This is a genomic window from Pseudolabrys sp., from assembly GCF_035943735.1.
Lineage (GTDB): Bacteria > Pseudomonadota > Alphaproteobacteria > Rhizobiales > Xanthobacteraceae > Pseudolabrys.
The window spans coordinates 228,908-282,312 of record NZ_DASZBV010000006.1 but is presented as its reverse complement, the minus strand read 5'-3'; the positions used below and the strand labels follow the sequence as shown (position 1 = coordinate 282,312).

The window sequence follows — 53,405 nt, the reverse complement described above, 5'->3', positions numbered from 1 at the left end:
ACCATGGCGCGGCTCAAGCCCGAGTTCGACAAGCGCAATACCAAGATCATCGGCCTGTCGGTCGATCCGGTCACCAACCACGCCAAGTGGGCGGTCGACATCAAGGAGGTCGTCGGCTTCGCGCCGAACTATCCGATGATCGGCGACACCGACCTGAAAGTCGCCAAGGCCTACGGCATGCTGCCGGCCGCGACCGGCGGCTCGTCGGAAGGCCGCACCGCCAACGACAACCAGACGGTGCGCAACGTCTTCATCATCGGCCCTGACAAGAAGATCAAGCTGATCCTCGTCTATCCGATGTCGACCGGGCGCAACTTCGACGAGGTGCTGCGCGTGCTCGACTCGCTGCAGCTCACGGCCAAGCACCGCGTCTCGACGCCGGCCAACTGGAACCCGGGCGAGGACGTGATCATCTCCGGCGCCGTCAGCGACGAGGAAGCCAAGAAAATCTATCCGGGCGGCTTCAAGGCGCCGCGGCCCTATATCCGCATCGTGCCGCAGCCGCGCGACTGAGCGCACGGATTGCTGTAGAAACCTGCGGGCGCGGACGACAACGTCCGCGCCTTTTGCTTTATGCTTTCGGCCCCGCCTGCCCTCCCGCGAGCTCCCGCCATGAACGAACGCGCCTTCAAGCAGCCGCCCTTCGCCGACTTCCTCGGCCTCAAGATCACGCACACCTCGGCCGAGCGGGTGTCGGCTGAACTGCCGATGCGGGAGGATCTCAACAACCGCCACAACATCATGCACGGCGGGGCGATCATGGCGCTGGCCGATAATTTGGGAGGGACTTGCGCAACGGCCAATCTGCCGCCCGGTCATGCCACCACGACGATCGAGAGCAAGACCAACTTCTTCGCGCCGGTGCCGCTCGGCGATGTCGCCTTCGCCGAGTGCACGCCGCTGCATGTCGGCAAATCGACCATCGTGCTGCAGACCAAGGTCACCCGCGGCGACGGCCGGCTGTGCGCGCTGGTGACGCAGACGCAGATGGTGCTCAAGCCGAAGGCTTAGGCCTCCGCCGCGGCCGTCACGCGCAGGCGCTTCGCCGCGCCGCGGTTCGCCAGCACCACACCGACGGCGCAGACGGCCATGCCGATCACCGACACGTGGTCGAGCGTCTCGCCGAACAGCCCATACGCCATCAGCGCCGTCACCGCCGGCACCAGATAGAACAGGCTGGCAAAGCTGGTCGCCGGCGAGCGGCGGATGAGCCAGTACATCAGCGCCACGGCGGCGACCGACAGCACCAGCACCAGCCAGGCGACGGCGAAGACGAGTTCGCCGGTCCAGTTGATGACGCGCGTCTCGAACACGAAGGCGCACAGCCAGAACAGCACGCCGGCGCCGGCATATTGCACGATGTTGCCGGTGCGCCAGTCGATGCTGCCGCCGAAACGCTTCTGATAGAGCGTGCCGAGCGTGATGGCGACGAGCGAGACGACGCTCGCCGTCCAGCCGAGCGGCGTGCCGGCCAGCACGATCGAGCGGTCGTGCAGCACCAGCAGGACGCCGAGCAGGCCGAGCCCGAGGCCGAGCCATTGCTGCCGCGTCACGGTCTCGCGCATGAATCGATTGGCGATGGTCGAGGTGAGGATCGGCTGCAGGCCGGGCAGCAGCGCCGAGATGCCGGCGGGGACGCCCTGGCTGATCGCGACGAAGACGCCGCCGAGATAGAGGAAGTGCACCAGCACGCCGGTGACGAGGCTGTGCCGGATTTCGCGCGCGTCCGGCCAGCGCGGGCGGCTCACCAGCGCGATGACCAGCATCACCGCCACCACGCCCAGCATGCGCACGCCGAGGAAGGTCAGCGGCTCGATATAGGGCATGCCGTAGCGCGCGCCGATGAAGCCCGTGCTCCAGAGCACGACGAAGACCGCCGGCGCGGCGGCGATGGCGAAGCGGCTGGGACTCATGCGCAGGGTCCGGCAACGGGGCGACGAGCTATAGCAGAAGCCGGGTTCCAGTGTCGGGTCTCGAAGGAACCGCCCGCCTGCCCCCGGGTTTTCATGGTCACGGGAGACGCCTGAGAGCGTCGGGAACCAAGGAGGCCGTTATGAGCGACCCGCGTTATACCGATCCCCGTCTGAACGACCCGGTCAATGACCCGCTGCACGCCCCAGCGCCGGTCCGCGACAGCGGCGGCGCCGTCTGGGGCTGGATTGCCGGCATCGCCGTCGTCGTGCTGATCGTGTTCGTGCTGATCGGCGGCTGGAACGGCAGCGGCAACCACCAGACCGCCAGCAATCCGGCGGCCTCGACCACCGGCTCGGCGCCGATGAGCACCACCGCGCCGCATCCGGGCGGTACGCCGGGCACCACGGCGCCGGCGCCGGCGCAGTCGCCCGCTCCGCCGCAGAGCAAGTAACGCAACGACCAATCAACCCCGGCGCCGGTCGCGCCGGGGTCGCTTTTTCAGGACTGCGGAGGCAACGCCATGAGCTTCGAAGATCCCGCCACCCGTGACCGCCCGGTGCTCGACAGCGGCGTGCACGTGCACGACAGCGAACGCGCGCCGGCGACCGCCTGGCAGATCGGCATGGTGGCGGTGCTGCTGATCGCGATCCTCTGCGTCTTCTTCTACGGACTGACCAGCCAGCGGCAGGAGGTGGCGGGATCGACGGCGCCCTCGGCGCAGGCGACCAATGTCCCCGCGCCGACGCAGCCGAAGGTCGGCACCACCGGCGCGGCGCCCAAGGCCGACAAGCAGCAGCCACAGAAGGCCGGCAGCGGCAACGCCGTCCAGCCGCCGACGGCGCCGCAGAAAAACCAGTAGGTCGGGCGATCAGCCGATCAAGGCGTAGAGGCCGAAGCCGGCGGTCGCGCTGAACACGGCCTCGAGCGCCTGGAACTGCGGGCCGTCGATGGCGTGGCTGACATAGGGGAACAAGACCCCGCCGACCGGCAGCATGATGCCGGCGACCAGTCCCACGCACAGAATCCGCATCAATAGCTTGCGATCCAACATCATGCCTGGCTCCCCCACGCGCTCGTCGCCCCCGGGATGTGCACCCCCAGGTTTGGCCGCACCATGGCATGACGCGCGGGCGGCCCGCAACGCTGTCAGGAGTTGTAGGCGGCGTCGATCGGCACGCGGTAGCCGTTGACGAGGCGGTTGGTCTCGTTGGCCATGCCGGTGACGGCCATCACTTCGGCGAACATGGCGTCCGACATGCCGGCCTTGCGCGCCGCCGCGGTGTGGCTGGCGATGCAATAGCCGCAGCCATTGGTGACGGAGACGGCGAGATAGATCATCTCCTTCGTCAGTGGATCGAGCGCGCCCGGCGCCATGATCTCCTTGATGCTCTCCCAGGTCCGCTTGAGCGTCGCCGGGTCGTGCGCGAGGTATTTCCAGAAATTGTTGACGTCGGGCACGTTGCGCGAGCGCTTGATGTCGTCATAGACGGCGCGCACGGCGGGCGAGGCGTCGGCGTATTCGATCGGCTGCATAGGGGCTCCTTATTGCGGCGTTGAATGATGGGACACTGCTGCACGCGCCCGCAAGCGGACCTTCTTTCCGTTCGTCCCCGCGAAAGCGGGGACCCAGTTGTGATCTAGAACTGGATTCCCGCTTTCGCGGGAATGAACGGAGTTGGTGGATGCGCCTTCCCGTCAAGGCGCGCGTCATCGCCCGTGTTCTTTGGTCGGCCCCGGGTGAGCCGTCATTCCCGTTTGTCGCCGCTCCCGCGAGGGGAGCGGAGCGCCGGGAAACGCGGGGGTGTGCGAGACCCCCGTGGATGGCCGGCGAGACCATCCGTGGGACGCTTTGCGAAGGCGTCCCCTTCCTCCTTCTCAGGAGAAAGGCGCCTCCCGGCGCTCCACTGCGGCGTTCTTGCGACCGGCGGGCCGCGCTTCCGAGAACGTGGACCAGCCACGCCTGTCAGCCAGCTCCTGGCGGCAGGTCGTAATGCCTGCGAGCGGAGCCCCGCCATCGCCCGAGCGCCAAAGGCTACGTTCGCCTCCGGCCCGCGGCGCCGCATCGACCGATGGCGGGGTTTCCCCGGTCATCGACCCGGCGAGATCGTGGGCACATCTCCGCCCCTCCCTCACCGCTGCTCCGTCTTCACGGCGTCCCATGACGACGCCCCTCAGCGAGCAGGACAAGCCACGATAGACATATAGTCCGCCGCAAGTCAATAGTCCTACCTAGACGACTTTATGCGTGCCGCCGCGGCGGCCTCGCCGCTTGCCCGCCACATTTTCTGTATATACAATAATTGGTCGATGCGGATCACCTTCGACCCGGCGAAGCGCGACTGGACGCTGCGCGAGCGTGGGCTCGACTTTTTGGACGCACCGCTGGTGTTGGACGGTCTCAAGCTCGAACACCCGGACGACCGGCGCGACTATGGCGAAGTGCGGATGATCACCGTCGGGTATCTGCGCCGACGCAATGGTCATTGTCGGCTGGACACCGCGCGGCGACGCCCGGCACGTCTTTACGATGAGGAAGGCCAATGACCGGGAAAAGAAAAAGTACACCGCGCAAATCGAAGCCCGTCGGTAGTGACATGAAGAAAGTCGACGCCTACGTCCTCGGCCCGAAGGATTACGACGAGATTCCGGAGCTGACGGATGAATGGTTCGAGCGCGCCGATCTCTACAAGGGCGGCAAACTGGTCAGCCGCGGTCGGCCGCCCTCGGACAGTCCGAAAGAGGCCCTGAGCCTACGGCTCGATCGCGACGTCATCGCGCATTTCCGCCGCAGCGGCCGCGGCTGGCAGAGCCGCATCAACGCGGCGCTGCGCAAGGCCGCGAAGCTGCCGGCGGAGAAGAAGCAGAAGAAGGCGTGAACTGCGGCGCTGCCTACCCTCTCCCGTCGTCCTGAGGTGCGCGCCGTAGGCGCGCCTCGAAGGACCTGTGAGTCAGAGACCCTTCGAGGCTCGCTTCGCGTAAGCGCATGAGCCACAGGTATAGCGCGCCGGTGACAGGCGACATCAAGCTTCGCTATCCGCCCTGCAGGCTTGCCGATAGTATCACGATATGATACCTTTAAGATCATTCGCCTGGTACCGGCATGATCCGCTCCTTCAAGGGCAAACGAGCCGAGACGATCCTGCGGGAAAGGCAAGCCCCCAAGGGCTTTTCTTTCGCCGTCGGAAAGATCGCCCGCCGCAAACTGGTGCAGTTGAACAACGCGCGCGCTCGGCGATCTGGCGGTGCCGCCGGGCAACCGGCTGGAGGCGCTCAAGGGCAACATGGCCGGCACGCATTCGATCCGCATCAACGACCAGTGGCGGATCGTGTTCCGCTGGACAGCGGCCGGCCCGGAAGACGTCGAGATCGTGGACTATCATTGAAAGGACGACCATGGCGAAGCGGCTCCCCCCTGTGCATCCCGGCGACGTTCTACGCGAGGAGTTTCTCCTGCCGATGAAACTGACGCCCTATGCGCTGGCGCAAGCCTGCGGCGTGCCGCGCACGCGCATCGAACGGCTGGCACGCGAGGAGACACCGGTCACCGCGGACACCGCTTTGCGGCTGGCGCGCTATTTCGGCACCACGCCGGAATTCTGGATGGGGATGCAGGCGCAATACGATCTGGAGCGCGCCGAGGATGCGGCGGCGGCGGCGCTGCGCAAGATCAAGCCGAGGCAGAAGGATGCGGCGTGACGTGCCCCTGGAGCGAACAACGTCACTCCGGAGCGGCCTTTAGGCCACGTCTCGAAGGATGGGGCGGGCCCCATGGTTCGAGACGCGCTGCTGCGCAGCGCTCCGCACCACGAGGCCGGGAGATGCTGCGTGCGACACAGTCCACCGCGGCCGACGGTGAATTCTGTGCACAAGTCCCTATAGGTCCAATCTTTTATTGGACGAACTGATGACTAACCACCTCGCGAGTCCTCAAGGGCTTAGCTCAATTTCGGTGTTAACAGCTCTACAATGGCAAACCGTTTGGCACGAACGCTTGGATTTCAAATCCGCTTGGCGCGCGCAAATAATCGTCTATATGCGAACGACGTCACTCTGGGATGGATGCCATGAAGCAGAATGATTTCTATTTAAAAGGTCTTGGAGTTGAAATCCGCGCGATAGGGCCACTGGCGGTTTTGCTAGCTGCGCTTGTTGTCACGCTCTTGATTCTTTCTGCGGGTCGGGTGTGGTTATGAGGCTGCCGCCGTGTGGAGCGAAGCGAAGTGCGGCGCTCCTTGTGCCGAGGCCGACCCGGACAACGCTCGCTTCGTAGCCATTGCCAACCCGCTATTTTTGGGCGCGAGCACTTTCCATCGCTTGGATCGCGTCGCTGATCGGACCCAGTAAATTCTTAAACATCCCGGCCAGCAGCGGTGCGTTCTTTATTGGGACCCTAACGTGATGATCGCCGGTATGGACGGGGACTCCTATAAGAAACAGCTTCGCGTGATACGTTCTTAATGTGAGATAAGCGATCATGACTTTCTTAATGTGAGATAAGCGATCATGACTTTGCCAACCTCCAACTCAGACAAAAGACCAACCCTACCGGTGAACGCCCGATAGACGTCGTCCATTGGAGCTGTTGGCACAAAGGCGTCCTGTGCCATATCCATGCTGGAAGAATTTTCTACCACGGCAGTACGGGATATCTTCAGTTCTTCAATCAATGCCACACGTAACGTCTCAGCCTCATGCAATCTTTCCAACGTGCGTTGTTGGCGTGCTTGCCTCGCGTTGAACCAAAGCGTCGTAATTACGCCAGCGAACCCAATGATACCTACAATTAGAGTCTGAAAAGGCTGAATACCCGTCCATGACGCCATAGCTCACCTCCGGCCATCAACTGACCCCTCACATCCTGAACACCCCGAACCGCGTCTCCTCCACCGGCGCATTCAACGCCGCGCTAAACGCCAGCGCCAGCACGCGGCGCGTTTCCGACGGCGCGATGATGCCGTCGTCCCACAGCCGCGCCGTCGCGTAATAGGGATTGCCCTCGGTCTCGTACTGGTCGCGGATCGGCGCCTTGAACTCCTCCTCCTCGACCTGCGACCATTTGGCGCCGCCGGCCTCGATGTTGTCGCGCTTGACGGTCGCCAGCACGGAGGCCGCCTGCTCGCCGCCCATCACCGAGATGCGCGCGTTCGGCCAGGTGAACAAAAAGCGCGGGCCGTAAGCGCGTCCGCACATGCCGTAATTGCCGGCGCCGTAGGAGCCGCCGACGATCAGCGTCACCTTCGGCACCTGGGCGCAGGCGACCGCGGTCACCATCTTGGCGCCGTCCTTGGCGATGCCGCCGGCTTCGTAGTCGCGGCCGACCATGAAGCCGACGATGTTTTGCAGGAACAAGAGCGGAATGCGGCGCTGGCAGCACAATTCGATGAAGTGCGCGGCCTTGAGCGCACTCTCGGAGAACAGGATGCCGTTGTTGCCGAGGATGCCGACGGGCATGCCGTGGATATGCGCGAAGCCGGTGACGAGCGTCGTGCCGTACAGCGCCTTGAACTCGTCGAACTCGCTGGCGTCGACGAGACGCGCGATCACCTCGCGCACGTCGTACTGCTTCTTGAGATCGCTCGGCACCAGGCCGTCGAGCTCGGCGATGTCGAAAGCAGGATCGCGCGGTGCGGCGAGCGGGATGTCGACAGTCTTCTTGGCGTTGAGATGCGAGACGATGCGGCGCGCAATGCTCAAGGCGTGATGATCGTCCTGCGCGTAATGATCGGCGACGCCGGACTTGCGCGCGTGCACCTCGGCGCCGCCCAAATCCTCCGCACTCACCACCTCGCCGGTCGCCGCCTTCACCAGAGGCGGGCCGCCGAGGAAGATGGTGCCCTGGTTCTTGACGATGACGGTCTCGTCCGACATGGCCGGCACATAGGCGCCGCCGGCGGTGCACGAGCCCATCACCACAGCGACCTGCGGAATGCGTAAGCTCGACATGGTCGCCTGGTTGAAGAAGATGCGGCCGAAATGTTCGCGGTCGGGAAAGACCTCGGTCTGGTGCGGCAGATTGGCGCCGCCGGAGTCGACGAGATAGATGCACGGCAGCCGGTTCTCGCGCGCGATCTCCTGCGCGCGCAGATGCTTCTTCACCGTCATTGGATAGTAAGTGCCGCCTTTGATCGTACTGTCGTTGCAGACGATCATGCATTCGCGGCCCTCGACGCGGCCGATGCCGGTGATGAGCCCGGCGCCGTGGATGGCGTCGTCATAGAGGCCGCTGGCGGCGAGCGGCGACAGTTCGAGAAACGGCGAGCCGGGATCGATCAGGTTCATGACGCGGTCGCGCGGCAGCAATTTGCCGCGGGCGACGTGGCGCTCGCGCGCGCGCGCCGGTCCGCCGGCCGCCGCTGCGGCGCGTTTGTCGCGCAATTCGGCGGTCAGCGCGCGCATGCGCTCGGCATTGGCGCGGAACTCGGCGCTGTTTGTGTCGACCGACGAGGACAGAATCGGCACGGGAGCCCTCCCCTGAACGCGCCGAAGGTGCCCGGACGGAACCGCGATGGCAATGGCGGCGCCGGGCGGAACCGGCGCGGCAGCCCGCACGTTTCCTCCTCTCAAGCACATTTCCGCATGTGAACTGACGAGGAGGCGCGTCATGCAACGATGGACGATCGTGCTCGGCCTGACGGCCGCAACGCTCTCGGGCGCCGCGCTGGCGCAGACCGTGGCTCCGGAAAAGGCGCCGGCGGCGCAGCAGGCGGCGCCGCCCGACAAATACGGCCCGCCGATCCACGCCAGGACTCCGGCGGCGAACATCAAGCAGCCGGAAACGACCGGCGCGGCGCCGAAGTCGCTGTCGCCCGATACCGGCGCCGATACGCCGTCAGGGAAGCAGCCCGGCCCGCTGCCGGCGCCGCAGGACCGCAAGGAATAGCCGTCGTCGCGCGCGTGTCTTTTGACATGCCAACGTGAGGCGTTCGCGCCGGAACGTAAGGCGCGACCCGCGCGTTGTTGTTGCGACTTCCACGACAATCAGAGAGGAACGACGATGGACAAAGATCGCATCGAAGGCAGCGTCGAGCAGGCCAAGGGCAAGGTCAAGGAAGCCGTCGGCAAGGTGACCGGCGACACCAAGACCGAAGCCGAAGGCAAGGCGCAGCAGGGCGCCGGCAAGATCCAGAATGCCGTCGGCGGCCTCAAGGACACGGCGCGCGAAGTGCTGAAGCAGGACTAAGTCCTGCGACCTGAAATTGAGAAAACCCGGCGCATGTGGCGTCGGGTTTTTTCGTCTGTGCGTGCGGCCCCCTACTCCGCCGGGTGCGGCGTGCCGGCGAACTTGACGCCGCGCGCCTCGACGCCGACCCAGGCCAGCACCGCCACCGCGATCGCCACCACCGCCGCGACGACGGCCAGCGCCAGCGCGTAGTCGCCGCCGTAGCTCTGCGCGATCCAGGCCTGCAGCGTGGCATTGCCGGAGGCGAGCAGATTGCCGAGCTGGTAGGTGAAGCCGGGGAACGTGCCGCGCACCTCTTCCGGCGACAATTCGTTCAAGTGCGCCGGCACGATGCCCCAGGCGCCCTGCACCGCCACCTGCATCAGGAAGGCGCCGACCGCGAGCCACACGGCGTTCGGCGCGTAAGCCCACAGCGGGATGACCGGCAGCGCGATCAGCGCGGCGATGACGATGGCGCGCCGCCGGCCGATCCGTTCCGACAGCGCGCCGAAGAAGAGACCGCCGAGGATGGCGCCGATATTGTAGATGACGGCGATGATGCCGACCTCGTGCGGCGACATGTGGCGCTGCACCTGCAGGAAGGTCGGGTAGAGATCCTGCGTGCCGTGGCTGAAGAAGTTGAACGCCGTCATCAGGACGATCGAGAAGACGAACAGGCCCATATTGTTGCGGATGGTCTGCCACAGGCCGGCGGTCGACAGCCGCGCGCGCCGCGCCGTAAACGACGGCGACTCCTCGACGTTGCTGCGGATGTAGAGCACCAGCAGCGCCGGCGCCGCGCCGACGAAAAACATGCCGCGCCAGCCGATGGTGGTGAACAACAGGCCGTAGACGATCGAGGCGATGAGATAGCCGGACGGATAGCCCGCCTGCAGGATGCCGGAGACGATGCCGCGCGTCTTCGGCGGGATCGTCTCCATGGTCAGCGAGGCGCCGACGCCCCACTCGCCGCCCATGGCGACGCCGTACAGCGTGCGCAGAATGATGAACACGGTCAGCCCCGGCGCGAAGCCGGAGGCGAGCTCGATCGCCGAATAGCAGACGATGTCGACCATCAAAGTCGGCCGCCGTCCCCAGCGGTCGGCGGCAAGGCCGAACAGCAGCGCCCCGACCGGCCGCGCCGCAAGCGTCAGCACGATGGCGAGGCTGACCGCCTTCACGTCGGTATGGAATTCGGCGGCGATGTCCTTGAGGACGAAGACCAGCAGGAAGAAGTCGAAGGCATCGAGCGTCCAGCCGAGATAGCTGGCGACAATGGCGTTGCGCTGGCGTGGGGTCAGCGCGCGCAGGTCGGACGCGGTGCGCGTCCAGATTTCGGACAGGCTCATTCGTCAGGTCCCCATCGCAGGATGCGGCATTACGGTTTTCGGCAGTCCGAAAAGCCTCGGCCGCCGCCGCGGGTTCCCTGGCGCCGCATGGCCGCCTTCACATTTTCGCGTCTGGCCCGCGCGCCCAGCCCGTGTTTTGCTTCGCCACAGACGGAAACGAGCCTTTCGCCCGAGCCTTGCGCCCTTGTCCCGCAGCACCGAAATCTCTGCCGGCATCCTCGCCTTCCGCCGCAACAAGCGGCTGGAGGTGCTGCTCGCCCATCCGGGCGGCCCGTACTGGCGCAAGCGCGACGAAGGCGCCTGGTCGATCCCCAAGGGCGTCGTCGAATCGAACGACGTGCTCGCCTGCGCGCGGCGCGAGTTCAACGAGGAGACCGGGCTCGTCGCCGCGGGCGACGTCCTGCCGCTGACGCCGCTGCGGCAGAAGAGCGGCAAACTGGTGCACGCCTTCGCGCTCGAGGCCGATTTCGACCTGACCAATTTCACCAGCAACCTGTTCGAGATGGAGTGGCCGCCGCGCTCGGGCCGCATGCAGAGCTTCCCCGAAGTCGACCGCATCGCCTGGTTCGGTATCGCCACCGCGCGCAAGAAGATCCTGCCCGGGCAACTGCCGTTCATCGACGAACTGGCGGGCCGGTTCGAGCGCAAGGCGGCCGAGTGAGCCCGGCCACCGGCGGGCGCGCGACCCTCGTGATCAGGCTCAACGCTTCGCTGAAGCGCTCGCTGACGGAGGCGTGACGGCGCCAGCGCCCCACAGAGAGGCGACCGCGACGGCGGCGGCAATCCACAACAGGGTCGCATAGAGATTCGTGGCGTCCGTCACGTTGGTCAGCTCCACCGTCATGTTCGACATGAAATGGAAGATGATCGCCGCCAGCGTACTGCGCCCGGTGTTGTTGAAGACGAAGCTGTAGACGACAGCGGCGGCGACGACCTGCGCCATGAACAGCCAGAACCACGCCGAGCCGACGCCGTGGCTGTAATGCGGGTTCATGTCGCGGATGAAGAACAGCGGCAGATGCCACGCCGCCCAGACCGCGCCGAGAATCAGACTGGCGGCGAGCGGCTTGTGTGCCGCCTGCAGGCGGTCGAGCGCATAGCCGCGCCAGCCGAGTTCTTCCGGCAATGGACCGTAGACGAGGACGCGCAGGAGGAATGGCGCCAGCGTCCATGGCGCCGCGACGAAGGGAGCCGCCCTCCCTGTTATGGCCGCCAACGTCGCTTCGTTCCCGGCAGCAACATCGACGAGGATCGCGAGGGCCATCAGGCATGGCGCGAACAGGAGGATCGCCGCAAGCCAGCACGTCGGAATGCGGCGTCCATCGACGACCCTTTTCCAGTAATCGCGCCGGCTCTCGCCGCCAAGCGATGCGAGGCCAATGCCCGCGAGCATCGGGCCGAGCAGTCCACCCACCACCAGCACGCGGCCAGACGGCGCCTGCGCGCTGATATTCAGGATCGCCGCCAGGATCCAGAACAACCAGGTCCAGCCGAACGCGAGACCGAAAAAGAGCCAGGCGCCGGACCGTGCCGGGACGATCGGACTCACGCCACGCTCAATCGCTCTGCGGGAAAACCTTGAATGACAGGCCGGTCGAGTAGTCGATCTCCGGCCGCTCGCCGAAATGGGGATTGCAGGTCGGCGAGTAATAGCCGCCGCTGCAGGCGGGCGCGGCGGCCGGCGCGGCCGCAGTTTCGGTCGCGGCCGGAGCCGCCTTTTCGCCTGCCTTGCCGCTCCCCTTGCCGCCTTTCGCCGCGGTCTTGCCCGGCACCTTGTGGCCGTTGGCGGCGAAGGCCTTGCCGAAGGCGGTGTTCGGTCCGCCGCCCGCCGGACTGACGTGACAGCGGCCGCAGGCGAGCCCGGTCTGCTTGGCGTAAGCCGGCAATGCGGTCGCCGGGCGCGGCGCGAGACAGGCAATCGCCAGCGTGAACGCCGCCACCGACGCGGCCGCGATGCTGCAGGCGAAAGTCGCTGAATATCTGACGTCGGTCATGGCCGCCCCCGCGCAAATCCGAATGCGGCAAATGATAGACGCAGCGCGCGCGCTCACAACGGACGGCAAGCGCGGAATTGCTGACATTAATCAATTCGGGAGCGGCGGCGTCTCTTACGCCCTCACCTCCTGCCGCTGGAACGCGACGTAGCCGCCGACGAACAGGATGATGGTCGCGGCGATGAGACCGACGATCTGCGGCCAGGCCACCATCAGGCTGTCCCACAGCGGCAGCGGCGAGCCCATTACCGCGCCTTGCAACTGGTCGAGATAGACCGGCCCCAGCGTCCGCGTCGTCGGATGCAGGATCGCCAGCACGCATTCGCCGAACAAAGTCGACGGCGACAGCCGCGCCAGCATCTGCGCCGTGATGATGAGGCCCGCCTGGTCGCCGCGCGGCACCACCGCCTCGGCAATCGCCGGCGCGAGCGCCGGCCAGATCACCGTCAGGAACAGCCAGAGGCCGAGCGTGACCAAAGCCGCCGTCGCCGCCGAACGGAACACGGTCGAGGCCAGCATCGCCAGAGCGAGCCAGACGCCGGCATAGGCGATGGTCACCAGCAGCAGGATGAAGGCACGCGCCATCTCCTCGCCGCCCGGCGGCACGCCGAGCATGATCAGGCCGAGGCCGATCACCAGCAGCCACAACGCGATCAACGACACGGACAGAGTCGTCAGCGCGGCGATGAATTTTCCGAACAGCAGCGCGTCGCGGTAGATCGGCTGCGACAGGATGCGCGAGAGCGTGCGGCGATTGTGCTCGCCGTTGACCGCGTCGAAGCCGAGCCCGATCGCCATCAGCGGCACCAGGAAGCCGAGGAACGAGATGAACGACGGCAATGGCTGCCGCGCGGTGGTGAACAGATGCAGGAACAGGAACGGATCCTGCGCGGTGACGTCGCGGATCTGCTGGATGGCGCCGTAGACCGCGGCGAGCGCCGTCAGCACCACCAGCCATTCCAGCACGCGCATGCGCACGCTGCCGAAGTGATCCGACAGTTCCTTCAAAATGACGACGCCGAGACCCTGCCAGGGCGAGCCTTCACGCTGCATGCGGCGTCTCCTGTTCCTGCGGGTTTTGCGTCTGGAAATAGCGCGTGTAGATCGTCTCCAGGCTCGGCCGATCGAGCGACAACTGATGCAGGCGGCCGCCGCCGGCGACCACTTCTGCCGCCGCCTCGCCGCGCAGGTCGCGGTCGCAGGTGACGCGCCAGCGGCCGGGCGTCGGCTCGGCGACATTGCGCACGCCGGGCAGCGCTCCGAGCCGCTTGCCGATGCCGTTGCCGCCGTCGGCCTCCACCTCGACGGTGTAACCGCCGCCGAGCACCTGACTGCCGAGCTCGCCGACCGTGCCCATCAGCGCGATCTGCCCGAGATTGAACAGCGCGACGCGGTCGCAGATGCTCTGCACGCGGTCGAGGAGATGCGACGACAGCAGGATGGTCACGCCCTGCGCTTTCAGCGAGCGGATGAGATCGAGGAGATCGATGCTCGCCTGCGGATCGAGGCCGTTGGTCGGCTCGTCGAGAATGGCGATGCGCGCACCCTTCATGACGATTTCGGCGAGGCCGAGCCGTTGCCGCATGCCGCGCGAGAAGGTGCCGACGCGTTTGTTGGCAACCTCGGCGAGGCCGACGCGATCGAGCGCCTCGGCGATGCGCTTCTTGCGCTCAGCCAGCGAAAAGCCCATCAGCCGCGCCGTGTAGTGCAGGTTATCGGCCGCGGTGATGTTGTCGTAGAAGCCGACCGTGTCCGGCAGGTAGCCGATCAGCCGCTTCACCGCCAAAGGCTCGCGCATCGGGTCGTGACCGAAGACGCGCGCTGTGCCGGCCGAGATGTCGGACAGGCCGAGCAACATCAGGATGGTGGTGGTCTTGCCGGCGCCGTTCGGTCCGAGCAGACCGAAGATCTCGCCTGCCCCGACCGAGAAGCTCACGTCCCGCACGGCGTACGCCGTGCCGTAACGCTTGGTGAGGCCCCTGGCCTCGAGGATGGCTTTGCTCATCGACGGCCGAACCGGGCGACGGCGCCGACCATGATCAGGAGCGCCGCGCCAATGATGCCGACGCCGGCGACACCCCACACGGTGGCGGTGGTGACGGTGATGCGGAAGTTGGCGGTGCCGGTCTCGCCCTTGGCCGAGGCGGTCATGCCGGTGACGTAATCGCCAGCGATCGCCTTGTCGGAGGGCGTGAGCAGCGCCTGCACCTCCTGCTTCTTGTTCGGTGCAATGCGGGCGATGGTCTTCGGATTGAACTCGATCTTCCAGCCGTCGGGCGCGTTGCCGGAGAGCGTAACGTTCTCGGCCGGCGCGGTGCCGGTGTTCATAACGGTGACGGGGATCGTCGCCTGGCGGCCGGCGGTGGCGTTCGCCGACAACAGCCCTTCACGGCCGGCGAGCGCGAGCTTCGGCTGGCCGGTGATGTCGAGCGCGACCTTCGCCGAGGCCTTGGCGCCGTCGGCGTCGACGTGCACGGTCACCGGATAATGGCCGGCGTCGACGGTGCTCGGCGGTGACACCTTCAGCTTCACGTCCTTGCTCTTGCCGGCGTCGACCGGAATGGCGGTGAGCTGCTGGCTGCCATAGGCCTCGGTGAACGAGGTGTCGAAGTTCTGCGGCGCGTCGGCGGCGAGGCTGACGAGCATCTTCTTGCCGCTGTCGTTCTTGATGTGCAGCGTGTACTCGAAGCTCGACGAGGAGGAGCCGCGCAACTCGGGGAGATCGGTGGTGAGCGCGAGCTTCGCCGGCAATTCCTTGGCCAACGTCACCTGCAGCGGCAGCGACACGCTTTGGCCGCCGCCCTGCGCGGTGACGGTGAGCGTATCGGTGCCGGTGCCGGCGTTCTTCGGCACGTCGAGACGCAGGTCGAGCGAGACGCTGTCGTCCGTCGCCGGCATCGCCGCGGCGACCGGCTGGCCGCCGCCGAGCAAGGTCGCGGTCCAGCCCTTCGGCACGCCGGAGACCGCGAGCGCGAGGCGCTCCGGCGGCAGGCCGTAATTACGCAGATGCAGATTGATGGTCGAGGTGGTGCCCGGCTGCACGCTGACCGCGGGATAGTCGGTCAGCAGGTAGAGGCCTTTGACGTCGGGCTTCGCGGTTTGGGCGAAGGCGGGAAGCGCCAGGGCCGAGACGACACCGAGCAGCGCGAGCAGGCGAAAGCGCATGGCAAGCAACTCCGTGCGGGGACAAATTCCCCGCGCAAAAAGAGTCGCCCCCGACCGCGATCGCGGACCAATGCCCGCGCCACACGCGCGCGATCCTGCCTGAGAATTCGACAAAATTGCGGAACCGCGGAATGCCAATCGGTCGATCGAAAGGACCGCATTGCGGCCGCGCGTGCAGCGAAAGCGAAGAGATCACTTGAGCTTGCGCGGCGCGCCTCCGCCGCGGACGGCTGCCTGCGACAAATTCGACCGTTCGCTTATCCGACCGGCTTGCCGCGCACCAGCGGCCAGTCCGGCTCGTTGTGCTGCATGATCCAGGTCTCCTGCATGGCGGCGTCATACCATTCGCGCCACGCCGGCAGCCCCATCACCGCGTCCATGTAGGCGCGTGTCTTGGCCGACACCGGCAGGCCGTAGGTGTTGAAGCGCGCCACCACCGGCGCGTACATCGCGTCGGCCGCGCCGAAGGCGCCGAACAAAAACGGCCCGCTTTGCCCGAAACGCGCGCGGCAGTCGGCCCACATCTGTTCGATGCGTGCGACATTGGCCAGCACCTCCGGCGGCTGCGGCCGCGCCTTCACCGGCAGCCACATATTCATCGTGCAGTTCTGGCGCAGCGGTTGGAAGCCGCCGTGCATTTCACTCGCTATGGCGCGGGCGTGGCTGCGCGCGCGCCGGTCGGACGGCCACAGCCTGGCCTCCGGAAAACGTTCGGCGAGATGCTCGAGGATGGCAAGCGATTCCCAGACGTGCTCGTCGCCGTCGATGAGGATCGGCACCTTGCCGGCCGGCGAGTATTCGAGCATGCGCTCGCGGCTGCCCGGCTCGTAGAGCGGGATCTGAATTTCCTCGAACGGGATGCTGGCCACCTTCATGGCGATCCACGGACGCAGCGACCAGGACGAGTAGTTCTTGTTGCCGATGACGAGGGTCAGGGACATGTGTTTTCTGCTCTGCTTCTTTGTTCGCTCATTCGTCGCAGGCCCCCCTCACCCCGACCCTCTCCCCAACGGGGAGAGGGAGCCCGCAGGCTCGCGGAATCTCACCAGCACCATATCGACGCACAAACGAATTGTTCTGATCGCGCGCAACAGCGCGGTGAATGGCTTAAGGCTTCCTCGCCTCCGGCGCTTCGACCGGACCGCCCGCCTTCTTCCAGGCGCCGAAGCCGCCCTTGATATGGGCGACGGGTTTGAGTCCCATGCGCTGCGCCGTCTGCGCGGCCAGCGCCGAGCGTAAGCCCCCGGCGCAGAAGAACAGGAAGCTCTTGTCCTGCGCAAAGACCGGCTTGTGATAGGAGCTGTCGGGATCGATCCAGAATTCCAGCATGCCGCGCGGGCAATGGAAGGCGCCCGGCACCCTGCCGTCGCGCTGCAATTCGCGGATGTCGCGGATGTCGACGAGCACGACGTCGCCGCCCTGGGCGCGCGCGATCGCCTGCTCGACCGGCACGGTCTCGATCTCGCGCTCGGCCGCCTCGCACAGGGCCTTGACGCTGGTGGTGATGGTCTGCGGCATGGGCTCTCCTTTGCCGGGGAAAGTGGCAGACCGGCGCGGCCGGCTCAAGCGCGGTTGAAGCCGCCGCCGCGGCGTGCAGGATGGACGGCACGGGGGATTCGCCCATGACGATGCTGAGCCCGATCGACCTCCTCGCCTTTGCCTGGTTCCTCGCCGCCTGGCTCGGCTACTCCTACGTCATCGAGCGCACGGCGAAGGGCCGCCACGGCCTCAACGCGCTGATGAACAGATACCGCGACGCCTGGATGCAGCACATGCTCGGCCGCGACGGCCGCATCGTCGACGCGCAGGTCTCGGCCGCGCTGCAGAACGGCACCGCCTTCTTCGCCTCGACCAGCCTGATCGCCGTCGGCGGCACCGTGAGCCTGCTGCGCGCGCCCGAGGCGGTGCTGCCGGTGATCTCGGTGCTGCCGTTCGGCGCGCCGTCGCGCGACCTGTGGGAAATGAAGATGATGGGGCTCGCCATCATCTTCGTCTACGCCTTCTTCAAATTCGCCTGGTCGTACCGGCTGTACAACTATTTCGCCATCCTGATCGGCGCGGCGCCGCCGTCGAGCGAACAGAATTCGGCGGAGGCGAAACTCTTCGCGCACCGCGCCGCCTCGATCTGCGCCGACGCCGGGCAGCACTTCAACCGCGGCCAGCGCGCCTTCTTCTTCGCGCTCGGCTATCTCGGCTGGTTCCTCGGGCCGCTGCCGCTCGCGCTCACCACATTGGCGGTGCTGATCGTGATGTGGCGGCGGCAGTTCGCCTCCGCCTCGCGGCGCGCCTTCGGCCCGGCCTGAGCGCCGGCTCAGGCCATGCTCATCAACACCGCGATGGTGGCGACCACCAGCACGGCGGCGATGGTGGCCGCCGCGGTGACGATGCGCTCGCCCCAACCGGCGGTCTCATAGGTCAGCGGATCGCCGTCATACGGCACGAATTCGGCGGGCGACAGCGCCTGCGACGCGGTCTTGATGTCGAAAGAAGACATGGCGGATTCCCTCTGGCTAGCCATCGCATTTGCGTACGCAAGCACAGGCGCAAGCGCTCGGATGGAATCGCGCTGGCGCGGGTGAAGGGACCCTGACGCCACGAATCGCCACAAACGGTTAAAGAGTACCCGCGCCGCCGGGTTGTTACAATTTATGCGGGCGGGGCTCGACGCGGCCGCCCGCAGACGCCATGTCAGGCGGCAACAACGAGGGAAACGACCATGTCGCCGGTGAGTCTGCTGCTCAACGTTCTCTGGATCCTGTGCGGCGGCATCTGGATGGCCGCCGGCTGGCTGATCGCCGCGGTGATCATGGCCGTCACCATCATCGGCCTGCCCTGGGCGAAGGCGGCGCTGAATATCGCCGTCTACACGTTCCTGCCCTTCGGCTACACGGTCGTCGACAAGCCGCCGGGCACGTTCGGCGGCCTGTTCGCGCTTATCGGCAACATCATCTGGTTCGTGCTCGCCGGCTGGTGGCTGGCGCTCGGGCACCTGATCGCGGCGGTCATCCTCGCCGTGACCATCATCGGCCTGCCCTTCGCCTGGGCACACTTGAAGCTCGCCGGCATCTCGCTGTGGCCGCTCGGCCGCGAGATCGTGCCGCTCGACGGGGCCTACCGCACGCCGCGTTGAGCTAGACCAGCAGCCGCGCGGCGATGGCGAGCACGAGCGCCGGCGGCATCACCACCGCGCCGACTTTCAGGAAGCTCCAGAAGTCGACGTGCTCGCCGTCGCGGCGGATGGCGAGCAGCCACAGGATGGTGGCGAGCGAGCCGGTGATCGACAAATTCGGGCCGAGGTCGACGCCGATCAAAGCCGCATCGGTGACGGCGAGCGGCGGCTGCGCATGCGTCAGCACCGAGGCGGCGATCAGGCCGACCGGCAGGTTGTTCATCAGGTTGGCGATGACGGCGATGACGCCGCCGGCGGCGGCGGCGGCCAAGGTCTGCGACTGCCGCGCCAGCACGGCAAGTCCTTGCGTTACATCGGCGATGAGGCCGGTGCCCTCGATGGCACTCACCAGCACGAACAACCCCGCGACCAGCGGGATGATGCTCCACGACACGTGGCGGATCACCGGCCAGGGCGAGGCGCGCTCGGTGACGAGCACGGCAACCACCGTCGCCACGCCGCCGATCGCCGCCGGCCAGCCGAACTTGATGTCGAGCGCCGAGGTGACGATGAGCGCCAGCGCGGTCAGCACGATGCCGGCGAGCGCGACGAAGGCCCCGCGCGGCAGCTTGCCCCGCGGCGGCAGATCGGCGACGTCACCGCTCAAATCGTAGCGCATGCACCAGCGCAGCGCGACATAGGTAACGACAACGGCGACGACCGACGGCAGCGCAAAGCTCGCGAGCCACTTCGTCAGCGCCGGCGTGTGGCCGCCGTAGAGCACGATGTTGGCCGGGTTGGAGATAGGCAACACGAAGCTCGCGGCATTGGCGACGAAGGCGCAGATGAAGAGATAGGGCAACGGCTCGCGCTTGGCCTTCCGGGCGGCGGCGAACACGGCCGGCGTCAGCACCACCGCCGTGGCGTCGTTCGACATGAACACGGTGACGATCGTACCGACGATGTAGACGAGCAGAAACAGCCGCGTCGGCGAGCCGCGCGCGTGCAGCACCGCTTCGACGGCGAGCCAGTCGAACAGGCCCTCGCGCCGCGCCGTCTCCGACAGCAGCATCATGCCGGTGAGGAAGAGATAGACGTCGGTCCCCTCGCCGACCGCGCCGAGCGCGGCGGTCCACGGCAGCAGGCCGAAGACGACGACCGCGAGCGCGCCGGCCACCGCCCAGATCGCCTCCGGCCAGCGCATCGGCCGCACGATGACGCCGGCGATGGCGAGCGCCGCGATGGCCAGCGTCAGGACGTTGGCGGCGGTGAGAAGCATCAGATGTCCGGGAATAACATCAGAAGGAGACGCGACGTCGCATCATGCGCACGGTTCCGCGCCTCACGCCACGGCCACGTCGGCAATGCGCAACTGCACCCGCTCCTCGCCCTGCCAGCGGTCGATGGCGATGTTGCCGGCGACGTGCAGCGCCCGGCCGCGGTTGTCGATGAGCGCCTGGCCGAGCGGCTGGCCGACGGCGCGGAAGGCGATGCCGTTGACGAATTTGCCGTCGCCGGATTTCAGGCGCACCCGAATGTGGTTCGCGCCGACCGGATCGGCGTAAGCGAGCACGTGCGCCGGCAGAGCCAGCATCGGCTCGGGATGACCGGCGCCATAAGGGCCGGCGCGCGCCAGGAGTTCGGCGAGCTGAAGGTTGAATCCGCCGGCCGAGACCGCGCCGTCGATCTTCAGCGTGGCATCGCGCCGTGCCGCCGTCACCGCCGCGCCCAAAGTCTCCTCGAGGAAGGCGCGAAAGGCGCCGAGCGCGTCCTTGCGCAAGGTAATGCCCGCGGCCATGGCGTGGCCGCCGCCCTTCAACAACATGCCGTCCTTCACCGCCTGGCGCACCGCGCGTCCGAGATCGACCCCGGGGATGGAGCGGCCCGAGCCGGTGCCGGTGCCGCCGGCTTCCAGCGCGATGGCGAAGGCAGGACGGCCGTAGCGTTCCTTCAACCGCGCCGACACGAGACCGACGACGCCAGGATGCCAGCCCTGCCCGGCGGTGACGACCACCGCGCCCTTCTCCTCGAGGCCGAGCGCGGCGAGCGCTTCCGCCTCGGCTTCGACGAGCGTCGCCCGTTCGATGATCTGGCGCTCGCCGTTGAGGCGATCGAGCTCGGCGGCGATACGCGCCGCCTCGATCGGATCTTCTTCCAGCAACAGCCGTACGCCGAGATCGGCGCGGCCGATGCGACCGCCCGCGTTGATGCGCGGCCCGAGCAGGAAGCCGAGATGCCACGGCTCCGGCGGACCGGACAACCGCGCCACGTCCATCAGCGCGGTGGCGCCGACATGTTCGCGCCGGCGCAGCGCGATCAATCCCTTGGCGACGAAGGCGCGGTTGAGACCCTTGAGCGGTACGACATCGGCGACGGTGCCGAGCGCGACGAGATGCAAGAGCGACAGCAGGTCGGGCTCGCTGCGCGTGCCGCTCCAGAAATTGCGGTTGCGCAGCACGCGCGCGATCGCCACCACCGTTAGAAACACCAGTCCGACCGCGGCGAGATGACCGAGACCGGAGAGATCGTCGGCGCGGTTCGGATTGACGATGGCGTGCGCGAAAGGCAGCGCCTCGTCGGCCTGATGGTGATCGAGCACGACCACGTCGAGGCCGAGCGTCTTCGCCTCCTCGAACACGGCGTGGCTGGTGGTGCCGCAGTCGACGGTGACGAGCAGCGACGCGCCGCGCTCGCGGAAACTGCGGATGGCGTCGACGTTCGGCCCGTAGCCTTCGAAAATGCGGTCCGGAATGTGCACGATCGGATCGAGACCGGCGTGGCGCAGGAAGCGGCACAGCAGCGCCGCGGCGGTGGCGCCGTCGACGTCGTAGTCACCGAAGATGGCGACCTGCTCGCCTTTCGTCACCGCGTCGGCGATGCGCAAAGCCGCCGCCTCCATGTCGGTCAGCGTGTGCGGATCGGGCATCAGCCGCTTGATGGTCGGATCGAGGAAGGCTTCCGCGTCCTCCGGCTCGACGCCGCGCGCAGCCATGACGCGCGCCAGCAATTCCGGCACGCCGAGCCGTTGCGCGATCATCAGCGCGCGCGCCTGCCCGCGCTCGTCCAGCCGGTCGCGCCAGACGCGGCCGGTTGCCGACTGCGCCACGCCGAGGAAGGCGTGCTCCTCAATTTTCGGCAGAGCCAGTGCAGACATCGATCATCCGTGCGGGAACGGCTGTCCCCGCAAATCATAGCGTGAAACACAAATGGGAACCCGGCAGGATCCGGGCAATCCCCCGCTACTTGTCGTAGCCGTGCTTCTTCAGGGTCGCTTCCATCTTGGCGTGAAGCTCGGCCTGGAAGGCCTGGATGCGCGGCGCCATCTCCTGGCCGAGTTCGGCCATCACCGCCGGCATGGTCTGCAGCGCCTTGGCGCCGACCGGCGACTTGTAGAAGGCGAGCAACGCGCGCAGCTCCTGCGCGGTGAAATGCCGCGCATAGACCGCCGGCGCGTCCGCCATCGCCGCCTTGCTGAAGGTGGCGAGCGACTGCTCGAACTCGCCGCGCAGCTCGGTGAGCGTCGCCGCATCGACCTTGGGGCCGAGTTGGCGCTCGATCGCCGGCCAGATCTGCGCGGTCATCGCCGCGCTCATCTGCCCGACGGTGTCGCCGCTCATCAGCGCGGCCAATTCCTGCGCCGCCTTGAGTGCATCCGGCGACGGCGCCTGCGCATAGGCCGGCGCCGCCAGCGTGACGGCGACGAGCATGGACATCAGCAGACGCTTCATGCGCGTCCCCCTTACGACGTTCGAGATGCCGCGCCGGCGGGCGCGGCTCAGTCGAGATGGAATTTCGAGAGTTCGCGGTGCTCGCCGACCACGCGGCGCACCGTGCCGGTGACCGAGCGCATCACCACCGTGTCGGTCTCGATCACGTCCCTGCCGAACTTGACGCCGTTGAGCATCGCCCCGGTGGTCACGCCGGTCGCGGCGAACAGGCAATCGCCCCGCACCATGTCCTCGATCTCGTATTTCTTCTTCGGATCCTTGATGCCCATCTTGAGCGTGCGCTCGCGCAGCGCCTCGGTGTCGATGATGAGCCGCGTCTGCATCTGTCCGCCGATGCAACGCAGCGCCGCGGCGGCGAGCACGCCTTCGGGCGCGCCGCCAATGCCGAGATAGATGTCGATGCCGGTCTTCGGCTCGGCGCAATGGATGACGCCGGCGACGTCGCCGTCCGAGATCAGCGACACGGCGGCGCCGGTCCTGCGCACGGCGGCGATCATGTCGGCGTGGCGCGGCCGATCGAGCAGGATGGCGGTGATCTCCGAGGGCTTCACGCCCTTGGCCTTGGCGAGATTCAAGATGTTCTCGTCGGCCGGCGCGTCGAGATCAATGGTGCCCTTGGGATAGCCGGGACCGATGGCGATCTTCTCCATGTAGCAGTCGGGCGCGTGCAGCAGCGTGCCGCCGTTGGCCATGGCGATGGTGGCGATGGCGCCCGGCATGTTCTTGGCGCAGAGAATGGTGCCCTCGAGCGGGTCGACGGCAATGTCGACTTTCGGCCCCTGCTTGGTGCCGACCTGCTCGCCGATGAACAGCATCGGCGCCTCGTCGATCTCGCCCTCGCCGATCACCACGGTGCCGTCGATCGGCAGCTTGTTGAGCTCGCGACGCATGGCGTCGACCGCGGCCTGGTCGGAGGCCTTGTCCTTGCCGTGACCGCGCAGTCGCGCCGACGACACCGCCGCCCGCTCGGTGACGCGCACGATCTCGAGCGTGAGGATACGCTCAAGCGCAAGCTCGGCCTGGACGGTAATCGATGTCATGGAAAGTCCCCTCTAGAAAAGTTCCGGCGTGCGGCCGCTAACGCCACACTCCGGTTTTAGTTCTTCTCGATGCGGATGACCTGCGGCCGCCCCGAGATCACCCTGTCGCGGCCCACCGCCGCAAGCGCCTTGCGGACCGCATCCTCGGTCGTCGCATATGTAATGAGAATGACAGGCACGGCGCCACTCTTCGTCTCGGCCTCCGACGCACCCTTGGGATGCCGTTGCACGATCGATTCCAGTGAAATCTCCTGCTCGGCCAGGCGTGTGGCGATGGCCGCGGCGGTGCCGGGCTTGTCGCGCGCGAGCAGGCGAATGTAATAGCCGCCCTCGTGCCGCTGCATCGGCGCCTTGCTGGTGCCGTTGAGCCGCGCCACCGGCCGGCCGAACGGCGGCAGCCGCATGCCGCGCGCGACGTCCGCGACGTCGGACAGCACCGACGCGGCGGTCGCCATGCCGCCGGCGCCCGGGCCGATCAGCGTGATCGGATTGATGCCCCTGGGATCGATGGTGACGGCATTGGTCACGCCCATCACCTGCGCAATGGCCGAGTCCTTGCGCACCATGGTCGGATGCACGCGCTGCTCGACACCCTTCGCCGTTCTCACGGCGACGCCGAGCAGCTTGACGCGATAGCCGAGCTCGTCGGCGGCGGCGATGTCGGCCGGCTGGATCGAGGAGATGCCCTCGACGTAGATCGCGCTCTCGTCGACCTTGGTGCCGAAGGCGAGGCTCGAAAGGATCGCCAGCTTCTGCGCGGTGTCGTGGCCTTCGATGTCAAAGGACGGATCGGCTTCGGCGTAGCCGAGGCGCTGCGCGTCCTTCAGGCATTCGTCGAAGGCGAGGCCCTCCTGCTCCATCCGCGTCAGGATGTAATTGCAGGTGCCGTTGAGGATGCCGTAGATGCGCTCGATGGTGTTGCCGGCGAACTCCTCGCGCACGGTGCGCACGATCGGAATGGCGCCGGCCACCGCCGCCTCGAAGTTGAGCGCGACCTTGTGCTTCTCGGCGAGCGCGGCAAGCCTGACGCCGTGCTTGGCCAGCAGCGCCTTGTTGGCGGTGACCACCGCCTTGCCGGACGCCAGCGCCGCCTCGACCGCGGCCTTGGCCGGATTGCCGGCGCCGCCCATCAACTCGACGAAGACGTCGATGCCCGGCGCCATGGCCAGCGCGATGGGATCGTCGAACCACTTCATCTTCCTGAGGTCGACGCCGCGGTCCTTGTTGCGCGCGCGCGCACAGACCGCGACCACTTCGATGCCGCGGCCGCAGCGCTCGGCGAGCATGGCGCGCTCGCGCACGATCTGGGCGATGAGGGCGGCGCCGACCGTGCCCAAACCGGCGACACCCACTTTCAGACTCTCAGTCATCGTCTTTTCGGCGTTCGCGTCTAGCGGCGGGTGGCGAGCGGCACCACGTTGTGGAGCTGGGTCGGCGCGGTCTCGAGGAAGCGCCGGATGTTACGTGCGGCCTGGCGGATGCGCTGCTCGTTTTCGACCAGCGCGATGCGCACGTAGCCCTCGCCGCGTTCGCCGAAACCGGTGCCGGGCGACACCGCCACCTCGGCCTTCTCGACCAGCAGCTTGGAAAACTCGACCGAGCCCATGTCGCGGAAGGGCTGCGGGATCGGCGACCACGCGAACATGGAGGCGCTCGGCGGCGGCACGTCCCAGCCGGCGCGGCCGAAGCTTTCGACCATGACGTCGCGGCGGCGCGTGTAGCACTCGCGCATCTCCTTGATGCACTCCTCCGGCCCGTTGAGCGCGGCCGCGGCCGCGACCTGCACCGGCGTGAAGGCGCCGTAATCGAGATAGGACTTCACGCGCGCCAGCGCCGCGATGATGCGCTCGTTGCCGACGGCGAAGCCCATGCGCCAGCCGGCCATCGAGAACGTCTTCGACATCGAGGTGAACTCGACGGTGACGTCCATGGCGCCCGGCACCTGCAGCACCGACGGCGGGGGGTTGTTGTCGAAATAGACCTCGGCATAAGCCAGATCGGAGAGGACGAAGATCTCGTGCTTCTTCGCGAAGGCGACGAGGTCGCGATAGAAGTCGAGGCTGGCGACGAAGGCGGTCGGATTCGACGGATAGCAGACGACGATCGCGATCGGCTTCGGAATCGAATGGCGGATGGCACGCTCGACCTGCACGAAGAAGTCCGGCGTCGGCTCCGATGATACCGAGCGGATGACGCCGCCCGCCATCAGGAAACCGAAGGCGTGGATCGGATAGCTCGGGTCGGGCACGATGACGACGTCGCCCGGCGCGGTGATCGCCTGCGCGACGTTGGCGAAACCTTCCTTGGAGCCGAGCGTGGCGACGATCTGCGTCTCGGGATTGAGCTTCACGCCGAAGCGGCGTTCGTAATAGGCCGCCTGGGCGCGGCGCAGGCCGGGGATGCCGCGGGACGACGAATAGCGGTCGGTGCGCGGCTTGCCGAGGGTCTCTTTCAGCTTGTCGATGACGTGCTGCGGCGCCGGCAGGTCCGGATTGCCCATGCCGAGGTCGATGATGTCCGCGCCGGCGTTGCGAGCCTTGGCCTTGGCCCGGTTCACCTCTTCGAACACGTAAGGCGGCAAGCGGCGGATGCGGTAGAATTCTTCCATCGGTTCCTGGACCTTTTGGACCTTCAGGCGGCCGGGACCGCCCTCTCCGGCCGGCCGGTGTAACCCCGGCTGGCTTTTATCACGGGTTGGTGGCCGCGCCAGCCTGCGACGCGGGCGCGGCGGTCTTTTTGGCGGCAGCCTTCTGCTTCGCTGACTTTTCCGCTGACCTTTCCGCTGATTTGGCCGGCGCCGCGGCAGGCGGCGGATCGGTGAAATCCGAGGCGTCCTCCGCCTGGTCCCTGGCGGCCTTGTCGACCTGGCGGTCGCGGGCGCTCTGCAGGTCCTTCTGCGCCTTGAGCAGCTCGTCGTTGCTCATCGTCGTGTCGGTCCGCGGCGCCGGCACGTCGTGCACGGCCGGATAGCGGTACGGATCCTTGGGCGCCGCCGGCGCCTCCGCCGGCAGCCCGCCCAGGCTCTCGGGCATGCTTTCGGGCACGGTCTGGAAGACCGATGGCCCTGCCGCGCAACCGCCCATCAGCACGCCGAGCGTCGCCAATGCCCCGAGGCTTCGTTTCAAGCCAGCCATGAACAACCGGACCGCCCCATTCTGTGTCGCGAAATCGATGCAGACTCAAGGAATTATAGCATAATTCACGTATCCGGTTAATATGACGGAAGCATGGTTAGCGCCGTCGGCGGCCCTTCGCGCGTTGTGCCCATGAAAGCGGCTTGCGATGCGGCGGCGGCCGGGCCACTTCTGGTCTCGGCAAGCGAGCGACGAGTCATGGACAAGCGGACCGGCGAAACGGCGAAGAGCGGCACGGAGGCCATGCCTTCGGTCGACTACGAGGCCATCGGCCGCAACCTCGCCCGCATGGTCGAGGAAGGCGGCAAGGCGCTCGCCGCCTACATGAAGCCGCGCGAGGAAGGCCGCATCAAGCCGGAACTGGCCGAAGACCTCACCGACGCCATCAAGACGCTGGGCCGGGTGCTCGACTACTGGCTGTCCGACCCGCAACGCGCGCTCGAACTGCAGTCGAGCCTCGGCCGCACCTATCTCGACCTCTGGGGCGCGGCCTCCAGGCGCCTCGCCGGCGAGCATGCGGCGCCGCTGGTCGCGCCCGATCCGAAGGACAAGCGCTTCGCCGATCCCGAATGGTCGCAGAACCAGTTCTTCGATTTCCTCAAGCAGCTCTACCTGCTCACCGCGCAATGGGCGGAGCGGCTGGTCAAGGGCGCCGAGATCGATGCGCCGACGCGGCTGAAGGCCGAGTTCTACGTCCGGCAGATCATCGGCGCGATCTCGCCGTCCAACTTCGTGCTCACCAATCCGGAACTGCTGCGCGAGACCCTCACCTCGAACGGCGAGAACCTCGTGCGCGGCATGACGATGCTGTCGGAGGACATCCGCCTCGGCGAAGGCCACCTGAAGATCCGCCAGTCCGATCCGGCCATGTTCGAGGTTGGCCGCAATCTGGCGCTGACGCCGGGCAAGGTCGTGTTCGAGAACGACTTGATGCAGCTTCTCCAGTACGAGGCGACGACGCCGGAGGTGCTGAAGATTCCGCTGCTGATCGTGCCGCCGTGGATCAACAAGTTCTACATCCTCGACCTCAATCCGGAGAAATCCTTCATCAAGTGGTGCACCGAGCAGGGCATCACCGTGTTCGTCATCTCCTGGGTCAATCCCGACGCGCATCTCGCCGACAAGAGCTTCGAGCAGTACATGCGCGAAGGCGTCATCACCGCCATGGACAAGGTGAGCGAGGCGACCGGCGAGAAGAAGATGCACACGATCGGCTACTGCGTCGGCGGTACGCTGCTCGCGATCACGCTTGCCTGGCTCGCCGCCAAGAAGCAGGACCGCGCGGTCTCGGCGACCCTGTTCACGGCGCAGGTCGACTTCACCTTTGCCGGCGACCTCGCGGTGTTCGTCGACGAGGATCGCGTCAAGCAGCTCGAGGCCCACATGAAGGAACAGGGTTATCTCGAGGCCTCGCGCATGGCCACCGCCTTCAACATGCTGCGTTCCAACGACCTCGTCTGGCCCTACATCGTCAACAACTACCTGCGCGGCAAGAAGCCTTACGCGTTCGACATCCTCTACTGGAATTCCGACGCCACGCGCATGCCGGCGGCGAACCACTCGTTTTACCTGCGCAATTGTTATCTCGAGAACAAGCTGGCCAAAGGCGAGATGGAGATCTCCGGCGTCACGCTCGATCTCAAGAAGGTGAAGCTGCCGATCTACAATCTCGCCACCCGCGAAGATCACATCGCGCCGGCGAAATCGGTGCTTTACGGTTCGCAACTCTTCGGCGGCGACGTGCGCTACGTGCTCGCCGGCTCCGGCCACATCGCCGGCGTCATCAATCCGCCGGGCAAGCCGAAATACCAGTACTGGACCGGCGGACCGGCGATGGGCGCCGACGTCGACGCCTGGGTAGCGAAAGCGGAAGAGCATCCGGGCTCGTGGTGGCCGGACTGGCTCAAATGGCTGACGGCGCAGGGCGACGCGCGCGTGCCGGCGCGCGCGATCGGCGGCGGCAAACTCAAGCCGATCGAGGACGCGCCGGGGGCCTACGTGAAGGTGAGAAGCTGGACGTAAGGCGGCACCCGTTGCCGTCCGGTCGTTGGGCGTTTATATTGTGACCATGGTCGTGACCATAGTCAGGAACCACCATGACGAAAATCATGAAGGCCTCCGAGTTCAAGGCGAAATGCCTCGCCGTGATGGATGAAGTCGCGTCGACCCGCGAAGCCGTGGTGGTCACAAAGAATGGCGTGCCGCTGGTCGAGCTCGTGCCGCTTCAGAACAAGCCGAAGCGCGATCTCATAGGGCTGTTCAAAGGTGACCTGGTTATCAAGGGCGACATCATCTCTCCCATCGACGTCGAATGGGACGCCGAGCGGTGATCGTCCTCGATACCCACGTCCTCATCTGGCTGACGAGCGGTCAACGCGTTTTGGGGAAGCAAAGCCGGACCGTGTTCGAGCGCGCGACCGCGGAGGGTGACGTCGCAATCAGCGTCATTAGCTACTGGGAACTCGGAATGCTCGTCGCGAAGGGCCGGCTCGCGGTCACGCACGAGCCGACGCATTACCGGGATCGTCTTCGCGAAACCGCGATCAAGGAACTGCCGCTCACTGCAGACGTCGCCATTCTTTCGGCAGGTCTCGAGAATTTGCACGGTGATCCTGCGGACCGCTTCATCGCCGCAACCGCGATAGCTCACGGTGCGACTTTGCTGACGGCAGACAAAAATCTGCTGAACTGGCGCAACCCACTGCCGCGTCAGAATGCGACGCGCTGACCGCTGACGCCGCCGCCTACCAGTTCGCGTCGTGGTCCAGTTCCCAGAAGTCGATGGCCGCTTCGGGCGCCTTCGTCGTCTTGTAATGCAGCGTCGCGTACTTGCCGCCGTGGAAAACGAGCGGCAAGCGGTCGTCATCGCGCAATCCGAGCACACGGCCGATGAAGAGACTGTGGTCGCCGCAGTCGTGCCGCGCCTCCACCTCGGCGGCGAGCGCGGCGCAGACATTGGCCAGCACCGGCACGCCGGCCATGTGCTCGAACAGCAATTCCGGTTCGGTCGGCCCTTGGCCGGCGAAGTGCCGGCTGATCGCCTCCTGCCCCTGCGCCAGCATGCTGACGCCGAAGGTGCGCGACGTCGCAAGCAGCGTGTGCAATTTCGCCTTTCTGGCGACCGAGATGATGCAGAGCGGCGGCGAAAGCGAGCCGGACATGAAGGCGTTGGCCGTCATGCCGCGCACGCCGCCTTCCGCCTCCGCCGTGATCACGGTCACGCCGGTGGCGAAGCGGCCCATCACCCTGCGAAAAAGCATCAAATCGACCGGCGTGTCGGCCATGCGTCCTGCTCCTGCGCCCGTCGCGTAACCGAGCCGCGGCCGGCGTGCAAGCTTCACCCCGAGACAGAAGGGCCGACTTCTTCTAATCTCGCGCGATCGGCAAAGCCCGGGGAGATACGCATGCTGACCAAGGAACTGTTGTGGCTGACGCTCACCGTGATCCTCACCGGGCTGTTGTGGGTCCCCTACATCCTCGACCGCATCGTGACGCGAGGCCTGATGGGCGCGATGGCCAATCCGTCGCGCAACGACACGCCGCAGTCGGCCTGGGCGCAGCGGCTGTATTTCGCGCACACCAATGCGGTGGAAAACCTCGTCATCTTCGCGGCCCTGGTGCTGATCCTTGATGCCGAAGGCCGCTCGACGGCGGCGACGGTGACCGCCTGCGCCGTCTATTTCTGGGCGCGGCTCGCACACGTCATCATCTACGCGTTGGGCATTCCGGTCATCCGCACGCTGGCCTTCGCCGTCGGTTTCGCGGCGCAGGCGACTTTGGTGCTGGCCATCTTCGGCAAGGCGTAAAGCCTACTGCAGCGGCGCGGCGCGCGCGACAATCGCAGCCGCATCGACGCCGCGCGGCAAGGTCCCGAAAACGGCGCCGCTGCCCTGCTCGAGGCGCGAGGCGCAGAACGCGTCCGCCACTTCCGGCGGCGCGTGGCGCACCAACAGCGCCGCCTGCAGCGCCAGCACCAGGTCGCGCACCAGCGCGCGCGCCTGCGCCTCGTCGCGGCGGTCCGGCGCGGCGAGCCGCTCCGCAAGCCGGTCGAGGAACGGCTGCACGCGCGGCTCGTCGCCGACGTCGAACTCCGCCGCCAGCACCTCGGCGGCGCCGGGCGTGCGGTCGAGCGCGCGCAGTACGTCGAGGCACATCACGTTGCCCGAGCCCTCCCAGATCGAGTTGACCGGCGCCTCGCGATAGAGGCGCGGCATGATGCTCTCCTCGATGTAGCCGGAGCCGCCGAGCACCTCCATCGCCTCGCCGGTCACCGTCAGCGCCCGTTTGCAGATCCAGAACTTGGCCGCCGGCGTCATCACGCGGCGGAACACCTGCGCCGCCTGATCGCTCTCGTCATAGGCGCGCGCAAGACGGAATGTCAGCACCGCCGCCGCTTCGGCTTCGAGCGCGAGATCGGCGAGCACATTGGTCATCAAGGGCTGGTCGACGAGCTTCTTCTGGAACGCGGTGCGGTGCATCGCATGGTGCACCGCCTGCGCCACCGCCTGCCGCATCAGGCTGGACGAGCCGATGGCGCAGTCGAGCCGCGTGTAATTGCCCATCTCGATGATGGTCGGGATGCCGCGCCCCTCCTCGCCGATCAGTTCGGCATAGGCGCCGTCGAATTCGACCTCGCTTGACGCATTCGACTTGTTGCCGAGCTTGTCCTTGAGCCGGTTGATGTTGACCGCGTTGCGCTCGCCGTCCGGCGTCCAGCGCGGCATCAGGAAACAGCTCAGGCCCTTCGGCGCGTTGGCGAGGATGAGGAAGGCGTCGCACATCGGCGCCGACATGAACCATTTGTGACCGAACAAGCGGAAGCCGCCGTCGGCGGGCTCGGCGCGGGTGACGTTGGTGCGCAGGTCGGAGCCGCCCTGGTTCTCGGTCATGCCCATGCCGACGAGCGCCGAAGTTTTCTCGCGCGCCGGGCGGAAATGCGGATCGTAGTAATGCGAGAAGATGCGCGGCAGCCATTCCTTGGCGACGGCGCGGTTCTGGCGCAGCGTCGGCACCGAACCGTAGGTCATGGCCAGCGGGCACAGCACGCCGCTTTCGATCTGGCCGAGCATGTAGCAGCCGGCCGCACGCAGCACATGCGCGCCCGGCTTCGGATCGGCCCACGGGCTCGAATGCAGGCCGCCCTTCAGCGCCAGAGTCATCAGCGCGTGCCATGCGGGATGAAACTCGACCTCATCCAGACGATGACCGAAACGGTCGAAGGCCTTGAGCTGCGGTGGAAAACGGTTGGCGGCGAAGCCGAGCGCGATGGTCTCCGGCAGGCCGAGCTCGCCGCCGAGGCTGGTCAGCCGGCCCTGGCCCCAGTCGGCGCCTTCGCGCGCGACGGCCTCGCGCAGCACAAGGTCGCCGGTGAAGAGGTTGTAGCCTTCGAGCGGCGGCGGCTGGTTCTGGACCTCGAACATGTTCCCTCGTCCTCCCGCAGCCGCCCCGGCAGGACGAGACTAATGCACGCGACGATTCACGGAAACAGCGCGACCTGGTCGAGGCCCGTCGTCTCCGGCCAGCCCATGATCAGGTTCATGTTCTGGATCGCCTGGCCGGACGCTCCCTTCACCAGATTGTCGAGCGCCGCGATTATGATCGCCCGGCCCTCGCGCCGGTCTTTGGCGACGCCGATGAAGGTCATGTTGGAGCCGCGCACGTGGCGCGTCTGCGGCGTCTCGCCGAATGGCAGGACGTGCACGAAGGGCTCCTTCGCGTAGAACTTTGAAAGTATCTCGTGAAGTTCTTCCGGCGTCTTCCCCCGCCGGCCCTTCACATAGATGGTCGACAGGATGCCACGGTTCATCGGCACCAGGTGCGGCGTGAACGAGACGATGACCTCCCTGCCGGCGGCGGCCGAGAACTCCTGGTCGAGCTCGGCCATGTGCCGGTGGTGGCCGACGCCATAGGCGTTGAAGCCTTCGGACACTTCCGAAAACAACATCGCCTCCTTCGCCGCGCGGCCGGCTCCGGTCATGCCCGACTTGGCGTCGATGACAATGTCGTCGAGCTCGATCGCCTTGGCCTTGATCAGCGGGATGAGCGGCAATTCGGCGCAGCTCGTGTAGCAGCCGGGATTGGCGACCAGCTTGGCGTGGCGGATCTGCCGCCGGTGGATCTCGACCAGCCCGTACACCGCCTGCGTCTGCAATTCCGGCGCATGATGCTCGTGGCCGTACCATTTGGCATAAGCCGCCGTATCCGCCAGCCGGAAGTCGGCCGACAGGTCGACGACCTTGGTCGATGGCGCGGCCGCGAACAGGTCCTTGATCACCTTCTGCGTCGTCGCATGCGGCAGCGCGCAGAAGGCGACGTCGAGGCTGGCCCCCACCCAGTCGAGGCCGTCCAGCGCCACGAGCGTCGGCAATTCGAACGGCGAGAACTGCGGGAACACGTCGCGCATCTTCTTGCCGGCCGAACGTTCGGCGGTGAGCAGCGTGATCTCGACCTTGGGATGGCGCAGCAGCAGCCGCACCAGTTCGGAGCCGGTGTAGCCGGAGGCGCCGAGGACGCCGACCTTTGCCTTGCTGGCCATCAGACTTCTCCACTCTCGGCGAGCGCGGCGGCGGGCCGGCTCGCGGGGTTCTGGTACATCAAATGCGGCCGCAGCGCGACCATGCGCGCGGCGATCGCCTGCGCGGCGGGATCGTCCTGCGCCGAAAGCCGTGACGTCACGGCGACATGGTCGGCATCGATCTTGTTCTGGTTGAGCTTGAACTTGCCCTCGATGGTCTCGACCAGCATCTCGATGACGACGATGGCGTGCATCATCTGCTCCAGCCGCGCCGGCGACACCGTGTCGGCCGTCCACGGCTCCGCGAGGCCGCCTTCGAAGCGGGCGGTGAGCGCGTCGAGATGGGCGCGCGCGTGCTCGGCCGGCACCATGGCGACCGGACCGGACAGGTGCACGCTCTCGTAGAGCCAGGTCGGCACCTGGTCGGCGCTGGCGTACCAGCCGGCCGAGACATAGGCATCGGCCCCCTGCACGGCGAGAAGCCAGGTGCCGCCCTTCTCCGCGACCTGCGCCAGCGGATTGGCGCGCGCCAGATGGAAGCTGACGCGCGGACTTTTGCCCGGCCGCTCCTCGATCAGGAACGGCACCGGCGAAGCCTGCGGCCGTCCGCCGTCGCAGCTCACGACGAGGCCAAAGCCGCGCGCGGCCGCGAACGCCAGCGCGAGCGCGGGATGCTGAACCTTAAAGGCGGGAGGCGTGTACATCGCGTATCTCCGAGCAAAGAGCCGCCGGAGGCCACCGCCGCACTTGTCTTTTGGTCTTGAAGGGAAGAACCGTCAGAAGGTGCCGCGGAGCCTGTCCTGCGGCACGGGTGACGACTAACGCCTCGCCCGTGCCGGGGTGGCACGGCGGCGGCGGAGCTTTGCGGGTGCGAAAGCGGTCGTCATGGATGTGCGATATAGGGGGCGCCTTCAGGTGCGTCAAGCAGCAACCCCGCTGGCGCAACGTCCCTGCCCGGCGCTACCCTCATGGCAATTAGAAAAGCAAAGGGAGGGAGCACTTATGCAGAAAACCATATCACTGGCGCTCGCGCTCGCCGCCGGCCTGACGCTCGTCTCGGCCGCCCGGGCCGCCGAGTGGAAGGTCATTTCCGACAAGACCGTCGAGGGTTTCGGCCACAACGAGTCGGTCGCCTGGGATCCAACGGAGAAGGTGTTCTACACCGGCAACTTCGGCGCGGCGCTCAAACCCGCCGACAAGGACGGACAGGGGTCGATCACCAAAGTCGCGGCGGACGGCAAGATCCTGCAGAAGCATTTCCTGCCTGCCAATGGCGAGGTCATGAACAAGCCGAAAGGCATCTGGATCAAGGGCCGCAATCTCTGGGTCACCGACATCGACGTGCTCTGGCAGTTCGACCTCAAGACCAAGAAGAGCAAGAAACTCGACCTGCCCGTCAATTACGCGAACGATCCGGCCCTGATCGGCAACTCGCTCTACGTCAGCGACAACCGCAACGACAAGGTGCTGCGCATCACGCCGGCCGACTTCCTCAACGCCAGAAAGGCGCCCAAGATCGAGGTCGTCTATACCGGCAAGGGCATCGACCCGAACGGGCTGTGGCCGGCCAAAGGCGGCGGCCTGCTGATGGCAGGGTTCGTCGACAAGGCTCATCCGAAGGCCATCTACGCCATGAAGCCCGGCCAGGAGCCGAAGGCGTTGACCAAGGACATCGGCCTGCTCGACGGACTCTATCAGGCGAGGAACGGCGACATCTTCGCCACCGACTGGGTCACCAATTCGCTGTTCGTCTGGAATGCGAAGGACGGCGTGAAAACGCTCGTCACCGGCATCAAGGGCCCGGCCGACTTCGCCGTGGTGCCGAACGGGAAAGGGCTGCTGATCGCGCAGCCCGATTTGGTGCAGGGCCACATCCGCTTCATCGAGGTGCAGAGGAAGTAAGCGCGGGCCTCAGCGGCCGAGCGGCAACGGCTGCTCGGCGAGCATCGCCTTGAGCACGACCTCGCGCGCCAGCGCGGGGTCGATGTTGCGCGCGGCGAGCATGTCGGCGCAGTCGGCGACGATGGCGTCGGCGTCCTGCATGATCTTGAGCCGCTTGAAGCCCGTCGCGTGGTCGAGGCCCATGCTGGCGCCGACGATCTCCAGCACGTTGACGACGCGGAACGGCCAGTCGCGCTCGTGCGCGCAGAACTCGCGATAGTCGACGTGATAGATCACCGCCAGCGCGTCGACCTTCGCCGCGGCTGCCGCTTCGAGCTCGGCGCGGTGCAGGTTGCGCTTGTACTCGGGCAGTGCATTGAGCGCATTGCCGACGAGGCCGACCGCGGGCTGGTCGAGATCGACAAGCTCGACTCCCGGCACCATGCGCAGCAGTTCGACGCCGGCCTCGGTGACGCCCCTGATGCCGGGGTGCCGGTGCAGCGCGACGCGCAGCGGCACCGGCCGCGTCAGCAGCGGCCGCAATCTTTCGAGGTGCGGCTTCAGGAACAGCATGAACGGCGTCATCTCGAACGGCCGCGCGCCGCGCATCTTCTCGATGGTGGGGATGGTCGTCTCGGTGAACTGCACGTGGCAGCTCGGGCACCAGGAGATGACGCCGGTCTTGCCCTCGGCGAGCCGGTCGAGCGAACTCGTCGCCTGCCGGCCGGACACCTCGGTGTCGCCGGTGCGCAACTGGATGACCCCGCAGCAATGGTTCGGCCCGCCCATCACTTTATAGGTGACGCCGACCGCGTCCATGATGTCGAGCGCGTAGAGCGCGATATGCGGCGTCTTGAGCACGTTGCAGCCGGTGTAGAAGACGAAGTCCGGCCGCTCGCCTTCCTTCGCGGTCGAGCCGCTCGCCAGCCGTCCCTCGACCTTCTGGCCGAGCCGAGCCAGTTCGTCGTCGGTGAGCTGCACGGACGACAGCACCTTCACCCCGTCGGCGACGAGGCGAAAGTTCTCGATGCCGGTTTTGCGGCGCTCGCGCAGGTCGACCGTGTTGCGCTTGAGCGCGACGCGCGTCATCGCCAGCAGGAAGCGCGGGTTGATGGCTTCCGGGCAGGCCTCGATGCAGTCGCCGGAGAGTGCGCAGCCTGTCGCCCAGGCTTGCGACGCCGCCGTACCCTTGCCGCCGCGCAGGATGTCGATGACGCCGCCGATGACGTCCTGCGGCGCGGCGTCGCCGACGCCGGCGGGCCCGGTCACCGGGCAGACCTCGACGCATTTGCCGCAGCGCGTGCAGGCGTCGATCATGTCGTGGGTACGCGCGGCGAGCGCGATTTCGAAGGCGGTTTCGGTCATCGGCGCGGCTCCTGACGAGCCGCATTATGGGCGATGGCCGCCGCCCTCGCCAGCACCCTCACGGACAGGTCAGGCCATCGATCTGGGATTGCGAGACGCCGACGAACGCGTAGGGCTGCGCGACGCCGTGCTCGCGCAGCCATTCGACCTGCAGCCGATAGGCCTGCCGTTCCGTCTCCTCGCGGCAGTCGAATTCGACGTTGTTGCCGATCTGCATGTGATGCACCAGCTCGTGCAGCAGGATGCTCTGGTCGAGCAGATTGTCGAGCGCGAGCGCGTCGGCGAGAAACAATATGTGCTGATCGCGCGCATAAAGCGCCAGCGGCCGCACGCCTTCGTAGCCCTCGGCATTGCCAAAGAACATGATCGCCAGGTCGCGGGTCGTCCGCACCTCGATGCGCGGCACCGACGCCGTCTTCCACCCGGTCTTGCCCGCGATCCAGCGGACCTCCGCCTCCGCCATGGCCTGGCGCGTGTCGCTTGCGTCCTGCGGCAGCACCGGGACGGTTGCGCCACGCTCGGCCCGCGCCGACAGGCCGGCCGTCAGGATCGCCGCCATCACCAGCACGAGAAGCTTTGAACCTGCCCCGGCCTTCGAAGCCATCACTGCCCCGCGTTTTGCGATGCACTGCAGCAGAGGCCGTGTTTATATCAAGATTACGCCCGCTTTTTCGCTTTTCGAAAACCGGCCAACCTGGCGATTATTTCCTTCTCCTTTGAGCACAAACAAATTTCTTTCTACATCCAGTCGCTTGCCACCTCATCGGCCTTCCCTAGAATGTGCGCGCCGGCGTCGCCTTGATGCCGGTCAACAACATACGCGGGAGGAAATGATGCGAGTGATCACAAGCGCGCTGGCGCTGTGTGCCGCAATCGTGATGTCGACGGCAGCGTTCGCCCAGGTGCCGGCCAATCCGAACAACCCGGCAGAGAAGGTGCCGGAAAAACTGACTTACACGCCGTACGGTGCGCCGATCACTTTGGCGGACGCCAAGAAGGTCGCGGCTGCCGCTCTGGCCGAAGCCACCAAGCGCGGCTGGCCGATGTGCATCGCCGTGGTGCAGCCGAGCGGCGATCTCGTCTACTTCGAGAAGATGGACGATTGCCAATATGCGTCGATCACCATCTCGCAGCGCAAAGCCCAATCCGCGGCCCGCTTCCGCCGGCCGACTTTGGTGTTCGAGCGGCTGATCGGCAACAGCCAGTTCAACGCCTATCTGCCCACGCTCGGCGACACTTTCACCGGCTCGCGTGGCGGCAATCCGCTCGTCGTCAACGGTCACATCATCGGCGCGGTCGGCGTCTCGGGCGGTACCGGCTCGCAGGACGACACGATCTCGCAGGCCGGCGCGGCGGCGCTGAAGTAACAACGATGAGATGCAAGCCGCCGGGCCGCAATGCCCGGCGGCTTATTATTTAGGAAATCCAGGCGAAGACCTTGCCGACGCCGCCACCGAGCGCGATCAGCACGGCCGCCCATAGGAATGCCGAGCCGAAATTGGCGATCTGGAATCGCCAGAACGGCATTTCGAAAATCCCGGCGACCAGCGGCACAGCGGCACGCAACGGTCCGAAGAAGCGGCCGATGACGACGCCGAGCGCGCCCCATTTCTTCACGAAGGCCTCGCCGCGCGGGATGAGATCGGGATGCCGCGACAGCGGCCACATGTGCGCGACGGAATATTCGAGCTTGAGGCCGATCCAGTAGGACAGCCAGTCGCCGCAGGCCGCGCCCAACGCACCGGCAATCCACACCGGCCAGAAGCTCAAAGTGCCGGCGCCGACCAGCGCGCCGATCGCGACCAGCGCGCCCCAGGCCGGCACCAGCAGTGAAATGAAGGCAAGCGACTCGGCGAAGGCGAGCGCGAAGACGATCGGCGGCGCCCATACGGAATGGTCGCGCACGAAGTCGGCGGCGTGATCGAGGGCTCCGAACATCGAGGGGATGGGCCGGTGTGGTCATCATCCTCTTACCCAACCGCCCTGCCCGACGCCAGCGGCTTATTCCGGCAGCGCCGGCTCGTCGCGCGGGAAGAGATATTCGGCCGCCACCATGGCGATGATCAGGAGCGGGACCGAGAGGAAGGCACCGACCGGTCCCCATAGCCAGGTCCAGAACACCAGCGACAGGAACACCGTGAGCGGATTGAGCGTCAGCCGATGTCCGATGACGCTCGGCGTGATGAAGTGCCCCTCCGCCGTACCCATCGCGAGATAGAGAAGCGGCGGAATGATCGCGTGCGTCAGCGTGGTGAAGCTGACGACGCCGACGAGAAACATCGCGACCTCGACCATCAGCGCGCCGATATAGGGAATGTAGTTGAGCACGAAGCCGAGCACCGCCCAGGCGACCGGATCGGGCAGCCCCGTCGCCCAGGCGATAATGCCGGAGCCCACGCCGACGCACAGATTGATCACCGTCACCGTCGAGAGATAGCCGGTGAGATTGTGCTCGATGTCGTTGAAGATCTTGAGCACGCGGAGCTTGGCTTCGCGTTGGTTGAACAGCGCCACCGAGACGCGGCGGAACTGCGAGCGCCCGAGCAGCATGAAGAACAAGGCGCCGAAGAAGATCAGCATCTGCCCGATACCGGGCGCCACGATCGCCACCACCGGCTGCACGAAGCTGACGAGGTCGACGCCGATGCTGCCTTTCTGGCTCGCCGGCAGCAGCGAGTCGCGCAGGGTCTGCAGGGTCGACAACGGGCCTTGCAGCACGTGCAGCTTCTGCATGATGTTCTGCCCGATCTCGGGCGCGCGGCCGATCCACTGCACCGCCGGAGCGGCGAGCAGGAGCAGAACGCCGTAGAAGACGCCGATCACCAGGACCCAGAGCACCAGGGCTATGAGCACCGCCGGGATGCCCGCCCGCTCGGCCCGTGCGGACACCGGACCCAGCATCATGGTCAAAACAAAGGCTGAGACCGCCGGCACCAGCACCGGACGCGCCAGGTTAAAGGCGGCGATCAGCAGGATGAGGAATATGCCGGTGTTCGCCACATAGGCGGCGGTCCGCCACATCTCCGGACCCGCCTCGACCTGCCCGATCTCGAGGATCGAGTGGCGCCTTTGGTGCACGGCGTGGCCGGTCTCCGGCTTGTTCATGGGGCATCTTTCGCGTGAATGGAACTCCTGATAACGGCGAAAGCCCCCTTTGGTTGCTTTCGTTCCGCCTTGTTCCCGCCCGATCCGCCGGTCACCTACCGCCCGCCTGCGGCGCACCCCGAGCGTCCCCATCTGGCATAGTGGACGCCACGTGATTCGTTTGAGCTGAAGGATTTCGATGGCAAAAGCGGCGGCCAAGAAGAAACCGGGCCAGGAGCCCGACCTTTTCGCGGACGGCAGTCGTCCGGCGGCAAAATCCACGCCCGCGGGCCGCGCCAAACCGGCGCGCGGCTCCGGCGACGGCACCTATTCGGCCAAGCACATCGAGGTGCTGGAGGGGCTGGAGCCGGTGCGCCGGCGTCCCGGCATGTATATCGGCGGCACCGACGAGAAGGCGATGCACCACCTCTTCGCCGAGGTGATCGACAACGCAATGGACGAGGCGCTGGCCGGCTATGCCGACTGGATCGAGGTCGAACTCGATAAGGACGGCTTCGTGTCGGTGACCGACAACGGCCGCGGTATGCCGGTCGACAACCACCCGAAGTTCAAGAACAAGTCGGCGCTCGAAGTGATCATGTGCACGCTGCATGCCGGCGGCAAGTTCGACTCGGAGGTGTACGAGACCTCCGGCGGTCTGCACGGCGTCGGTGTCTCGGTCACCAATGCGCTGTCGGAGCGGCTGGAAGTCGACGTCTGGCGCGAGCAGACGCAGTACCGCATGGCGTTCGAGCGCGGCAAGCCGAAGGGCAAGCTGGAGAAGGTCGGCCGCGCGCCGAACAAGCGCGGTACGCGCGTGCGTTTCCGCCCCGATCCGCAGATCTTCGGCGCCAAGGCGCACTTCAAGCCCGAGCGGCTGTTCAAGATGGCGCGCTCGAAGGCCTACCTGTTCGGCGGCGTCGAAATCCGCTGGCACTGCGCGCCCGAACTGCTCAAGGGCACCGACGACGTGCCGGAGACGGCGACGTTCCACTTCGCCGACGGCCTCAAGGAGTATCTCGCCGGCAGCATGGCGGGCGCGACGCTCGTTCATCCCGACATCTTCACCGGCACCGCGGGCAAGCCCGGCCGCGCCGGAGCGGTCGAATGGGCGATCGCCTGGTCGGCCGACACCGACGGCTTCCTCAATTCCTACTGCAACACCGTGCCGACGCCGGACGGCGGCACGCACGAGTCCGGCTTGCGTTCGGCGCTGCTGCGCGGCCTGAAGGACCACGCCGCCCGCGTCGGCAAGGAGAAGCAGTCGGGCAGCATCACCAGCGAAGACGTGATGACCGGCGTCGGCGCCATGCTCTCGGTATTCGTGCGCGAGCCGGAATTCCAGGGCCAGACCAAGGATCGGCTGGCCACCGCGGAAGCGCAGCGCATTGTCGAGCAGGCGATCAAGGACCCGTTCGACCACTGGCTCGCCGGCAATCCGATGCAGGCGAACAAGCTCCTCGACTTCGTCATCGAGCGCGCCGATGAGCGCATCCGCCGGCGCCAGGAAAAGGAGATCTCGCGCAAGACCGCGGTGCGCAAGCTGCGCCTGCCGGGCAAGCTCGCCGACTGCACCAACTCGGCGTCGGACGGTTCCGAGATCTTCATCGTCGAGGGCGACTCGGCCGGCGGCTCGGCCAAGCAGGCGCGCGACCGCCGCACGCAGGCGGTGCTGCCGCTGCGCGGCAAGATTTTGAACGTCGCCTCCGCAGGCAAGGACAAGCTGGCGCAGAACGCGCAGCTCTCCGATCTGGTGCAGGCGCTCGGCTGCGGCACCGGCGCGCATTTCAAGACCGACGATCTTCGCTACGAGAAGATCGTCATCATGACCGACGCCGACGTCGACGGCGCGCATATCGCCTCGCTGTTGATCACCTTTTTCTACCGGCAGATGAAGGGACTGATCGACGCGGGCCGTTTATACCTCGCGGTGCCGCCGCTCTATCGGCTGTCGCACGGCGGCAAGATCTTTTACGCGCGCAACGACAAGCACAAGGACGAACTCCTGAAGAAGGAGTTTCACGCCAACGCGAAGGTCGAGGTCTCGCGCTTCAAGGGCCTCGGCGAGATGATGGCGGCGCAATTGAAAGAGACGACGATGGCCCCGGGCAAACGCACACTGCTGCGGGTCAAGCTGGTCGCCGACGACGTCAAGTCGACCGAAAAGGCCGTCGAGCGGCTGATGGGCAACAAGCCGGAAGCGCGCTTCGAGTTCATTCAGGAGCGCGCCGAGTTCGCCGGCGAGGAATTGCTGGACGTTTGACGACTTCCCGCTCGTCCGCGCGCGCAGACATCGGGGGCACCCGATGTCTGCCACCAAAAGCGCGCAAGTCGGCTATAGCCGACTTGCGGTGGGGACCCAGCACAGACGTCCCGCTGTCAAAGGTCCAGCTGGATTCCCGCTTTCGCGTGTAGGTCCCTACCCGCACCGGTGCAGCAACGGCGTCTTAGCGCTGCGGCCGACGACGGCGCCATCTTTCACCACCACGGCGCCGTTCTCGATGCGGTTGAACAACGTGCGCCGCGTGTCATGTTCGACGCGGAAGATCAGGCGCTGCTGCTGCTGGCCATCGGCGCCAGGCTTGAACACGACGTCGACCGAGACGCGCGTCTTCGACAGGGCCTCGGCGGCGATCACGCGGTAGCTGTTGGTTTCGTATTCCGGCCCGAGATCGTGCCTTTCGACGACGGTGTCCGGCTGCATCTCGAAAATGCTGACGTGCGGATTGGCGGGTGTCGCCGGCGCCGCGCAATTCACCGCCCAGGCGCCGAACAGGCCGAAGTCCTTGAGCACGGCGGCAACCGCCGGTTTGGTCGTGGCGGCCGGTGCGGCTTCCGTTGCAGCGGCAGTATGAACACCGGCAACCAGCAGCACCAGAAACGCAGCAACACGCATGATCCCGAACTTCCGCGACGGCAGACGACGACAGAAGCGACCTTAGCAGTACGGCGCGCCGCAGCAATCGAAACCGCGGCGGCGCGCGCGATCAGTTGTGCATGACCCGGACGCCGCCACAATCGACGACGCCCGGGCGCGAACCATTGGCCTCAGTCAAATTTCAGGTGCGCCGCCGCGGCGACGCCCTTGTAGGTCTCGATGTCCTTCGCGATCACCTTGCCGAAAGCCGCACCGGTCGGGCCACCCGGCGTTACCGCCATCTTCTTCAGCCCCTCCTGCACGTGCGCATCGGCCAGCGCCTTACCCAGTTCCCGGGTGAGCTGATCGACGATCGGCTTTGGCGTCCCAGCCGGTACGAAGAAGCCGCTCCAGAGCTCGATATTCACTTCCGGATAGCCGGCCTCCGCCATGGTCGGCACGTTCGGCAACAGCGGCGAGCGCTCCGAGCCGGTAACCGCCAGCGCCTTGGTCTTGTGCGCGAGCACCAGCGGGATTGCGGGCGGTCCGTCCGAGATGGTGAACAGGCACTGCTCGCTCAGAACACAGGTGTTCGACTCGTTCGAACCCTTGAACGGGATGGCCACCGCCGGCATGCCGGTCTTCAGCTTCAACAACTCCGCGGCGATGGTGAAGGCCGGCGACGACGTGCCGTAATTCGACTTGTCGGGATGCGCTTTGGCCCAGGCCACCAATTCCTTGACGTTGTTGGCGGGATGATCGCCCGGCACCACCAGCACCAGCGGGAACGACGCGATCATGTTGAGCGGGATGAAGCTCGTCATCGCGTTGTAGGTGATGTTGTGAATGACGGCGGTCGCGATCGACATCTGCCCCGTCGCCCCGACCATGACGGTGTAACCGTCCGGCGCCTGCTTGGCGACGTATTCGCTGGCGAGACGTCCGCCGGCGCCCGGCTTGTTTTCGATGATGGCCTTGTGCCCGGTCTGCTCCTGGAACTTCTGGATAACGAGACGGGCGAACAGGTCGTTGCCGCCACCGGCAGCGAAGCCGACAATGACGCGAATCGGACGGCTCGGATAATCGTCGGCGTGCGCGGTCGCGGCAGTCGCCGCGAAGGCGAAGACGCCCAGCGCAAACAATATGAAGCGGCGGATCGGCATTTTTCCTCCCTGTCGTTTTTTGTATCGTGCGTTGTGGCTGCGAGCCTACACTGAGCGCGCCACCGGCGAAAAGGCCATTCTCATGACGGGCTTGCGCGCAGGATGAACGCGCCCTCCGGAGGCCCTGCCCACCGCGGCGCCGAACGCTTCGGTCATCCGCCGGCACTGACTTTCCTGTTTGCGACCGAGATGTGGGAGCGCTTCTCTTATTACGGGATGCGCGCCCTGCTCGTTCTCTACATGGTCAAATACCTGCTGGCGCCCGAGCATACCGGCACCGTGTACGGGCTTGCCGCCTTCAAGGCCGCCCTGGAGGCGGTGTTCGGCCCACTGGCGCCGCAGCCTTTCGCCTCGCAGATCTACGGCTTCTATACCGGGCTGGTTTACCTCACGCCGATCGCCGGCGGCCTGATCGCGGACCGCATCCTGGGACAGCGGCGCACCGTCCTGATCGGCGCCGCGCTCATGGCGGTCGGCCACTTCATGATGGCATCCGAGCGGCTTTTCCTGTTCGCGCTGTTCGTGCTGATCCTCGGCAACGGCGCCTTCAAGCCGAACATCTCCACCCAGGTCGGCGCGCTCTACGCGCCCGGCGACCGGCGGCGCGACCGCGCCTTCTCCATTTTCTACGTCGGCATCAATCTTGGCGCATTCCTGTCGCCGCTCGTCTGCGGCACGCTCGGCGAAGAGTACGGCTGGCACTACGGCTTTGCCGCCGCCGGCGTCGGCATGACGCTCGCACTGATCATCTACCTCGCCGCGACGCCAACCTTGCCGGCCGACGCGTTCGCCAAACGCGAGACCGCGCAAACGCCGCTGACGCGCGCCGACTGGCAGGCGATCATCGCGCTGTTGCTGCTGGTGCTGCCGGTGAGCCTGTTCTGGGCGACCTACGAGCAGCAGGGCAACACGATCGCGCTGTGGGCCGACCAGCAGACCGACCGCCACGTCGATCTCCTGCTCTTCGCCTTCGACATTCCGGTGACCTGGTTTCAGGCGTTCAACCCGTTCATGATCTTCGCTTTCACGCCGCTCGTCGTGGCGCTGTGGCGGCGGCAGGGCGCGCGCGAGCCGGCGACGGTGACCAAGCTGGCGATGGGCTGCTTCCTCAACGCCGCCGCCTGGCTGGTGATGGCGCTGGCCGCCTGGTACGTCGGCGGCGCCAAGGCGAGCTGGCTATGGCTGTTCGCCTTCTTCGTCATCATCACCGTCGGCGAGCTCTATCTCTCGCCGACCAGCCTGTCGCTCGTCACCAAGGCGGCGCCGGTGCGCGTGCTCTCGCTAATGATGGGCGTGTGGCTCGCCACGTCCTTCGTCGGCAACTTCCTCGCCGGCTATCTCGGCACGCTCTGGTCGCGGCTCGACCGCGTGCCGTTCTTCCTGATGCTGGCTCTGATCGCCGCCGCCGCGGGGGCGGTCATCGCCCTCCTCGACCGGCCGCTTCGCCGCGTGCTGCGCGACTAGTCGAGCGGCAGCCCGACATATTGCTCGGCGAGCGATTTCGCGGCCGTCTGCGAATGCGTCAGATAAGCGAGGTCGGCGAGCTGGCGGCGGCGGTCGAACGCAGTCTCGTCGGGGAAGACGTGCATGATCTGCGTCATCCACCACGAGAAGCGCTGCGCCTGCCAGACGCGGCTGAGACAGGTGTCGGTGTATTTCTCGATGCCGTCGCTGCTGTGCTTCTTGAAGAAAGCTTCCAGCGCGCGCGCCATGTAGACGACATCGGCAAAGGCAAGGTTCATGCCCTTGGCGCCGGTTGGTGGCACGATGTGCGCCGAGTCACCGGCGAGCAGAAGGCGGCCGTATTGCATCGGCTCGGCGACGAACGAGCGCATCGGCGTGATGCCTTTCTGCAGCATCTTGCCTTCCTGCAATTTGCGCGCACCGCCGAGGCGCCGGTGCAGTTCTTCCCAGATGCGGTCGTCCGGCCAGTTGGCGATGTCCTCGTCGTGATCGCATTGCAGATAAAGCCGCGACAGGCTCATCGAGCGCATCGTGTAGAGCGCGAAGCCGCGGTCGGTGTACGAATAGATCAGTTCGTGATCGGGCGGCGGGCTTTCCGCGAGAATGCCGAGCCAGCCGAACGGATAGTCGCGGTCGAACACGCGCATGCGCTCGGCCGGAATGCTCGGCCGGCAGATTCCGTGAAAGCCGTCGCAGCCGGCAATGAAGTCGCAGTCGATCGTCTCGGCCTTGCCTTGATGCGTGAAACGGATCTGCGGCCGCTGCGAGGTCACATCGTGCACGCTGACATCGTCGACCTCGAACAGGATCGGCCCGCCGTCGGCGCGGCGCAGCGCGACCAGGTCCTTCACCACCTCCTGCTGGCCGTAGATGGTGACGCGCTTGCCGACCAGCGCCTTGAAGTCCATGCGATGGAGGTCGCCGTTGATGCCGACATTGTTGCCCCAGTGCAGCACGCCCTCGCGCGCCATGCGCTCGCCGGCGCCGACGTCGGTCAACAGATCGGCCGCCCAGTGCTCGATCAGCCCCGCGCGGATGCGGTTGTAGATGTACTCCTCGCTGCGGTTCTCGATGATGATCGAGGAGATGCCGGCAAGATGCAGAAGCCGCGCCAGCATGAGGCCGGCCGGCCCCGCTCCGATGATTCCGACTTGTGCGCGCACGCATTTCCTCCCGGCGAAAACGGCTTTTGCCCCATTGGGCGGGCCGGACGGCGCAGGCCAAGGGACTTTTGCGGGAAAGACTGGAACGATTCCGTCAGCCGGGCCAGCCGTAGCGCGGCACGCGGTCGCGGTAGCGGCGATAGGGGTCGCCGAACGTGGCTTCCAGGTAGCGTTCCTCGCGCCGGACCACGCCGAAGTGCAGGGTGACGGCGAGCAGCACCGTCATCACCAGCATCCAGTCGGAGGCCAAGAGGATCGCCAGCCCCGCCACCATGACGATCAGGCCGACATACATCGGATTGCGCAGAAAACGGAAAATGCCGTGCGTCACCAGCGCGCTCGCCGGCTTCCACGGCTCGACATGCGTGCCGGCGCGGCGGAAGGCGAGCACCGCCGGGATGCCAAGCGCGGCCGCGATGGCGAACAGCGGCACGGCGATCTCGATCCGCTGCGCGAAGGTCAGCAGCACAGTCAGGACGTAAGCTGGAAACAGTCCGTCGAGCAGCAAACCGAAGACGACCGCCGCCAGCGCCAGAAGCGGCGGCGGCGCGATCACGCCGGCGGTGTCGCGTGCGGTCATCGGTTGCTCACTCTCACTTCAGCCACTCGACCAGCGCGGCGTTCACCGCCTCCGGCTGTTCCAGCGTCGACAGATGCGCGCAGTCCGGCACCACGACGAGCCTGGCGCCGGGAATGCCGGCGGCGATCTCGCGCGCCAGATCGGGCGGCGTCGCCGCGTCGGCATCGCCGACCAGCACCAGGGTCGGACAGCGGATCGCCGACAGCATGGGACGTGAATCGGGCCGCGACATGATCGCCTTCAACTGGCGGATGAAGCCGTCGGCGCCGGTCTCTTCGGCCATCGTGCGTACGAGGCCGGTCAGCGCCGCATCGTTCTGGCGGTCGCGATGGACGTAACGCGGCATCGACAGGTCCGGGATCTCGGCATAACGCCCGGCCTGCGTCATCGCGATCTGGGTCTGGCGCCCGGCGGTCTGGTCCGGCGTATCGGCGCGCGCCGAGGTGTCGAGCAGCGCCAGCCGCGCGATGCGCTCCGGCGCGACCCGCATCATGGCCAAGGCGATGTAGCCGCCCATCGACAGGCCGGCGAGCGAAAAGCGCGGCGGCGCATTGTCGAGGATCCGCCGCGCCACGGCATCGATGTGGTCGTCCTGACGATGGTCGGCGACCATGATCGGGGCGAACGGCCATAGCGCCGCGACCTGCGGCGCGTAGAGCCTGGCGCTGCAGGTCAGCCCGGGAACCAGCAAAAGCGGCAAGGACACGGGCATTTTCGGTCTCCGTTCGCTGAAAGATTAAGCCTGCATGGGCTTAATGCACGGCAAAGCATTGACTTTGGCCTGTTCGACCTTATGTTCCCCGCATCCGGACCGAACGATACGAAGATTCGGCCCTTTCCCCCGCGCACAGCAACGCTTTACTCGTCGGCGCGGGCCAATCGTCCGGCGCAGGCCCCTCTGATGGCCGCCCCCGACTTGAGGTTATATGTCCTTCTCCCATCTCGGCCTTTCCGACAAGGTGCTCGGCGCCATTGAATCGGCCGGCTACAAGACCCCCACCCCTATCCAGGAACAGGCCATCCCGCACGTGCTCGCCCGGCGCGACGTGCTCGGCATCGCCCAGACCGGCACCGGCAAGACGGCGGCCTTCGTGCTGCCGATGCTCACGATGCTCGAACAGGGACGCGCCCGCGCGCGCATGCCGCGCACGCTGATCCTCGAGCCGACACGCGAACTCGCGGCGCAAGTGGCCGAACAGTTCGAGAAATACGGCAAGAACCACAAACTCAACGTCGCCCTGATCATCGGCGGCGTCTCGTTCGGCGACCAGGACACCAAGCTCCTGCGCGGTGTCGACGTCCTGATCGCCACGCCCGGCCGCCTGCTCGATCATTCCGAACGCGGCCGCCTTTTGCTATCGGGTTGCGAGCTCCTGATCATCGACGAGGCCGACCGCATGCTCGACATGGGCTTCATCCCCGACATCGAGCGCATCGGCAAGCTGGTGCCGTTCACGCGGCAGACCCTGTTCTTCACCGCGACCATGCCGCCGGAAATCCAGCGTATCGCCGACACCTTCCTGCACAATCCGGTGCGAGTCGAGGTTTCCCGCCCCGCGACTGCCGCCACCACCATCACCCAGCTCAAGGTTCAGACCGGCCGCGATCCGGCCGAGAAGCGCGAGACGCTTCGCCGGCTCCTCCGCGACGCCGACAATTTCAAGAACGCCATCATCTTCTGCAACCGCAAGCGCGAAGTGGCGCTGCTGCATCGCTCGCTGGTGCGGCACAAGTTCAACGCGGTGGCGTTGCACGGCGATCTCGACCAGTCGGCACGCACGGCCGCGCTGGACGCCTTCCGCAGCGGCGAAGCCAAGCTCCTGATCGCCTCGGACGTCGCCGCCCGCGGCCTCGACATTCCGGACGTCAGCCACGTCTTCAATTTCGATGTTCCGCATCACGCCGACGACTACATTCACCGGATCGGCCGCACCGGCCGCGCCGGCAAATCCGGCGTTGCCATCAGCATCGTCGCGCCGATGGACGGCAAATCGATCGACGCCATTGAGAAGCTGACCGGGCAGACGATCCCCTGGATGGCGAAGTCCGCCGCCGCGGCCGAACCCGCGCCGGAAGCCGAGGCCACCCCTGCCCGGGCCGAGCGGCACGAGCACCGGGGCGGCGACCGGGGCGAGCGCCGGCACCAGCGCCCGCGCGGCGAGCCGCGTGAACCTCACCGGCCCTCCAATGAACCCCGCCGTCCGCAGCAGCGGCCGCGGGAAGTGGAGGAGGCAGACACCAGTCATCTGCCGGCCTTCCTGCTCCGTCCGGTGACCCTGAAAGCCTGATGCGCGCGGGGTTTAGCCCCGCCGCTACCACCCCCTACGGTTGTGCCCTGGTTTCGTTTCCCGGGTTTACCCAGCATTCACCGGCCTCGCATACCGTCACCTGCAGGATGGCAAAGGTGGACCCCGACGGGTCCGTCCTGAGGCCAAACACCTCGGGTTTTCAAGGTAGTAGAGAGGATCGGCCGATGACGGCGCAAGCCGACGACCATCAACGCACGATGGCGTACGCTGAAATCGCGCTCGGCCAGATCAAGGCGCTGCGCCTGCCGGCGATCCCGCGCAATTACGAAATCTGGTACGCCTACGCGACCGGTTATCAGCCTTCCCTCAACCAGCAGATCAACGAGACCCTGCAGCAGCGTGGCACCCTCACCGATGCCGAGCTCGAGGCGATCTATGAAGCTTTTCTGGCGCCGACCCGCCTTTCCGACCGCATCGGCAATGTCGGCACCAAGGTGATGGACGAGATCGAGCAGGTGATGGCGATGATCGACGCCGCCGCCGGCTCCGCCACCAGCTACACCGAAAGCCTCGCCGACATGACCGAGAAGCTCGGCCAGTCGAAGGACCGCGAGGGCCTGCGCGCTATCGTCGAAAGCCTCGTGCACACCGCCAAGGAGATGGAAGTCTCCAACCAGAAGCTGGAAGCGCGGCTGAACGCCTCGAAGCAGGAAATCAACGAGCTGCAGGTCAACCTCGAGACGGTACGCAACGAGAGCCTGACCGATCCGCTGACGCAGCTCGCCAACCGCAAGTTCTTCGATAACACGCTCGAGGACGCGATCGCGGAAGCGCGCGGGCGCAACGAGCCGCTGTCGCTGATGCTGACCGACATCGACCACTTCAAGACCTTCAACGACTCGTTCGGCCACCTGACCGGCGACCAGGTGCTGCGTCTCGTCGCCATGTCGGTGAAGCAGAACGTCAAGGGCCAGGACACGGCGGCCCGTTACGGCGGCGAGGAATTCGCTGTGGTGCTGCCGAACACCGTACTGCGCTCGGCGATCACCGTCGCCGATCACATCCGCCGCGCGGTGATGACCAAGGAACTGATGAAGCGCTCGACCGGCGAGCATCTCGGCCGCGTCACCGTGTCGATCGGCGTCGCCACCTTGCGCAAGAGTGACACGCCTCAGAGCCTGATCGAGCGCACCGACGCGTGTCTCTATGCCGCCAAACGGCACGGCCGCAATCGGGTGATGTGCGAGACCGATCCGGAAGTCGCGGCGCCCGGCACCGCCGCCAAGGTCGCCTGAGCGCGGCTGCCCGCCGCCCCTATCGCCGTTTCCTGCGCGTCGCCGGCTTCGCGGCCGTCTTGCGCACGCGTGCGGCGGCGAGCGAGGCGCGCGCCCAGTCGGCGAGTTCCGCCGGGTCATCCAGCAGGCGATCGGGGACGCGCCAGTACGGCAGCGCCGTGCGCTTGCCGCCCTTGTGCGTATAGCCGAACTGCTCGCAGCCTTCGGCTGCGAAGCGCGCGGAACCGGGATCGTCGGATTTGAGGTAGAGCACGTCGCGCACGATCAGCGCGACCATCAGCCCGTCGGCGAACACGCCGGCGCCGCTGAACATGCGGCGCACGTCGACCGGGCCGAACTCGGCGAACAGGTCGCGGATGAACTCGGCGTCCATCGCCAGCGCGCCTCAGCGCGCGTCGAGGCCTTCGTCTTTGGCCGGCGTCAGTTGCACGGATTCGCCGCAGCCGCAGGCCGAGGTCTGGTTGGGATTGTTGAACACGAACTGAGTCGACAGCTTCTCGGTCTTGAAGTCCATCTCGGTGCCGAGCAGGAACAGCACCGCCTTCGGGTCGATGAGGAGCTTCACGCCCTTGTCCTCGACCACCTCGTCGGTCGGCTTGACCTCGTCGGCGTATTCCATCGTGTATTCCATGCCGGCGCAGCCGCCGTTCTTGACGCCGACGCGCACGCCCGCGACCGGCTTCTCCGCGCGCGCCATCACCGCCTTGATGCGGTCGGCGGCGGCGTCCGTGAGCCGCATCACCTGGGGTCGGGGTCGTGCATTGGCCATGGCAGTCCTCGTTCAGTCAGTATCTGGCCTCGAATCGCGAAATTGCAACTCACGCCGGCATCACCACATATTCAACACGAGTCGCGCTTCGTCCGACATGCGGCTCGGGTCCCATGGCGGATCCCACACCACGTCGACCTTGATCTCCTTGACGCCCGGAACGCTGGAGACGGCGTTCTCGACCATGATCGGCAATTCCTGCGCCGACGGGCAGTTCGGCGAGGTCAGCGACATGTCGATCTTGACGGCGCGGTCGTCGGCAATGTCGACCTTGTAGATGAGGCCGAGCTCGTAGATGTCGGCCGGGATTTCAGGGTCGTAGACGGTCTTGAGCGCGGCGATGATGCCGTCGGTCAACTGCTCGAGGTCGCCCTGCGGCAACCCCGGCGGGCCGCTGATCGCGGCGTTCTCCGGCGGCTTGTCGACGGCGGGGGCCGGCGTCTCGGTGGTGGCCGTGTCTTCGGTCATGACAGGAATTCCTGCGCCTTGATTAGCGAGGCGGCGAGCGCGTCCACCTCGTCCTTGGTGTTGTAGAGGCCAAACGACGCGCGGCAGGTGGCGGTGACGCCGTAGCGTGCGAGCAGCGGCATGGTGCAATGGGTCCCGGCGCGCACGGCGACGCCGGCACGGTCGATGATGGTGGCGACGTCGTGCGGATGCGCGCCCTTCATTTCAAACGAGACGATCGGGCCCTTGTCGCGCGCATTGCCGATGATGCGGATCGAGTTGAGCTCGCGCAGTCGCTCATGCGCGTATTTGACGAGTTCGGTCTCGTGCGCGCGGATGCGCTCCTTGCCGATCGAGGTGATGTAATCGAGCGCGGCGCCGAGGCCGATCGCCTGAACGATCGCCGGCGTGCCGGCCTCGAACCGGTACGGCGGCTCGCCGTAGGTGATGCGGTCCTCCGAAACCTCCTGGATCATCTCGCCGCCGCCATTGAACGGCGGCATGACGGCGAGGTGCTCGTATTTGCCATAGAGCACACCGATGCCGGTCGGCCCGTACAGCTTGTGGCCGGTCATGGCGTAGAAATCGCAACCGATGTCCTGCACGTCGACGTTGAGATGCACGGAGCCCTGCGCGCCGTCGACCAGCACCGGGATGCCGCGGGCGTGCGCAAGGCGCACGACCTCCTTCACCGGCACCGGCGTACCGAGCGCATTCGACATCTGTGTGATGGCGACCATCTTCGTGCGCGGGCCGAGCAGCTTCTCGAACTCGTCGATGAGGAAGTTGCCGTCGTCGTCGATCGGCGCCCACTTGATCACCGCGCCGTAGCGCTCACGCAGGAAGTGCCAGGGAACGATGTTGGAATGGTGCTCCATGATCGAGAGCACGATCTCGTCGCCCTCCTTGATCCGTTCCCTGCCGAACGTGTAGGCGACGAGGTTGATGGCCTCGGTGGCGTTTCGGGTGAAGACGATCTCTTCCTTGCGACCCGCATTGATGAAGGCCCGCGCCGTCTCGCGCGCGCCCTCATAGGCCTCCGTCGCCTCGTTGGCGAGGAAGTGCAGGCCGCGATGGACGTTGGCGTATTCGGAGGTGTAGGCGCGCGTCAGCCGGTCAAGCACGGCCTGCGGTTTCTGCGCCGAGGCGGCATTGTCGAGGTAGACGAGCGGCTTGCCATAGACCTGCATCGCCAGCGCCGGAAAATCGGCCCGGACCTTCTCGACATCGTAGCTGCCGTTCTTGACCGCGGGGTGCGTCATGCCGCCCTCGCCCGCAGCCAATGGATGGCCGCGTTCATCAGCGCCTCGCGGATGCCTTCGTGCGCGATCTCCTCGACGGTCTCGCCGATGAAGGCCTGGATCAACAGCGCCTCCGCTTCGGCATCGGAGATTCCGCGCGACATCAGATAGAACTTGAGCCCCGGATCGAGCGCGCCGGCCGTGGCACCATGGCCGCAGACGACGTCGTCGGCGAAGATCTCGAGCTCCGGCTTGTTGTCGGCCTCGGCGTCTTCCGACAAGAGCAGCGCCCGCGTCATCATCTTCGCGTCGGTCTTCTGCGCGTGCTGGGCGACGACGATTTTGCCCTGGAACACGCCGTGGCTCTCGCCGTCGAGCACGGTCTTGAACTGCTCGCGGCTCACGCAGTGGCCCTTCGCGTGCACGATCAGCAGCGTCGTGTCGACGTGATCCTTGCCGCGCAGCAGGTTGACGCCGCGAATGCCGGCATGCGTGCGCTCGCCGTCGAAGCGGATGAAGCTCTGGTTGCGCACCAAAGGCGAGCCGGCGGTGTAAGCGAAGCTATTGAAATGCGCGTCGGCGCCGATGCGCGCGAGCAGGCTGGCGACATGCAGGCCTTTCGCCTGGGTCAGCTTGAAATACTCAACGCGGGCATGATCGCCAACGATGAGTTCCAGCGCAGCATTGACCTGCGCCTCGCCGCTGTCGTGGTCCTCGATCAAAGTCACCTCGGCCCCCTCG

The 53,405-nt window shown here is 66.4% G+C and carries 62 protein-coding genes and 1 pseudogene (2 of these 63 running past the window's edge); 24 read left to right on the top strand and 39 right to left on the bottom strand.

The annotated features are described in order from the left end of the window. On the top strand, positions 1–513 hold the 3' portion of the coding sequence (locus VGV41_RS04395) for a peroxiredoxin (protein WP_326862437.1). It extends 150 nt beyond the left edge of the window; only the last 513 of its 663 coding nucleotides appear in the window; the start codon falls outside the window, past its left edge; the stop codon is at positions 511–513. A gap of 99 nt (positions 514–612) precedes the next feature. After that, the gene (locus VGV41_RS04390) at positions 613–1,011 is read left to right on the top strand and encodes a PaaI family thioesterase (protein ID WP_326862436.1); all 399 of its coding nucleotides are present in this window, start codon (positions 613–615) and stop codon (positions 1,009–1,011) included. On the opposite strand, the gene VGV41_RS04385 is transcribed toward VGV41_RS04390, so the two are convergent. Continuing rightward, complete coding sequence (locus VGV41_RS04385) at positions 1,008–1,919, bottom strand: DMT family transporter (protein WP_414705059.1); 912 nt, start codon at positions 1,917–1,919, stop codon at positions 1,008–1,010. The two genes, VGV41_RS04390 and VGV41_RS04385, sit on opposite strands and share 4 nt — an antisense overlap. A 134-nt stretch (positions 1,920–2,053) precedes the next feature. On the opposite strand from VGV41_RS04385, the gene VGV41_RS04380 reads away from it, so the two are divergent. Together VGV41_RS04380 and VGV41_RS04375 are read left to right on the top strand one after the other, a co-directional pair. Next, positions 2,054–2,365 carry a hypothetical protein gene (locus tag VGV41_RS04380; RefSeq protein ID WP_326862434.1) on the top strand — a complete coding sequence of 104 codons (312 nt, stop codon included), beginning with the start codon at positions 2,054–2,056 and terminating at the stop codon, positions 2,363–2,365. Between the two features lie 69 nt (positions 2,366–2,434). Beyond that, complete coding sequence (locus tag VGV41_RS04375; RefSeq protein WP_326862433.1) at positions 2,435–2,773, top strand: hypothetical protein; 339 nt, start codon at positions 2,435–2,437, stop codon at positions 2,771–2,773. Positions 2,774–2,782: 9 nt separating this feature from the next. On the opposite strand, the gene VGV41_RS04370 is transcribed toward VGV41_RS04375, so the two are convergent. Continuing rightward, entirely contained in the window at positions 2,783–2,968 is a 186-nt protein-coding gene (locus tag VGV41_RS04370) for a hypothetical protein (RefSeq protein ID WP_326862432.1), read from the bottom strand. 92 nt (positions 2,969–3,060) lie between these two features. Continuing rightward, positions 3,061–3,447, bottom strand: a complete 387-nt coding sequence (locus VGV41_RS04365) for a carboxymuconolactone decarboxylase family protein (protein WP_326862431.1) — start codon at positions 3,445–3,447, stop codon at positions 3,061–3,063. Between the two features lie 708 nt (positions 3,448–4,155). On the opposite strand from VGV41_RS04365, the gene VGV41_RS04360 reads away from it, so the two are divergent. The 5 genes and pseudogenes from VGV41_RS04360 (at position 4,156) to VGV41_RS04340 (ending at position 6,107) form a co-directional block, all read left to right on the top strand. Then, positions 4,156–4,458 (top strand): BrnT family toxin, encoded by a 303-nt coding sequence (locus VGV41_RS04360; RefSeq protein ID WP_326862430.1) that lies wholly within the window; start codon positions 4,156–4,158, stop codon positions 4,456–4,458. Between the two features lie 50 nt (positions 4,459–4,508). Then, positions 4,509–4,790, top strand: a complete 282-nt coding sequence (locus tag VGV41_RS04355) for a BrnA antitoxin family protein (RefSeq protein WP_326862429.1) — start codon at positions 4,509–4,511, stop codon at positions 4,788–4,790. A 224-nt stretch (positions 4,791–5,014) separates the two neighbouring features. Next, a pseudogene (locus VGV41_RS04350) lies at positions 5,015–5,297 on the top strand (type II toxin-antitoxin system RelE/ParE family toxin). Between the two features lie 10 nt (positions 5,298–5,307). Further along, entirely contained in the window at positions 5,308–5,610 is a 303-nt protein-coding gene (locus VGV41_RS04345) for a HigA family addiction module antitoxin (protein ID WP_326862428.1), read from the top strand. A gap of 368 nt (positions 5,611–5,978) precedes the next feature. Beyond that, entirely contained in the window at positions 5,979–6,107 is a 129-nt protein-coding gene (locus VGV41_RS04340; protein WP_326862427.1) for a hypothetical protein, read from the top strand. 279 nt (positions 6,108–6,386) lie between these two features. Here the strand turns inward: VGV41_RS04340 and VGV41_RS04335 are convergent, their stop codons facing one another. Together VGV41_RS04335 and VGV41_RS04330 are read right to left on the bottom strand one after the other, a co-directional pair. Continuing rightward, positions 6,387–6,737 carry a hypothetical protein gene (locus VGV41_RS04335; RefSeq protein ID WP_326862426.1) on the bottom strand — a complete coding sequence of 117 codons (351 nt, stop codon included), beginning with the start codon at positions 6,735–6,737 and terminating at the stop codon, positions 6,387–6,389. Positions 6,738–6,765: 28 nt separating this feature from the next. Beyond that, complete coding sequence (locus VGV41_RS04330) at positions 6,766–8,310, bottom strand: carboxyl transferase domain-containing protein (protein WP_326862487.1); 1,545 nt, start codon at positions 8,308–8,310, stop codon at positions 6,766–6,768. 205 nt (positions 8,311–8,515) lie between these two features. Between VGV41_RS04330 and VGV41_RS04325 the strand changes: the two genes are divergently transcribed. Beyond that, the gene (locus VGV41_RS04325; protein ID WP_326862425.1) at positions 8,516–8,794 is read left to right on the top strand and encodes a hypothetical protein; all 279 of its coding nucleotides are present in this window, start codon (positions 8,516–8,518) and stop codon (positions 8,792–8,794) included. Between the two features lie 114 nt (positions 8,795–8,908). Further along, positions 8,909–9,094 (top strand): CsbD family protein, encoded by a 186-nt coding sequence (locus VGV41_RS04320; RefSeq protein WP_326862424.1) that lies wholly within the window; start codon positions 8,909–8,911, stop codon positions 9,092–9,094. 71 nt (positions 9,095–9,165) lie between these two features. Here VGV41_RS04320 and VGV41_RS04315 read toward each other — a convergent pair whose 3' ends face one another. Beyond that, entirely contained in the window at positions 9,166–10,422 is a 1,257-nt protein-coding gene (locus VGV41_RS04315) for an MFS transporter (protein ID WP_326862423.1), read from the bottom strand. Between the two features lie 184 nt (positions 10,423–10,606). Between VGV41_RS04315 and VGV41_RS04310 the strand changes: the two genes are divergently transcribed. Further along, complete coding sequence (locus VGV41_RS04310; protein ID WP_326862422.1) at positions 10,607–11,083, top strand: NUDIX domain-containing protein; 477 nt, start codon at positions 10,607–10,609, stop codon at positions 11,081–11,083. Between the two features lie 39 nt (positions 11,084–11,122). Here the strand turns inward: VGV41_RS04310 and VGV41_RS04305 are convergent, their stop codons facing one another. The 7 genes from VGV41_RS04305 to VGV41_RS04275 all read right to left on the bottom strand — a co-directional run bounded on the left by VGV41_RS04305 (position 11,123) and on the right by VGV41_RS04275 (position 17,099). Then, entirely contained in the window at positions 11,123–11,971 is an 849-nt protein-coding gene (locus tag VGV41_RS04305; protein ID WP_326862421.1) for a CPBP family intramembrane glutamic endopeptidase, read from the bottom strand. Between the two features lie 7 nt (positions 11,972–11,978). Continuing rightward, entirely contained in the window at positions 11,979–12,416 is a 438-nt protein-coding gene (locus VGV41_RS04300; protein WP_326862420.1) for a hypothetical protein, read from the bottom strand. Positions 12,417–12,530: 114 nt separating this feature from the next. After that, a complete protein-coding gene (locus VGV41_RS04295) occupies positions 12,531–13,469 on the bottom strand; it encodes an ABC transporter permease (RefSeq protein WP_326862419.1) in 939 nt (312 codons plus the stop codon). Continuing rightward, on the bottom strand, positions 13,459–14,421 hold the full coding sequence (locus VGV41_RS04290) for an ABC transporter ATP-binding protein (RefSeq protein WP_326862418.1): 963 nt from the start codon (positions 14,419–14,421) through the stop codon (positions 13,459–13,461). The genes VGV41_RS04295 and VGV41_RS04290 overlap by 11 nt, the downstream gene beginning before the upstream one ends. Next, positions 14,418–15,581, bottom strand: coding sequence for an NEW3 domain-containing protein (locus VGV41_RS04285; RefSeq protein ID WP_326862417.1), 1,164 nt, complete (start codon positions 15,579–15,581; stop codon positions 14,418–14,420). Before VGV41_RS04285 ends, VGV41_RS04290 begins: the two co-directional genes overlap by 4 nt. 257 nt (positions 15,582–15,838) lie before the next feature. Further along, the gene (locus VGV41_RS04280) at positions 15,839–16,522 is read right to left on the bottom strand and encodes a glutathione S-transferase family protein (RefSeq protein WP_326862416.1); all 684 of its coding nucleotides are present in this window, start codon (positions 16,520–16,522) and stop codon (positions 15,839–15,841) included. Positions 16,523–16,688: 166 nt separating this feature from the next. Continuing rightward, positions 16,689–17,099: a rhodanese-like domain-containing protein gene (locus tag VGV41_RS04275; protein ID WP_326862415.1), complete on the bottom strand. Its 411-nt coding sequence runs from the start codon at positions 17,097–17,099 to the stop codon at positions 16,689–16,691. 104 nt (positions 17,100–17,203) lie between these two features. On the opposite strand from VGV41_RS04275, the gene VGV41_RS04270 reads away from it, so the two are divergent. Beyond that, positions 17,204–17,884, top strand: a complete 681-nt coding sequence (locus VGV41_RS04270; protein WP_326862414.1) for a DUF599 domain-containing protein — start codon at positions 17,204–17,206, stop codon at positions 17,882–17,884. Positions 17,885–17,892: 8 nt separating this feature from the next. On the opposite strand, the gene VGV41_RS04265 is transcribed toward VGV41_RS04270, so the two are convergent. Further along, positions 17,893–18,075, bottom strand: coding sequence for a hypothetical protein (locus VGV41_RS04265; RefSeq protein WP_326862413.1), 183 nt, complete (start codon positions 18,073–18,075; stop codon positions 17,893–17,895). A gap of 222 nt (positions 18,076–18,297) precedes the next feature. Here VGV41_RS04265 and VGV41_RS04260 point away from each other — a divergent pair, with 222 nt between their 5' ends. Continuing rightward, positions 18,298–18,711, top strand: coding sequence for a YccF domain-containing protein (locus VGV41_RS04260; protein ID WP_326862412.1), 414 nt, complete (start codon positions 18,298–18,300; stop codon positions 18,709–18,711). A gap of 1 nt (position 18,712) precedes the next feature. Here VGV41_RS04260 and VGV41_RS04255 read toward each other — a convergent pair whose 3' ends face one another. From VGV41_RS04255 to VGV41_RS04225, 7 genes are all read right to left on the bottom strand, one after another. After that, complete coding sequence (locus tag VGV41_RS04255) at positions 18,713–19,969, bottom strand: arsenic transporter (RefSeq protein ID WP_326862411.1); 1,257 nt, start codon at positions 19,967–19,969, stop codon at positions 18,713–18,715. A 63-nt stretch (positions 19,970–20,032) separates the two neighbouring features. Beyond that, positions 20,033–21,844: a single-stranded-DNA-specific exonuclease RecJ gene (gene recJ / locus VGV41_RS04250; RefSeq protein ID WP_326862410.1), complete on the bottom strand. Its 1,812-nt coding sequence runs from the start codon at positions 21,842–21,844 to the stop codon at positions 20,033–20,035. An 85-nt stretch (positions 21,845–21,929) separates the two neighbouring features. Then, a complete protein-coding gene (locus VGV41_RS04245; protein ID WP_326862409.1) occupies positions 21,930–22,418 on the bottom strand; it encodes a DUF2059 domain-containing protein in 489 nt (162 codons plus the stop codon). A 47-nt stretch (positions 22,419–22,465) separates the two neighbouring features. Then, positions 22,466–23,458, bottom strand: a complete 993-nt coding sequence (gene glpX, locus VGV41_RS04240) for a class II fructose-bisphosphatase (protein WP_326862408.1) — start codon at positions 23,456–23,458, stop codon at positions 22,466–22,468. Between the two features lie 56 nt (positions 23,459–23,514). Further along, on the bottom strand, positions 23,515–24,828 hold the full coding sequence (locus tag VGV41_RS04235; protein ID WP_326862407.1) for a homoserine dehydrogenase: 1,314 nt from the start codon (positions 24,826–24,828) through the stop codon (positions 23,515–23,517). Positions 24,829–24,848: 20 nt separating this feature from the next. Further along, complete coding sequence (locus tag VGV41_RS04230) at positions 24,849–26,066, bottom strand: LL-diaminopimelate aminotransferase (RefSeq protein ID WP_326862406.1); 1,218 nt, start codon at positions 26,064–26,066, stop codon at positions 24,849–24,851. A 79-nt stretch (positions 26,067–26,145) separates the two neighbouring features. Further along, positions 26,146–26,562, bottom strand: coding sequence for a hypothetical protein (locus tag VGV41_RS04225; protein WP_326862405.1), 417 nt, complete (start codon positions 26,560–26,562; stop codon positions 26,146–26,148). 228 nt (positions 26,563–26,790) lie between these two features. On the opposite strand from VGV41_RS04225, the gene VGV41_RS04220 reads away from it, so the two are divergent. The 3 genes from VGV41_RS04220 (at position 26,791) to VGV41_RS04210 (ending at position 29,320) form a co-directional block, all read left to right on the top strand. Then, positions 26,791–28,614: a PHA/PHB synthase family protein gene (locus VGV41_RS04220; protein WP_414705056.1), complete on the top strand. Its 1,824-nt coding sequence runs from the start codon at positions 26,791–26,793 to the stop codon at positions 28,612–28,614. A gap of 74 nt (positions 28,615–28,688) precedes the next feature. Beyond that, positions 28,689–28,922: a type II toxin-antitoxin system prevent-host-death family antitoxin gene (locus VGV41_RS04215; RefSeq protein ID WP_326862403.1), complete on the top strand. Its 234-nt coding sequence runs from the start codon at positions 28,689–28,691 to the stop codon at positions 28,920–28,922. Further along, positions 28,919–29,320, top strand: a complete 402-nt coding sequence (locus VGV41_RS04210) for a type II toxin-antitoxin system VapC family toxin (protein ID WP_326862402.1) — start codon at positions 28,919–28,921, stop codon at positions 29,318–29,320. The genes VGV41_RS04215 and VGV41_RS04210 overlap by 4 nt, the downstream gene beginning before the upstream one ends. Positions 29,321–29,336: 16 nt before the next feature. Here VGV41_RS04210 and VGV41_RS04205 read toward each other — a convergent pair whose 3' ends face one another. After that, on the bottom strand, positions 29,337–29,876 hold the full coding sequence (locus tag VGV41_RS04205) for a flavin reductase family protein (protein ID WP_326862401.1): 540 nt from the start codon (positions 29,874–29,876) through the stop codon (positions 29,337–29,339). A gap of 123 nt (positions 29,877–29,999) precedes the next feature. On the opposite strand from VGV41_RS04205, the gene VGV41_RS04200 reads away from it, so the two are divergent. Beyond that, positions 30,000–30,398, top strand: coding sequence for an MAPEG family protein (locus tag VGV41_RS04200; protein ID WP_326862485.1), 399 nt, complete (start codon positions 30,000–30,002; stop codon positions 30,396–30,398). A gap of 3 nt (positions 30,399–30,401) precedes the next feature. Here VGV41_RS04200 and VGV41_RS04195 read toward each other — a convergent pair whose 3' ends face one another. The 3 genes from VGV41_RS04195 to VGV41_RS04185 are packed head-to-tail and all read right to left on the bottom strand — an operon-like array spanning position 30,402 to position 33,810. Further along, complete coding sequence (locus VGV41_RS04195; protein ID WP_326862400.1) at positions 30,402–32,012, bottom strand: isovaleryl-CoA dehydrogenase; 1,611 nt, start codon at positions 32,010–32,012, stop codon at positions 30,402–30,404. 56 nt (positions 32,013–32,068) lie between these two features. Continuing rightward, on the bottom strand, positions 32,069–33,127 hold the full coding sequence (argC, locus tag VGV41_RS04190) for an N-acetyl-gamma-glutamyl-phosphate reductase (RefSeq protein ID WP_326862399.1): 1,059 nt from the start codon (positions 33,125–33,127) through the stop codon (positions 32,069–32,071). Continuing rightward, positions 33,127–33,810, bottom strand: coding sequence for an FMN-binding negative transcriptional regulator (locus VGV41_RS04185; protein WP_326862398.1), 684 nt, complete (start codon positions 33,808–33,810; stop codon positions 33,127–33,129). The genes argC and VGV41_RS04185 overlap by 1 nt, the downstream gene beginning before the upstream one ends. A gap of 298 nt (positions 33,811–34,108) precedes the next feature. Here VGV41_RS04185 and VGV41_RS04180 point away from each other — a divergent pair, with 298 nt between their 5' ends. Next, positions 34,109–35,008 carry a hypothetical protein gene (locus VGV41_RS04180; protein ID WP_326862397.1) on the top strand — a complete coding sequence of 300 codons (900 nt, stop codon included), beginning with the start codon at positions 34,109–34,111 and terminating at the stop codon, positions 35,006–35,008. 9 nt (positions 35,009–35,017) lie between these two features. Here VGV41_RS04180 and VGV41_RS04175 read toward each other — a convergent pair whose 3' ends face one another. Both VGV41_RS04175 and VGV41_RS04170 read right to left on the bottom strand, forming a co-directional pair. Next, positions 35,018–36,352, bottom strand: coding sequence for a (Fe-S)-binding protein (locus tag VGV41_RS04175; protein WP_326862396.1), 1,335 nt, complete (start codon positions 36,350–36,352; stop codon positions 35,018–35,020). 58 nt (positions 36,353–36,410) lie between these two features. Next, positions 36,411–36,956, bottom strand: a complete 546-nt coding sequence (locus VGV41_RS04170) for a DUF6647 family protein (RefSeq protein ID WP_326862395.1) — start codon at positions 36,954–36,956, stop codon at positions 36,411–36,413. A gap of 229 nt (positions 36,957–37,185) precedes the next feature. Here VGV41_RS04170 and VGV41_RS04165 point away from each other — a divergent pair, with 229 nt between their 5' ends. Further along, positions 37,186–37,719 carry a heme-binding protein gene (locus tag VGV41_RS04165; RefSeq protein WP_326862394.1) on the top strand — a complete coding sequence of 178 codons (534 nt, stop codon included), beginning with the start codon at positions 37,186–37,188 and terminating at the stop codon, positions 37,717–37,719. 49 nt (positions 37,720–37,768) lie between these two features. On the opposite strand, the gene VGV41_RS04160 is transcribed toward VGV41_RS04165, so the two are convergent. Beyond that, positions 37,769–38,290, bottom strand: coding sequence for a DedA family protein (locus VGV41_RS04160; RefSeq protein WP_326862393.1), 522 nt, complete (start codon positions 38,288–38,290; stop codon positions 37,769–37,771). 63 nt (positions 38,291–38,353) lie between these two features. Then, positions 38,354–39,457, bottom strand: a complete 1,104-nt coding sequence (locus VGV41_RS04155) for an AI-2E family transporter (RefSeq protein ID WP_326862392.1) — start codon at positions 39,455–39,457, stop codon at positions 38,354–38,356. 178 nt (positions 39,458–39,635) lie between these two features. Between VGV41_RS04155 and parE the strand changes: the two genes are divergently transcribed. Next, complete coding sequence (gene parE / locus VGV41_RS04150; RefSeq protein WP_326862391.1) at positions 39,636–41,699, top strand: DNA topoisomerase IV subunit B; 2,064 nt, start codon at positions 39,636–39,638, stop codon at positions 41,697–41,699. A 156-nt stretch (positions 41,700–41,855) separates the two neighbouring features. Here the strand turns inward: parE and VGV41_RS04145 are convergent, their stop codons facing one another. Together VGV41_RS04145 and VGV41_RS04140 are read right to left on the bottom strand one after the other, a co-directional pair. After that, positions 41,856–42,332, bottom strand: coding sequence for a hypothetical protein (locus VGV41_RS04145; protein WP_326862390.1), 477 nt, complete (start codon positions 42,330–42,332; stop codon positions 41,856–41,858). Positions 42,333–42,484: 152 nt separating this feature from the next. After that, entirely contained in the window at positions 42,485–43,456 is a 972-nt protein-coding gene (locus tag VGV41_RS04140; protein ID WP_326862389.1) for a tripartite tricarboxylate transporter substrate binding protein, read from the bottom strand. Between the two features lie 102 nt (positions 43,457–43,558). Here VGV41_RS04140 and VGV41_RS04135 point away from each other — a divergent pair, with 102 nt between their 5' ends. Beyond that, a complete protein-coding gene (locus VGV41_RS04135; protein WP_326862388.1) occupies positions 43,559–44,920 on the top strand; it encodes a peptide MFS transporter in 1,362 nt (453 codons plus the stop codon). On the opposite strand, the gene pobA is transcribed toward VGV41_RS04135, so the two are convergent. From pobA to VGV41_RS04120, 3 genes are all read right to left on the bottom strand, one after another. Further along, positions 44,917–46,083, bottom strand: a complete 1,167-nt coding sequence (gene pobA, locus VGV41_RS04130) for a 4-hydroxybenzoate 3-monooxygenase (protein ID WP_326862387.1) — start codon at positions 46,081–46,083, stop codon at positions 44,917–44,919. The genes VGV41_RS04135 and pobA overlap by 4 nt on opposite strands. A gap of 94 nt (positions 46,084–46,177) precedes the next feature. Then, positions 46,178–46,663: an isoprenylcysteine carboxylmethyltransferase family protein gene (locus tag VGV41_RS04125; RefSeq protein WP_326862386.1), complete on the bottom strand. Its 486-nt coding sequence runs from the start codon at positions 46,661–46,663 to the stop codon at positions 46,178–46,180. Between the two features lie 13 nt (positions 46,664–46,676). Further along, positions 46,677–47,375: an alpha/beta fold hydrolase gene (locus tag VGV41_RS04120; protein ID WP_326862385.1), complete on the bottom strand. Its 699-nt coding sequence runs from the start codon at positions 47,373–47,375 to the stop codon at positions 46,677–46,679. Positions 47,376–47,589: 214 nt separating this feature from the next. Here VGV41_RS04120 and VGV41_RS04115 point away from each other — a divergent pair, with 214 nt between their 5' ends. Beyond that, on the top strand, positions 47,590–48,951 hold the full coding sequence (locus tag VGV41_RS04115) for a DEAD/DEAH box helicase (RefSeq protein WP_326862384.1): 1,362 nt from the start codon (positions 47,590–47,592) through the stop codon (positions 48,949–48,951). A 185-nt stretch (positions 48,952–49,136) separates the two neighbouring features. After that, the gene (locus VGV41_RS04110) at positions 49,137–50,207 is read left to right on the top strand and encodes a diguanylate cyclase (protein WP_326862383.1); all 1,071 of its coding nucleotides are present in this window, start codon (positions 49,137–49,139) and stop codon (positions 50,205–50,207) included. A 19-nt stretch (positions 50,208–50,226) separates the two neighbouring features. Here VGV41_RS04110 and VGV41_RS04105 read toward each other — a convergent pair whose 3' ends face one another. The 5 genes in view from VGV41_RS04105 to sufD are tightly spaced (at most 60 nt apart) and all read right to left on the bottom strand, a layout consistent with a single transcriptional unit that may run on beyond the window. Next, complete coding sequence (locus tag VGV41_RS04105; protein WP_326862382.1) at positions 50,227–50,580, bottom strand: TfoX/Sxy family protein; 354 nt, start codon at positions 50,578–50,580, stop codon at positions 50,227–50,229. A 12-nt stretch (positions 50,581–50,592) separates the two neighbouring features. Then, positions 50,593–50,976: a Fe-S cluster assembly scaffold SufA gene (sufA, locus tag VGV41_RS04100; protein ID WP_326862381.1), complete on the bottom strand. Its 384-nt coding sequence runs from the start codon at positions 50,974–50,976 to the stop codon at positions 50,593–50,595. A gap of 60 nt (positions 50,977–51,036) precedes the next feature. Then, positions 51,037–51,444, bottom strand: coding sequence for an SUF system Fe-S cluster assembly protein (locus VGV41_RS04095; RefSeq protein WP_326862380.1), 408 nt, complete (start codon positions 51,442–51,444; stop codon positions 51,037–51,039). Then, complete coding sequence (locus tag VGV41_RS04090) at positions 51,441–52,685, bottom strand: cysteine desulfurase (RefSeq protein ID WP_326862379.1); 1,245 nt, start codon at positions 52,683–52,685, stop codon at positions 51,441–51,443. The genes VGV41_RS04095 and VGV41_RS04090 overlap by 4 nt, the downstream gene beginning before the upstream one ends. Further along, positions 52,682–53,405: the 3' portion of a Fe-S cluster assembly protein SufD gene (gene sufD / locus VGV41_RS04085; protein ID WP_326862378.1), read on the bottom strand. Its footprint extends 557 nt past the window's final position; only the last 724 of its 1,281 coding nucleotides appear in the window; its start codon lies off the right edge, out of view — the gene reads right to left on this strand; it ends in the stop codon at positions 52,682–52,684. The genes VGV41_RS04090 and sufD overlap by 4 nt, the downstream gene beginning before the upstream one ends.

What these genes read in the sequence shown, in the direction of transcription:
- VGV41_RS04390 (WP_326862436.1), top strand. Translation starts at nt 613, where the DNA reads ATGAACGAACGCGCCTTCAAGCAGCCGCCCTTCGCCGACTTCCTCGGC.
- VGV41_RS04380 (WP_326862434.1), top strand. Translation starts at nt 2,054, where the DNA reads ATGAGCGACCCGCGTTATACCGATCCCCGTCTGAACGACCCGGTCAAT.
- VGV41_RS04375 (WP_326862433.1), top strand. Translation starts at nt 2,435, where the DNA reads ATGAGCTTCGAAGATCCCGCCACCCGTGACCGCCCGGTGCTCGACAGC.
- VGV41_RS04370 (WP_326862432.1), bottom strand. Translation starts at nt 2,968, where the DNA reads ATGATGTTGGATCGCAAGCTATTGATGCGGATTCTGTGCGTGGGACTG.
- VGV41_RS04365 (WP_326862431.1), bottom strand. Translation starts at nt 3,447, where the DNA reads ATGCAGCCGATCGAATACGCCGACGCCTCGCCCGCCGTGCGCGCCGTC.
- VGV41_RS04360 (WP_326862430.1), top strand. Translation starts at nt 4,156, where the DNA reads ATGCGTGCCGCCGCGGCGGCCTCGCCGCTTGCCCGCCACATTTTCTGT.
- VGV41_RS04355 (WP_326862429.1), top strand. Translation starts at nt 4,509, where the DNA reads ATGAAGAAAGTCGACGCCTACGTCCTCGGCCCGAAGGATTACGACGAG.
- VGV41_RS04345 (WP_326862428.1), top strand. Translation starts at nt 5,308, where the DNA reads ATGGCGAAGCGGCTCCCCCCTGTGCATCCCGGCGACGTTCTACGCGAG.
- VGV41_RS04340 (WP_326862427.1), top strand. Translation starts at nt 5,979, where the DNA reads ATGAAGCAGAATGATTTCTATTTAAAAGGTCTTGGAGTTGAAATCCGC.
- VGV41_RS04335 (WP_326862426.1), bottom strand. Translation starts at nt 6,737, where the DNA reads ATGGCGTCATGGACGGGTATTCAGCCTTTTCAGACTCTAATTGTAGGT.
- VGV41_RS04330 (WP_326862487.1), bottom strand. Translation starts at nt 8,310, where the DNA reads ATGCGCGCGCTGACCGCCGAATTGCGCGACAAACGCGCCGCAGCGGCG.
- VGV41_RS04325 (WP_326862425.1), top strand. Translation starts at nt 8,516, where the DNA reads ATGCAACGATGGACGATCGTGCTCGGCCTGACGGCCGCAACGCTCTCG.
- VGV41_RS04320 (WP_326862424.1), top strand. Translation starts at nt 8,909, where the DNA reads ATGGACAAAGATCGCATCGAAGGCAGCGTCGAGCAGGCCAAGGGCAAG.
- VGV41_RS04315 (WP_326862423.1), bottom strand. Translation starts at nt 10,422, where the DNA reads ATGAGCCTGTCCGAAATCTGGACGCGCACCGCGTCCGACCTGCGCGCG.
- VGV41_RS04300 (WP_326862420.1), bottom strand. Translation starts at nt 12,416, where the DNA reads ATGACCGACGTCAGATATTCAGCGACTTTCGCCTGCAGCATCGCGGCC.
- VGV41_RS04295 (WP_326862419.1), bottom strand. Translation starts at nt 13,469, where the DNA reads ATGCAGCGTGAAGGCTCGCCCTGGCAGGGTCTCGGCGTCGTCATTTTG.
- VGV41_RS04290 (WP_326862418.1), bottom strand. Translation starts at nt 14,421, where the DNA reads ATGAGCAAAGCCATCCTCGAGGCCAGGGGCCTCACCAAGCGTTACGGC.
- VGV41_RS04285 (WP_326862417.1), bottom strand. Translation starts at nt 15,581, where the DNA reads ATGCGCTTTCGCCTGCTCGCGCTGCTCGGTGTCGTCTCGGCCCTGGCG.
- VGV41_RS04280 (WP_326862416.1), bottom strand. Translation starts at nt 16,522, where the DNA reads ATGTCCCTGACCCTCGTCATCGGCAACAAGAACTACTCGTCCTGGTCG.
- VGV41_RS04275 (WP_326862415.1), bottom strand. Translation starts at nt 17,099, where the DNA reads ATGCCGCAGACCATCACCACCAGCGTCAAGGCCCTGTGCGAGGCGGCC.
- VGV41_RS04270 (WP_326862414.1), top strand. Translation starts at nt 17,204, where the DNA reads ATGACGATGCTGAGCCCGATCGACCTCCTCGCCTTTGCCTGGTTCCTC.
- VGV41_RS04265 (WP_326862413.1), bottom strand. Translation starts at nt 18,075, where the DNA reads ATGTCTTCTTTCGACATCAAGACCGCGTCGCAGGCGCTGTCGCCCGCC.
- VGV41_RS04260 (WP_326862412.1), top strand. Translation starts at nt 18,298, where the DNA reads ATGTCGCCGGTGAGTCTGCTGCTCAACGTTCTCTGGATCCTGTGCGGC.
- VGV41_RS04255 (WP_326862411.1), bottom strand. Translation starts at nt 19,969, where the DNA reads ATGCTTCTCACCGCCGCCAACGTCCTGACGCTGGCCATCGCGGCGCTC.
- recJ (WP_326862410.1), bottom strand. Translation starts at nt 21,844, where the DNA reads ATGTCTGCACTGGCTCTGCCGAAAATTGAGGAGCACGCCTTCCTCGGC.
- VGV41_RS04245 (WP_326862409.1), bottom strand. Translation starts at nt 22,418, where the DNA reads ATGAAGCGTCTGCTGATGTCCATGCTCGTCGCCGTCACGCTGGCGGCG.
- glpX (WP_326862408.1), bottom strand. Translation starts at nt 23,458, where the DNA reads ATGACATCGATTACCGTCCAGGCCGAGCTTGCGCTTGAGCGTATCCTC.
- VGV41_RS04235 (WP_326862407.1), bottom strand. Translation starts at nt 24,828, where the DNA reads ATGACTGAGAGTCTGAAAGTGGGTGTCGCCGGTTTGGGCACGGTCGGC.
- VGV41_RS04230 (WP_326862406.1), bottom strand. Translation starts at nt 26,066, where the DNA reads ATGGAAGAATTCTACCGCATCCGCCGCTTGCCGCCTTACGTGTTCGAA.
- VGV41_RS04220 (WP_414705056.1), top strand. Translation starts at nt 26,791, where the DNA reads ATGGACAAGCGGACCGGCGAAACGGCGAAGAGCGGCACGGAGGCCATG.
- VGV41_RS04215 (WP_326862403.1), top strand. Translation starts at nt 28,689, where the DNA reads ATGACGAAAATCATGAAGGCCTCCGAGTTCAAGGCGAAATGCCTCGCC.
- VGV41_RS04205 (WP_326862401.1), bottom strand. Translation starts at nt 29,876, where the DNA reads ATGGCCGACACGCCGGTCGATTTGATGCTTTTTCGCAGGGTGATGGGC.
- VGV41_RS04195 (WP_326862400.1), bottom strand. Translation starts at nt 32,012, where the DNA reads ATGTTCGAGGTCCAGAACCAGCCGCCGCCGCTCGAAGGCTACAACCTC.
- argC (WP_326862399.1), bottom strand. Translation starts at nt 33,127, where the DNA reads ATGGCCAGCAAGGCAAAGGTCGGCGTCCTCGGCGCCTCCGGCTACACC.
- VGV41_RS04185 (WP_326862398.1), bottom strand. Translation starts at nt 33,810, where the DNA reads ATGTACACGCCTCCCGCCTTTAAGGTTCAGCATCCCGCGCTCGCGCTG.
- VGV41_RS04180 (WP_326862397.1), top strand. Translation starts at nt 34,109, where the DNA reads ATGCAGAAAACCATATCACTGGCGCTCGCGCTCGCCGCCGGCCTGACG.
- VGV41_RS04175 (WP_326862396.1), bottom strand. Translation starts at nt 36,352, where the DNA reads ATGACCGAAACCGCCTTCGAAATCGCGCTCGCCGCGCGTACCCACGAC.
- VGV41_RS04170 (WP_326862395.1), bottom strand. Translation starts at nt 36,956, where the DNA reads ATGGCTTCGAAGGCCGGGGCAGGTTCAAAGCTTCTCGTGCTGGTGATG.
- VGV41_RS04165 (WP_326862394.1), top strand. Translation starts at nt 37,186, where the DNA reads ATGCGAGTGATCACAAGCGCGCTGGCGCTGTGTGCCGCAATCGTGATG.
- VGV41_RS04160 (WP_326862393.1), bottom strand. Translation starts at nt 38,290, where the DNA reads ATGTTCGGAGCCCTCGATCACGCCGCCGACTTCGTGCGCGACCATTCC.
- VGV41_RS04155 (WP_326862392.1), bottom strand. Translation starts at nt 39,457, where the DNA reads ATGAACAAGCCGGAGACCGGCCACGCCGTGCACCAAAGGCGCCACTCG.
- parE (WP_326862391.1), top strand. Translation starts at nt 39,636, where the DNA reads ATGGCAAAAGCGGCGGCCAAGAAGAAACCGGGCCAGGAGCCCGACCTT.
- VGV41_RS04145 (WP_326862390.1), bottom strand. Translation starts at nt 42,332, where the DNA reads ATGCGTGTTGCTGCGTTTCTGGTGCTGCTGGTTGCCGGTGTTCATACT.
- VGV41_RS04140 (WP_326862389.1), bottom strand. Translation starts at nt 43,456, where the DNA reads ATGCCGATCCGCCGCTTCATATTGTTTGCGCTGGGCGTCTTCGCCTTC.
- VGV41_RS04135 (WP_326862388.1), top strand. Translation starts at nt 43,559, where the DNA reads ATGAACGCGCCCTCCGGAGGCCCTGCCCACCGCGGCGCCGAACGCTTC.
- VGV41_RS04125 (WP_326862386.1), bottom strand. Translation starts at nt 46,663, where the DNA reads ATGACCGCACGCGACACCGCCGGCGTGATCGCGCCGCCGCCGCTTCTG.
- VGV41_RS04120 (WP_326862385.1), bottom strand. Translation starts at nt 47,375, where the DNA reads ATGCCCGTGTCCTTGCCGCTTTTGCTGGTTCCCGGGCTGACCTGCAGC.
- VGV41_RS04115 (WP_326862384.1), top strand. Translation starts at nt 47,590, where the DNA reads ATGTCCTTCTCCCATCTCGGCCTTTCCGACAAGGTGCTCGGCGCCATT.
- VGV41_RS04110 (WP_326862383.1), top strand. Translation starts at nt 49,137, where the DNA reads ATGACGGCGCAAGCCGACGACCATCAACGCACGATGGCGTACGCTGAA.
- VGV41_RS04105 (WP_326862382.1), bottom strand. Translation starts at nt 50,580, where the DNA reads ATGGACGCCGAGTTCATCCGCGACCTGTTCGCCGAGTTCGGCCCGGTC.
- sufA (WP_326862381.1), bottom strand. Translation starts at nt 50,976, where the DNA reads ATGGCCAATGCACGACCCCGACCCCAGGTGATGCGGCTCACGGACGCC.
- VGV41_RS04095 (WP_326862380.1), bottom strand. Translation starts at nt 51,444, where the DNA reads ATGACCGAAGACACGGCCACCACCGAGACGCCGGCCCCCGCCGTCGAC.
- VGV41_RS04090 (WP_326862379.1), bottom strand. Translation starts at nt 52,685, where the DNA reads ATGACGCACCCCGCGGTCAAGAACGGCAGCTACGATGTCGAGAAGGTC.